The organism is Halomonas sp. SpR8 (assembly GCF_031010195.1).
In the GTDB taxonomy this organism is placed as follows: domain Bacteria; phylum Pseudomonadota; class Gammaproteobacteria; order Pseudomonadales; family Halomonadaceae; genus Vreelandella.
The window spans coordinates 634,387-692,057 of sequence record NZ_JAUAMC010000002.1; the positions used below are offsets into that span (position 1 = coordinate 634,387).

Genomic DNA, 57,671 nt, shown 5'->3' on the forward strand with positions numbered 1-57,671 from the left:
CGCACCGATCACTACCAAATCACCTTCAGAAGCGCTTACCTGCTGCCCTGAGCGAACGGTGCCACGATAAAGACGCGTAGCAAGCGCAGGCATTTCCGCTTCGCTGGCTATCTCTTCAGGGATAACTTCGTGCACGGGCGCGCTACTTACACTCTCCAGTATTCGCCCGCGGCCCTCTTCAACCGGCGGAAACCAGCCCAGGCCCAGCGCCCACGCAGATTGGCGTACAGGCTCGGGGCCACCGCGAACCGCCACCGGCAGTAGCTTATGATCGCGGCACACGGCGCAAATACGCTCTAAGGCTAAGTGGGGTTCATCTAGCTTTTCCACGCTAAGCACAACCGGTGTATGCTGAAAGAAAGCAGGCGACTGGGAGAGCTTGCCAGCCAACTGCTGGCGGATTCGCTCCGGATCGGCACTACTTAACTCCATGACGGTCATCGGCAGCATGCCGCCTTTGAAGGTAAAGGCCACTGCGGCACTGTCCACGTTAAGGCTCATGGCCGAACTCCATGTCATGTTCAGGTAAGATAAAGGTAGCGCACTATCACCTATTGTGGTCTAGAAAATAGTCGCTCATCACATCATAGTACTTTAAAGAATAGTGCTTCAAAGAATAGTGCTTCAAAGAATAGTGCTTCAAAGAATCGTACTTTGATGAATAGTAATGCCAAACTAAGCGACAGCGCCGATGACTGCAACTATCAAAGTCGCCGACGACTGATTTTTTTTATGCTACGCATCTTATATAGCAGGATGATCCATGCACGGACTGTTAAGACGCCTGTTCGCTCCTCGGTGGCAGCATCCCGACCCTGAGGTACGCCGTCAGGCCCTCCAGCGACTTGACCCTCAACAAACAGATCAGCGCCAAGCGCTGCAGTCGCTCGCTCAAGATAGCGATAGCCAGATTCGTCTTGCCGCACTGCTGGCCCTCGACGACTGTGCTGGGCTTGTGGATGCTTATTCAAATCATCATCAGGATGAAGCCTGGTTTTATGCCGTTTGCCAACGTCTCAGCGGACGCGAAGGCCAGACCGACCTGCACCAACGCCAAGCATTGGTTGAGCGCCTAAAAGAGCCGCGAGCATTAAATACGGTGGCCCTGCAGGGCGATAATCTCAATTTACGTTTGACCGCACTCAGCAAGCTCAACGATGAAAGTGACCTGATTCATCAGGCCTGCCATAACGGCGTCGCCGCCGTTCGTCATCAGGCTGCAGAACGCATTGAGGGTGAAGAGGGGCTGAAGCGGTTATTAAAAGAGGCGCGCCGCGACCGCCAGGTGGTTCGCTTGGCACGGGAGCGCCTCAACCGTTTACGCAGCGACGCGCAGTGGCTGGAAGCTGAAGAGCAGCAGCGCGAAACCCTGCTAAGCCAGTTGGAACAGCACGCCCGTGCGCCCTGGGAGCCACTTTACGGCGGCCGCTTCCGCCATCTTGAGCGCCAGTGGGAGCAACTCAACCAACCGCCCAGCGTGGAACAAGAGCAGCGCTTTCACCAAGCCCTGCTCAATTGCCGAAAAACGCTACACGATCATGAAACCCAAGAACAGGCGCGCCAGCAGAGCAACGAGCGTCGCGACGAAGCCGAAACCACTCGCGAGCAACTGCTCGAAGGGATCGAAGAAACCCTCGATGGCCTGCGTCACGCCTCGGCGATGACCGTTCAGGACATCGACAGCCTACGCGCTCAGCGCCAACTGCTCGGCCAGCGCTGGCAAACGCTTTCCGATATGCATCCGCCCAGCGATGCAATGCGCCACCGCTATACGCTAGCAATCCAGCACTACGATCAGTGTCTAGAAGCGTGGCAACGCTGGAGCACGCTAAGCGCTTCCATCGAAACCGCTTTGGCCAGTGGCGACCATGCCACCTTGGCGGCACAGGTGAGTCAGTGCCAGTGGCCCGAGACATTAATGCCGCCCGCGTTACTGGGCCGCGCTCAAGCGGCACTTAATCTTGAAAGCAGTGCGCCATCGCAGCCAACGGAAGATAAAGCCACGCTTGACGCTCATTCGGCTGAACTCGACACCTTTGAGCATTTGCTAGAGCGCGGCGCTTTTAAAAGTGCTAGCCGCCTGCATCAGCGCCTAAAACCCAATATTGAAGCGCTGATAACTCCCGATGCCCAACCACTTAAAACACGCTTAAAACATTTAGCCGCACGGCTAGCGGAGCTGCGTGATTGGCGTGGTTTTGTCGCTGGGCCAAAGCGTGAACAGCTGTGTGCCAGTATTGAGGCCCTCGCCAACGATCAGCATATGGCGGAAGACGCGCTGGATCGCCACCATCGACAGCTAGTCAAAGAGTGGAAATCGCTAGGCGACGCAGCCGCAAATCGCGAACAGGCCGCGCGTTTCCGCAGCGCCTCTGAGCGCATTCATGAACGCCTCGCTCCCTGGCGAGAGCGTCTAGGCGAAGAGCGTGAGGCCAACCTTCAAGCTCGCGAGGCGCTTTGTGATCAGTTGGAAAACTTACTGGCCCAGCCGGCTGAAGACGCAGACCCTGACGTTCTACGGCAAATTCGCGACAAAGCTCGCCACCAATGGCGCCACTTCAGCCCGGTACCCCGTGAGCGCTCTGAAGCCGTTGGGCGTCGCTTCGGCACTATTCGCCATCAGCTACAAACGCTGATTGATCAACGTGCTGAAACCATCGCCTCACACAAACAGGCACTGATCAGCCAGGTGACTGCGCTACGCAACGACGATAACCAACCTTTATCCCAGCGTATCCACCAAACCAAACAGTTGCAGCAGCAGTGGCGCACGCTAGGCCGTGCACCAAAAGGCGAAGAGCAAACGCTGTGGAAGGCCTTTCGTCATGAGTGTGACCAACTCTTTGCCCAGCGCGATGCGCATAAAAATGAACAGGCAGCGCGCCAGCAACAGCAGCTTGATGAGATGCAAACCCTGATTGACAAGATGGATAGCTGGCAGCCTATTGAAGCGAGTGATGCCGCCATACTGGATAACTTTCTCGAACAGGCTAACCAGCTTGAACCGCTACCTAGAAATCGTCGAAGTGAAGGCATGCAGCGGCGCATGAGCGGCATTGTACGCGCTCGGCGAGAGCGCTTAAACCGGCTAGCAGTCGCTGATACGGTACACCAATGGCACGCCATTATGCCGCTAGTGAATGCGCATTTGGCTGCCGACCAGCGTTTGCTAAGCGAGAACGCTTGCAGCGATGTGGACGCGCAAATGATTCTTTCCGTTTCGCTACCCGCGGCCTTTAATGAAGCGCATAAGGCACGTAACCAGCAGCGCCAAAGCGTAGCGGTGCCGCTTTCAGACGCCGATCATGCCAAGCTAGCTGAATCGCTTGCCCGCTTGAGAGTTCGCCTCTCTATGCTCGCCGTTGGCAGCGTACGCCAAAGCGATGAGCCGCTACGTCTGGCGATTCAGGTAGAGCGCTTAAATGAGGGGTTTAACCAAGAGCGTAGTCGTGATCAAGAAGTAACCGACATCTTGGTAGCACTGTTGGCCCTAGGGCCGATGCCAACCGTCCTGTGGGCCGCTGAAGTAGAGGAACTGGATAACCTGCTAAGCCGACTGGCGCGTGTCCCTCTGCCCTAGTCGAAGAGCGGATACAGCGTTTAACGCCATCCACCACCCTTCAGTAACAGCAATGCAGTAACAGCAATGCAGTAGCAACAATTCAGTAGCAACAATTCAGTAGCAACAATTCAGTAATAGCAATTCGATAACAACAACGGGAGGCGATAGCCTCCCGTTTGCGTTCTCCTCATTGGAAAAACATTAGCCCATAAACTGGCCACCGTTAATATCGATGTTCGCACCGGTAATAAACCCTGACTCTTTATCGGCCAAGAAAGCGACCAATCGGCCAATCTCCTCTGGCGTGCCATAGCGCTTCACCGGAATCGTTTCTCGGATTGCTTCGCGCACTTTTTCGGGAATATTCATGATCATGTCGGTAGCAATATAGCCAGGCGATACGGTATTAACGGTAATTCCCTTGGTCGCTGTTTCCTGCGCCAGCGACATTGTCAGCCCGTGCATCCCGGCTTTAGCGGCCGCATAGTTGACCTGGCCAAACTGGCCTTTGCGCCCATTGATTGATGAAATATTAATAATCCGCCCATAGCCACTTTCGAGCATCATCTCGATCACGCTACGGCAGGTGTTAAAAACGCTGTTGAGGTTAGTATCAAGTACTTCGTACCACTGCTCGTAAGACATTTTCTTCATGGTGCCGTCACGGGTGATACCGGCACAGTTCACTAGCACACTAATAGGGCCATGCTTTTCATGAATTTCGCGGGCTCCCTCCAGGCAGGCGTTGTGGTCGGCAAGATCGACTCCTGACAATTCGATATTGTTATAGCCGTCGGCATGCTGCGCTTCCAGCCAGGTTTTGGCCTTGTCGGGGTTACGGTAACCCGCCACGACCAGATAACCCGCATCTGCCAACGAACGACAAATTGCCGTACCGATACCACCAGTTCCACCAGTTACCCAGGCGACGGGGGCTTGATTGGCCATTGACTACCTCCCTGATATGACAAATGGCTTGGATCTTAAAGCACGCACATTGCGCCGCAAGCCACTGTGAATAAGCGCGATTGCGCTTGAACTACCCTAATGCATTATTTGCTTGAGCAATGCACCAGCGTAAGCTTTTTATTGTGACTACTTGCAGCATAGCTGCACTCTCTTCATGTTGCAGCAGGATCCATCTAACCGCTATAAGCCGAACGTGTTAATCGCCCTATTGACTTCACGTAAAACATCTGTAGAATACGCCACACGTTGATGCGGGGTGGAGCAGTCTGGTAGCTCGTCGGGCTCATAACCCGAAGGTCATCGGTTCAAATCCGGTCCCCGCTACCAATATTTTGAAAGGCAGATCAGTAATTTACTGATCTGCCTTTTTTTGTTTGTTGGCTCATCTCATGTGGCACATACGTGCCACATTTGCCTACTTCTTTCCTTCAGTAATTTCCTAGGATCTCCAAGCGACTTTCTCCCTCACAATCCTCAAAAATTTTGCATAGCTTTTTTAGATGCATCCCATTCAGTTCGCTGGGCAGTTAACAATCTGGTTTACGGGTACGCCATCGCTTAACACTCAATAGCATTGACGGCTAAACCACCTTTGGATGTTTCTTTGTACTTATCCAGCATGTCTCTGCCTGTATCGCGCATGGTGCGTATCACCTTATCTAACGATATAAAGTGAGTGCCATCGCCCCGCAATGCCATCTGAGCGGCGTTGATCGCCTTTACCGTTGCAATGGCGTTGCGCTCGATACAGGGGACTTGAACCAGGCCGCCAACGGGGTCGCAGGTTAATCCTAAATTGTGCTCCAGGCCGATTTCCGCCGCATGCTCAACTTGTTCGGGCGTTCCCCCCATCACATCCGCCAGACCGGCCGCTGCCATGGCACACGCCGAGCCGACTTCGCCTTGACAGCCCACTTCAGCACCGGAAATCGAGGCATTTTTCTTGCACAGAATGCCGATGGCGCCTGCCGCCAGCAAAAAATCCACCACGTTCTTCTCACAGGCGTTGGGCTGAAATTTCATGTAGTAGTGCAAAACAGCAGGAATAATGCCAGCGGCGCCGTTAGTTGGCGCCGTCACCATACGCCCGCCTGCGGCGTTTTCCTCATTAACAGCGAGGGCAAAGATATTCACCCACTCCATTGCTGAAAACGTCGTGGCGATCAGGCAGTCGTTCTGCTCAGCCGCTTGAAGACGCTGATGAAGCAGCTTAGCTCTGCGTTTTACCTGCAGCCCACCAGGCAATATCCCTTCATGGGATAACCCATTGTCAATGCACTCACACATGACTTGCCAGATACGCCAAAGCTCGTTTCTGACCTCTTCCTCGGATCGCCAGACTTTCTCATTTTCCAGCATCAGCCGGCTGACACTCAGTTGCTCTTTTTTGCATAGCGCCAAAAGCTCCCCAGCGGTATCGAAATTGTAAGGGATGGTCGCCCCTCCCAAATCATCTAGCGGCATATCCACCTGCGCTTGCTCGACAACGAAACCGCCACCCACCGAGTAGTAGGTATTTTCATACGCCAAGTCACCTTGGAGAGTAAAAGCAGCCAGCCTCATGGCATTGGGGTGGTGAGGCAAGCTCTCTTCATGAAAATAGAGATCACGATTCCAATTGAAAATCACCTCCTTTTGTCGGTCCAGTTTTAATAACTGGTTCTCTTTGAGCATTTTGATGGCTGGCTCAATAATCTTGGGATCAATCGTATCGGGACGCTCGCCCATCAGTCCCATAATAATCGCGTGATCGGTGGCATGCCCGATACCCGTCGCGGATAGAGAACCATAAAGATGGACTTCAATATGCGCTACATCACTGAGCAAGCCGTTTTCGCGTAGCGCGGTTACATACTTAAAAGCCGCCTGCATGGGCCCGACGGTATGCGAACTGGAGGGACCTACTCCAATCTTAAAAAGGTCGAAGACACTGATAGGCATCGGAGCACCTTTAAACGTGTAAATAGGGGAGATCAGGCACTGCCTGGGAGATTTAATAATTTATAGATTTATTAAACTAACGTTAGTGACGGTTTGAGAAGCATCTTACTTGTTGTAAAACAGTATATTTAGCAGCGTTTCGAAAAGGATTACTTAGCGCTGACAGTCAACTTTCGCGAAAAAGTAACCCGATTATAAAAAAGTGCTGGTACTCCAATTTCTCTTCATGAAGCTTCAGATCAATTCCCGAACACTACCGTGCGTCCCGAATAAAAGAATACGCGGCGTTCTAGGTGATAGCTAATCGCTCTCGCCAAGGTTAGGCATTCAATATCGCGCCCCTTGGCTACCAGATCCTCGGGGTAATGAGTATGGTCCACGGGCTCGACCCCTTGCGCAATAATCGGCCCTTCATCAAGGTCATTATTAATATAATGCGCCGTTGCGCCGACAAGCTTGACCCCTTTCTCATACGCCTGATGATAAGGTTTAGCGCCTTTAAAACCAGGTAGCAGCGAGTGATGGATATTGATGGCCCGCCCTGCCAACAGCTCACACATGGAGGGTGAAAGCACCTGCATGTACCTGGCCAGCACCACTAATTCAGCATCGGTTTCCGCAATGATGTCGCGAACCTGGGCTTCCTGCTGCAATTTCGTCTCGGGGCTGATCGGCAGATAGTGATAAGGCAGACCGTGCCATGTCGCCAACGGCTCCAGATCAGGATGGTTGGAAATAACCGCTTTGATATCAAGGGCCAACTGACCGGTACGATAGCGATAGAGAAGATCATTCAAGCAGTGATCGGCTTTCGAGACCAGAATCACGGTTCCCGTGCGTTTTCCTGGGGGCGTCAGCTCAAACTGCATGCCAAACTCATTGGCCCGTGCTGCAAAGTCAGCGTGAAAACTTTCTTCTTCAAATGCATCAAGTTCCGGACGGAACTCGGCGCGAATGAAAAAACGTCCGCCGAGCCGGTCATCGAAAGAGTTGAGCTCGGTGATATAGCACTGCTGCTCTTTCAAGAAGCGCGTGACGACGTCCACCGTTCCCAAACGACTCGGGCATTGGGCGGCAAGAATCCAGGTATCACTCATTCGGCTCATAGTGAAAGTATCTCTATTAGCAGCAGATCGTAGCGGAAGATAATAGCGGCCGAAACAACGTTTCGGCCTGCCAGCTTATTGTTCTACGTTAATGTCATACTCTGTCGCTGCATTCAGTAACCAGCGATAGCAGTAGTCGGCAAAACTACGCCGTATCACTAGCTCCCAGCGGTCTTCGCTGGGGCGGCGAATGATGGCGGTTGCCTTGGCGAAGACGGTCGTGACGCCCTTACCCACTGGAAAATTACTGGGATGCACGTCGTAGATGACCGTTTTCATCAACAGCTCTTGCGCCGCTTCACCGGAAAGCTCTAGCAGTGTCTGGCCGCCGCTCACATCGCTGATCGCGAAATGAGCGCTGCCCAAATAGTCACGTAGCTTCGTCTCCAGCGGAAACTCCTCGCCACCGGGCACAATCACCAGCCACTCGTCCGGAGACAGCCATTGAATGGAGCGTTCGCCGCTGGCATCCTGCACAAGCGCCTGAGGCTTGCCAGGTAAGCTGATCCCAAGCACGTCGCGCACCGCCTCGTCGAGGACGATGGCCCCGCCACGAAGGACTAGATGCCCAAGCATCGCCCGCTCGCGCAGTTGAAGCCGGCTTGCACTGCCGGCCCGCGGAGCACCGCTATGACGATAGCTATAGGCTAACGGTGACTCTACTGGGATAGCGGTATCGGTACGGGTATCGAAGGTGGCCGCGTTAGACATTTTGGCGCTCTCCCTTGGGGTCGTAGAAAATGGTGCTGACGATTTCGGCTTCATGGGTCTGGCCGTCTGCCATCGGCAGATAGACCGTTTCGCCCATTTTCTTGTGCCCACCTTTCACCACTGCTAAGGCAAACCCAGAATCCAGAATCGGGCTGTAGTAGCTGGATGTAACATGCCCCACCATGGGCATGGGGATCGCATGCTTGGGATCAAACACAATCTGGGCACCCTCTTCGAGCACCACTTTCGGATCCTTGGGCCTTAGCCCTACCAACTGCTTACGGTTCTCACGCTTGGTGTCACTGCGCGTCAGGGCCCGCTTGCCAATCCATGAATAAGGCTTGTCGTAGCCGACACACCACTGCATACCCAGGTCTTCCGGGGTGACAGAGCCGTCGGTTTCCTGTCCCACGATGATGAAGCCCTTTTCAGCCCGCAGGACGTGCATGGTTTCGGTGCCATAGGGCGTCAAGCCATACTTTTCGCCATGCTTGAACAGGGTCTGCCATACGTGCATGGCATAGTTGGCTTGCACGTTGATCTCGAAGGTCAGCTCGCCGGTAAAGGAGATGCGGTAGACACGTGCAGGCACACCCGCGACCTTGCCTGACCGCCAATCCATAAACTTAAAGCTATCGCGGTCGAGATCAATATCGGAAATCTCGGCGAGTAACTTGCGCGCTTCTGGCCCGGTGATAGTCATGGTGGCCCAATGGTCGGTCACCGATGAGAAATAGACATCCAGTTCCGGCCATTCGGTCTGATGCCACAACTCCAGCCACTCTAGGATCGCCGCAGCGCCGCCGGTGGTAGTGGTCATCAGGAAGTGGTTTTCGGCAAGACAGCTGGTCACACCGTCGTCGGTGACCATACCGTCATCTTTGCACATCAGGCCGTAACGGCACTTGCCGACTGCCAGTTTTTCCCACTTGTTGGTGTAAATCCGCGCCAGGAACTCGCGCGCGTCAGGCCCCTGGATATCGATCTTGCCAAGCGTCGAGGCATCGAGAATGCCCACCTTCTCACGTACCGCCAGGCACTCGCGAGCAACCGCCTCGTGCAGCGTCTCGATCTTGCCATTCACCTTCTGTGGATAGTACCAGGGGCGCTTCCATTGACCGACGTCCTCAAACTCGGCACCGCGTTCTACGTGCCACTGATGAAGCGCAGTATAGCGTTCGGGATCGAACAGATCACGACTATGGCGACCCACGATGGCTCCAAAGGTGACCGGGGTATAGTTGGGACGGAACACGGTAGTCCCTACCTCGGGAATGGAACGTCCCAGGCAGCGGGCCGCAATCGCCATACCGTTGATGTTGCCCAACTTACCCTGATCAGTACCAAAGCCCATCGCGGTGTAGCGCTTGATATGCTCGATGGACTCAAAGCCTTCACGGGTAGCCAGTTCGATACCCGCCGCGGTGACATCGTTTTGCAGGTCAACGAACTGTTTCGGTCCGCGCAGGGTAGGTTTTTCATGAGGCACTTGGAAAAGTGCCACTGCTGCCCCCTGCTGAAGCCGTTCGACGCTAGGCAGGTTAATCGCCTGTGCGGCATGCCCCGTGGCTGCCGACGCCTTAATGCCCGCTTCGACACCTTCGGCGAGTACGTCACCCAGCGCATAGCTGCCGTTGGCACCACCACACGCCTGCACGCCTTTCACTAGCCCTGGCACGAAGCCGATAATATCGTCACGCCATGTAGGCCGCGCACCGGTGTGGGAGGCCAAGTGGATTACCGGGCTATAGCCCCCAGAGCTTGCGATAGTGTCGCAGGCTAATTCTTGAATTGAGCCGCTCAACTGGAAAGCGTCAATATCGATTTTGGCGACCCGTGCAGCGGTGACCCGATTGCTGCCCTTCGCCTCGATGACGGCGCTGCCAGTAATAATGTTGATGCCCTGGGCGCGGGCGGCATCTACCCAGTCTCCAGCAGGTGCCTCGCGAGCATCAACGATGGCGACGACCTTGCAGCCAGCCTCTTTCCAATCCAGAGCAGCGCGATAGCCATAATCGTTGCTGGTGGAGAGCACCAGTTGACGCCCCGGTGCCACACCATAGCGACGGATATAGGTCGATACGGCGCCAGCCACTAGATTGCCCGGCACATCATTGCCGCCATAGACCAGCGGCCGCTCATGGGCACCCGTAGCCAGAATCACCTGACCAGCGCGCACTCGGTGCAGGCGGGCACGGACTTCGCGGTGGCCATTGACAACCGGCGCCGTATCGCCCAAGTGCTCGGTGCGCCGCTCATGCAGGGTAACGAAATTATGATCGTGGTAGCCGTTGGCCGTGGTGCGCGGCAACAGCGTGACATTCTCGCAACCCGCTAACTCCTCAAGCACTTGAGCCACCCACTGCTCGGCTGGCTTGCCGTCCAGGGTTTCGCGACTAGCCAGCAGCGAGCCGCCCATTTCTTCCTGTTCATCGGCCACAATCACCCGAGCGCCGCTGCGTGCAGCGGCTAGTGCCGCCGCTAGGCCCGCGGCGCCTGCGCCGACGACTAGCACATCGCAGTGCTGATTGAAGTGATCATAGCTGTCCGGATCGGCTTCCATGGGGCTGCGCCCCAACCCTGCCGCCTTACGAATGTATTTCTCGTAGGTCAGCCACATTGAGGCTGGCGCCATAAAGGTCTTGTAATAGAACCCCGGGGGCATGAACTGCCCGCCCAGCTTGCCAAACAGCCCCATCAGATCGCGCTGTACATTAGGCCAACCATTGGTGCTAGAGGCGGTTAAGCCATTAAACAACGCCTGCTGAGTAGCACGTACGTTAGGTACTTGCGCCGCCTCGGTGCTGCCTAGCTGCACGATGGCATTGGGCTCTTCAGCACCGGCGGCAACGATGCCTCTGGGGCGTGAATATTTAAAGCTGCGGTTGACGATATCCACGCCGTTAGCCAGTAGCGCCGAGGCCAGCGTATCCCCTGGATGCCCCTGGTAGCTCTGACCGTTAAACGTAAAGCTCAACGTGCGGGAGCGATCGATACGCCCGCCCGTGTTGAGGCGGAACATTTGTTGCTTGGACTGGCTCATGCCCGCACTCCTTCTTGTTGGCTTACCACAGCAGCCTCGCGGGGAGCGCTCTGGCTATCGGCGGTAATTGACGGCTGCTCGCCCATCTTGTAAGTCTCGAGAATTTCGTAGCTCACGGTGTGGCGCGTCATGTTAAAAAACTTGCGGCAGCCCACCGCATGCACCCACATTTCATGGTGAACGCCACGGGGGTTGTCGCGGAAAAACAGGTAATTACCCCACTCTTCGTCACTACACGCTTCAGGCTCTTTAGGCCGCTCGATATGCGCTTGACCCTTGGGATGAAACTCCTCTTCCTCACGGTGTTCGCCGCAGTAAGGGCAGTAGATATAGAACATTTGATACTCCTCTCTTACAAACCCTAGTGGGCAACGCCGGCAGCGCCGTGCTCGTCAATCAGAGCACCGCTATGGAAGCGGAACATGGAGAACGGCTCGGCAATGGGGTGCATCTCACCCTTGGCAAGGCTAGCTGCAAACACATGCCCCGACCCTGGGGTGGCTTTAAAGCCACCGGTACCCCAACCGCAGTTGAAGTAGAGCCCCTTCACCGGCGTCTTGGAGATAATCGGACAAGCATCCGGGCAGGTATCTACGATTCCGCCCCACTGACGGTTCATACGCACCCGAGAGAAGATCGGGAACAACTCGACGATCGCCTGGAGCGTGTGTTCAACGGTGGGATAACTACCACGCTGGCCATAGCCGTTATAGCCGTCAATGCCCGCGCCGATGACCAGATCGCCCTTATCAGACTGGCTGACGTAGCCATGCACGTGATTCGACATCACGACGGTATCGAGAATTGGTTTGATAGGCTCGGAAACCAGGGCCTGCAGCGGATGGGACTCCAGCGGCAAATTAAAGCCGCCCATCTTAGCCAGCACGCTGGAATTACCGGCGGTCACGCAGCCCACCGTTTTAGCTTCGATATCACCACGGTTGGTGTGCACGCCGTAGATCTGGCCGTCACGAATCTTAAAGCCAGTGACTTCGGTCTGCTGCAGGATATCCACCCCGTGGGCATCGGCACCGCGGGCATAGCCCCAGGCTACCGCATCGTGGCGAGCCACCCCCGCACGCGGCTGCCAGGAGGCCCCCATCACCGGGTAGCGAGCACTCGCAGAGCAGTCCATGATCGGTACCAGCTCCTGCACACCCTTGGCATCCAGCACTTCACCGTCAATGCCGTTAAGGCGATTGGCGTTGACGCGGCGCTGGATATCGCGCATGTCCTGCAGGGTATGTCCCAGGTTAAGAACGCCGCGCTGGGAGAACATGACGTTGTAGTTAAGATCCTGGGAAAGCCCTTCCCACAGCTTCATGGCATGTTCGTAAAGGGCGGCCGACTCGTCCCATAAGTAGTTAGAACGCACGATGGTGGTATTACGGGCAGTATTACCCCCGCCCAGCCAGCCTTTTTCAATCACCGCCACGTTCTTAACGCCGAACTCTTTCGCCAAGTAGTAGGCCGTGGCCAAGCCGTGGCCGCCACCACCGACGATGATCACATCGTACTGCTTCTTGGGTGTGGGGTTACGCCACTGGCGCTCCCAGTTCTCATGATGGCTCAGCGCGTGCTTGACCAGGCCGAAGCCGGAATAGCGTTGCATAGTGGTCTCCTTAGTTCAGCCGCGCCGGGCCCTGCCGGCAAGCCGATTCAAGCAATGGATTCGACGGCTTCAGCAGCGGACTCAGCGTAGACAGGGTGCTGGGCACACACATCGGTCACTTTGGCCTGCACCTCGGCCTCAATGGAAGCCGTGTCGTTGCCTGCGGCCAAGACGTCCAGAATGTCGCAGATCCAGCCAGCCAGCTCGCGGCACTCTTCAACATCAAAGCCGCGCGTGGTGACCGCGGGGGTACCAATACGCAGACCCGAGGTCACGAAGGGACTCTGGGGGTCGTTGGGCACCGTATTTTTATTGACCGTAATATGCGCGCGGCCTAGTGCGGCATCCGCATCTTTACCGGTAATGCCCTGGCGGATAAGCGACACCAGGAAGAGATGGTCGTCGGTACCGCCAGACACCACGTCGTAGTCGCGCTCCATAAACACCTTGGCCATGGCCTGAGCGTTATCAATCACCTGCTGCTGGTAGCGCACGAATTCCTGATTCATGGCTTCCTTAAACGCCACCGCCTTAGCGGCGATCACGTGCATTAACGGGCCACCCTGCTGGCCGGGGAAAACCGCGCCATTGAGCTTCTTATAGAGTGCTTCGTCGCCATGGGCGGAGAGAATCAAACCGCCGCGTGGGCCGCGCAGTGTTTTGTGGGTCGTCGTGGTCACCACATGAGCGTAGGGGAGCGGGCTTGGATAGAGGCCGGCAGCCACTAAGCCTGCAACGTGCGCCATATCGACCATTAACCAAGCGCCCACTTCGTCGGCGATAGCGCGAAAACGCCGCCAGTCCACCACGCGAGAATAAGCAGAGAACCCCGCGATGATCATCTTCGGTTGGTGCTCGCGAGCCAGGCGCTCAACTTCTTCATAATCGATCTCGCCGGTTTCTGGCTTGAGGCCATACTGCACGGCATTGTAATGCTTGCCCGAAAAGTTGGGTGCAGCACCATGCGTTAAGTGGCCGCCGTGGGCCAGGCTCATACCCAACACGGTGTCGCCCGGTGATACCAGCGCCATAAACACAGCGGCATTGGCCTGGGCACCAGAGTGCGGCTGCACATTGGCATAATTGGCACTAAACAGGTGGCAGGCGCGCTCAATAGCCAAGGCTTCAACCTTGTCAACGAACTCGCACCCACCGTAGTAACGACGACCTGGATAGCCTTCTGCATACTTGTTGGTCAGCTGGGTACCTTGCGCTTCCATAACAAGCTTGCTGGTATAATTTTCGGAGGCGATTAATTCAATATGCGCTTCTTGGCGAACCGTTTCTTCAGCAATTGCTTCAGCAAGCAAACTGTCGTAACTGGCCAAACGTGCATTGGGGGAAAAATTATTGTGAAGCATTACCGCCTCCTCATTAGTCACTTTTTTATTAAGTGCTGGACATACTCTTTAATGCTGATAAAACCAGGTCACTTTCAACCAAGGTCCCTATCAACGCGTTCTTACCGCGATACTATCGTTGGTGTCCGGGCCCAAGATGCTTGCCGACGTCACCACTCGATGTATTTGCGACATCGGCAACATTTAGGCTAGTCGTTAGCAGGAGACGCCGAAAAAGCAGCATGAAAAGCTTCGTTGCAGCGAGCAAGGCCAATTGATAATTCATATTTATTAGCCGCTAAGCCTGCGTAAAACGGATGATTCTTTTTATCAATAAAACCCAAACGCCCTTTACGGCAGTAGCCATAAAGGGCGCTCAACTCTATTGTTTAGAGATACATGTTTTTAAGATGTATATTTTTAAGACGCATATGTTTCAAATGCACGTATTTAAAAACGCATGTCTTAAAAATGTTTGTATTACAAATATCTGTCAGCGCTAGTAATCCACTACCAGATCGCCTTTCGGACGACTGCAGCAGGATAGAATGTAGCCCTCTTCGACATCCTCCTCCGTAATACCGCCGTTATGCTCCATTTCCACCTCACCAGACTTAAGCGCTACACGGCAAGTGCCGCAGATCCCCATACCGCAAGCCTTGGGAATATGTAGACCCAGCTTTGCCGCCGCCGCATGAACTGTCTCACCAGCCTGAATACGCACGCTTTTCCCTGAAGAGACAAATTCGATGCTGTGCAAGTCGCTGGTGTCGATGTTTTCGGCCTCGACTTCTGCCTGCTCGACCTGCTCGAGAACATCCTCACGAACATCGACTGGTGTAGCGCCAAACGACTCTTCATGGTAGTGATCCATGTTGAAGTTATAGCTTTTCAGAATATTCTTGATGGCGTTCATGTAGGGAGTAGGACCGCAACAAAAGATCTCCCTCTCCATGAAGTCGGGCACTATCAGCTCGAACAGCGGTTGGGTAAGGTAACCACGGTAGCCAGCCCAGGCTTCACCGATATCCTCTTTGCTCTCGCAAATGATATGCAGTTTGAACTCAGGGATGCGCGAGAACATATGCACCAGTTCACGGTGATAAATGACATCGCGAGGGGCCCGGGCACTGTGTATGAACTCAACGTCGACAGCGGCGTTGGTATCAAAAAGCCAACGCGTCATAGACATCACCGGCGTAATGCCCACACCACCAGAGAGAAACAGCACTTTCTCGGCCGGAAAATCGATAGAGTTAAAGTTACCGACCGGCCCGTGCACCGCCAGCTCGTCACCCACTTTTAAATTGGCATGCAGCCAATTAGATACTTTACCGCCCGGCACTTGTTTAACGGTGATGGAAAAGCTGTAAGGGATTGAGGGGGAGCTGGAAATCGTATAGGAGCGCATGATCGGCTGATCATCAATCTCAAGCTCGAGGGTCACGAACTGCCCCGGCTTGAAAAAGAACAGCACAGGCTGCTCGGCCATAAAACAGAACGTGCGTACATCCTGAGTTTCTTGGATCACCTTAACGCAACGAACCTGATGCCGGCCGTTGGTCCAGGTTTGGGTCGTGACCGGGTTGAAGTAATTAGTTGTCATTTTCGCCTCTGCCTGACCAGCCTTCATCGCTATGCATCACCGAACCGTATTCGTCATACGGCCAGTACCTTTGTGCTGCATTTTGGGGACGCGCCTGCTAACCGACTTACCTGACAGCGACGCGCACTTACCTCATGCCACTTTTTAGCGTTTACAAACCGCTTTTTTAGTCGTCACTACATCACCTGATGTCGCGGCTGGATAACTGGCAGGGACGCGCCTGCCACACAATCTGTCACTCGATACAGGTCGGGTATGAACAAAGCGCCAGGTTACGCGACAGAACAAAAAGATTAAGCAGTCTTGACTAATGGCCGACTCGCAGCCCTTGAGGGGGAAGCAGTGGTTTACGAGGATACTGGTATGGAAAAATGCGTGTTGAATACAATGGAAGACCCTCTCGCAGCGGCTCGTGAGGCAACGGCCGAGATACTGCAGACAAGAGAGCGTACCTTTTCGCTTCAGCAGCCGTTTTATAACGATGCTCGCCTGTTCGCACTTGATATGCAGGAGATTTTCGAGAAAGAGTGGCTGTTCGCAGGCATGACATGTGAGATACCGACCAAGGGTAACTTCTTAACACTGGACGTCGGTGATAATCCGATCGTCATTGTGCGCGGTAGTGAAGGCGCTATTCATGCGTTTCACAATGTTTGCCGCCACCGCGGTTCGCGGCTTTGCACAAAAGATAAGGGCAAGGTGGCAAAACTCGTATGTCCGTACCACCAGTGGACCTACGAACTTGACGGCCGCCTGCTGTTTGCCGGTAGTGATATGGGCACTGACTTCAACCTTGATCAATTTGGCCTCAAACCGGTCAGCGTGCGTACCGCCGGCGGCTTCATCTTTATCAACTTAAGCAATGAACCGCCCGCCATTGACGAGTTTCTGGAAACCCTTGAGCATTATCTTGAGCCGTACCAGATGGATAACGTCAAGGTGGCGGTAGAGTCCAGCATTGTCGAGCAAGCCAACTGGAAGTTGGTGATCGAAAACAACCGCGAGTGCTATCACTGCAACGGGGCTCACCCTGAACTGCTGAACTCATTGCAGGAGTTTGATGACACCGACGACCCGCGCGCAACGCCCGCCTATAAGGAATTGGTGGCATGCAAACAAGCTGACTGGGATGAGGAAAAAGTCCCCTATCAGTTAAAGCGCTTTGGCAAACGCAATCGACTAACCCGCACGCCGCTGCTGGATGGCATTGTTTCAATGACAATGGACGGAAAACCAGGCTGCAAGAAGCTAATGGGCCGCTTAAAAAGCCCTGACATGGGCTCACTACGCATCCTGCATCTGCCCAACTCGTGGAATCACTTTATGGGCGATCACGCGGTGGTATTTCGCGTGCTACCCCTTGGCCCGCAGCAAACCGTGGTGACCACCAAATGGCTGGTTCACAAGGATGCCGTGGAAGGCGCTGACTACGACCCCGAGCAGCTCCGCCGGGTGTGGGACGCGACCAACGACCAGGACCGTCAACTCGCCGAAGAGAACCAGCGCGGCATCAACTCCAAGGCGTATCAACCCGGGCCTTACTCTGAAACCTATGAGTTCGGGGTTATCGACTTTGTCGATTGGTATGCCACCCGGATGCTCGAAAACCTGGGATACGATACGCCTACGCTGCAGTTAGCCCAGGGTTAGGGTTTTCAGAATTATCAAAAGACTTGGCCCGCTGATGCGGGCCAAGTTCTTTTAGACGGTTAGCGATACCTCTTGAAGGGTAGAACTACGACTCAACCGGCAGGCGGCATACTTGAACTCTGGAATCTTTCCATAAGGATCCAGTGCCGGGTTGGTTAGCAGGTTCGCCGCAGCTTCCCCGTAACAGAACGGCAGGAAGACCATACCTTCTGGCATTCCAGGGTCAACTCGCGCCTTGAGCGTAATAGTCCCTCGCCGGGTGGCAATGGTCAGATCGTCGCCCGGTGCCATTCCAAGCCTGGCAAATTCAGCGGGCGCCAGGCTCGCCACGGCTTCCGGTTCCAGGTCATCAAGCACTTTGGCGCGGCGCGTCATCGAACCGGTATGCCAGTGCTCCAGTTGCCGTCCGGTAGTCAGTACCGTCGGATAGTCATTGTCCACCGGCTCATCCGGCGGCAGTGGCCGCGTGGGCGCAAATTTCGCCCGGCCGCTTGCGGTAGGGAACGCATCGCTGAAAACAACGTCCTGACCCGGTGCATCCTCCGCTGGGCAGGGGTAGGTCACCGACTGCTCGCGCTCCAGGCGCTCCCAGGAGATATTGTCGAGGGAGGGCATGCCACGCTTCATCTCTTCGAAGACATCTCGCGGATGCTGATAATCCCAACCCAGTCCGAAGCGTTTGGCGATTTCTTGAATAATCCACCAGTCCGGCTTGGTTTGGCCCGGCAGCGGCAAGGCCGCGCGCCCCATTTGCACCTGACGATTGGTGTTGGTGACGGTACCATTCTTCTCAGGCCAGGCGGAGGCCGGCAAGATCACATCAGCGAACTGGGCGGTCTCGGTGACAAACAGATCCTGAACCACCAGGTGCTCAAGCTTGGCTAAGGCGGCCCGGGCATGAGCCAGATCCGGATCGGACATCGCCGGGTTTTCGCCCTGAATATACATGCCGCGAATGGTGCCCGCGGCGATAGCATCCATGATTTCCACCACGGTGAGACCTGGCGTGGGATCCAGCTTGGTATTCCACAACTCTTCGAACGCCGCACGTACCTGGTCATCGTTCACCGGCTGGTAGTCCGGCATCACCATGGGAATCAGCCCCGCATCAGACGCTCCCTGCACGTTGTTCTGACCTCGCAAAGGGTGCAGACCGGTGCCAGGGCGTCCGGTCTGACCGCAGGCCAATGCCAGCGAGATCAGGCAGCGAGCATTGTCGGTGCCGTGGGTATGCTGGGAAATGCCCATGCCCCAGAAAATCATCGCCCGCTCGGCGGTGGCATAAAGCCTGGCCACTTCGCGTATGGTCTCGGGCTCAACACCGCATAGGCCGCTCATCGCTTCCGGGGTCATGTCCACCGTATGCGTTTTCAGGGCCTCGAAACCCTCGGTATGCTCGGCGATATAGGCCGTGTCATAGAGCTCTTCGCTGATGACCACATTGAGGATGGCGTTAAACAGTGCCACGTCGGCACCCGGTGAAAAGCGCACACTCAGATGGGCATAGGCATCCAGTGACTGGCCGCGAGGGTCGATAATCACGATTTTGGTGCCACGCTTGGCGGCCTGCTTGAAGAAGGTAGCCGCTACCGGGTGATTCACAGCCGGGTTGCAGCCGGTAAGAATCACCACGTCGGCTTGGCTGGCCTGCATAAAGGAGGCGGTGACCGAGCCAGAGCCAATGCACTCCATCAGCGCCGCAACTGAGCTGGCGTGGCACAAGCGGGTGCAGTGATCCACATGGTTGGAGCCAAAGCCGGTGCGTACCAGCTTCTGGAACAGCCACGCCTCTTCATTGGAGCATTTGGCACTGCCGAACCCCGCCAAGGCGTCAGGGCCATGGTCCGTTTTGAGGTCGATAAGCCCATTAGCGGCAAAATCCAGGGCTTCATCCCAACTCGCCTCACGGAAATGGGTCAGCGGCTGGGCGGGGTCGAAGTCAGGATCGATACCCTTAGCGACTCCCTCCCGGCGAATCAGCGGCACGGTAAGCCGCGACGGATGGCGCGGATAGTCGTAACCGAAGCGCCCTTTGACGCACAGGCGATTCTCGTTTGAAGGCCCTTCACGGCCCTCAACATAAAGGATCTCGTCGTCCTTAATATGGTAGGTAAGCTGGCAGCCTACACCACAGTAGGGGCACACCGAGTCGACTTTTCGATCGGCTGCGGCGGAATCGCCACGGCCTGCCTGATCGACTACGGTGGCAGGCATCAGAGCACCAGTGGGACATGCCTGAACGCACTCACCGCAGGCCACGCAGGTGCTATCACCCATGGGGTCGTCGAAATCAAACACGATCTTCGAAGCCGCGCCGCGGTGTGCCATGCCGATCACGTCGTTAACCTGTACTTCGCGACAGGCGCGCACACATAGATTGCACTCGATGCAGGCATCTAGATTGACGCGCATGGCGGAGTGGCTGCTGTCCTGTTCCAGGCTATCCGCCCGGGAGGCTACGTGATGAACGGTGGGTGCCTCACGCTCTTCCCGTCTGGGCATCTTGCGGCGCACTGCCGTAGCATCGATGGCCAACTGGTCAGCCATGGCCCAAAAATGGCTGGCACGGTCAGGACTCTCTTCCCGCTCCGGCTGGTCGACCAGCAGCATCTCCATGACCATCTTGCGGGCAGTGTGCGCTCGTTCCGAGCTGGCGCTATTGACCACCATACCGGGGGCTGCCTGACGCAAACAGCTCGCGGCCAGCGTGCGCTCGCCCTCGATTTCCACCATACAGGCGCGGCAGTTGCCGTCGGCGCGATAGCCGCTGGCGTCCTTGAAACAGAGATGGGGAATGGTTTCGCCTGCGCGTTTGGCCACTTGCCAGAGGCTTTCGCCGGGGTATGCGCTGACTTCAACTCCGTCCAGCGTCAGCGTGAAGCTGGTGCCTGGGCTCTGTTTGCTCATAGTCATCCCCTTACCCCTTGACGATTACGTTCTGGGCGGCAAGTTCGCCGCGAAAATCCTTGAGCAGCCCCAGCACCGGATTAGGTGCCGCCTGGCCGAGCCCGCAAATGGAGGCGTCTATCATCACTTGGGAAAGTTGCGTCATCAGCCCAGCGTCCCACTCATTCCGCTCGAGCAGGGTGAGCATTTTTTCCGTGCCCACCCGGCAGGGCGTACATTGACCACAGGACTCATCGGCAAAGAAGCCCAGCAGGTTGGTCGCTACCCCGCGTAGATCGTCCTGATCGGAAAGCACGATCACCGCCGCCGAACCGATAAAGCAGCCGTGCTCCTGAAGGGTGTCGAAATCGAGGGGGATATCAGCCTTGGTAGCGGGTAGGATGCCACCAGAGGCGCCGCCGGGCAGGTAGGCCGCCAGGCGATGGCCGTCGGCCATGCCACCGCAATATTCGTCAATTAGTTCATTGAGGGTGATACCCGCCGGTGCCAGGTGTACACCGGGACGTTTGACTCGACCCGAAACCGAGAAACTGCGCAGCCCCACACGACCATGGCGGCCCTGGCTGGAGAAGGCCTCCGCGCCGCGCTGCCAGATCATGGGAATCCAGTAGACGGTTTCGACGTTATTGACCAGCGTTGGTCGGTCAAAGAGCCCCTTCTGGGCCACAAACGGCGGGCGGTGTCGGGGTTTGCCCGGTTTACCTTCTAGTGACTCGATCATCGCCGACTCTTCGCCGCAGATATAGGCACCCGCACCTCGGCGCAGCACGATATAGCCAGGCGCCACCAGGCCAGCGGCTTCAAGCTCGCCAATGGCCTCACGCAGCACGTCATGTAACGCCGGGTACTCATCGCGCAAATAGATATACAGCGCCTCGGCGTCTACCGCCCAGGCGCTGACCAAGGCCCCTTCTAGAAACTGGTGGGGTGAGCGCTCCAGGTAGTAGCGGTCTTTAAAGGTGCCAGGCTCGCCCTCGTCAGCGTTAATGGCGCAGTAGCGAGGGCCCGCCTCCTGACGCACGAAATACCATTTTTTAAAGGTAGGAAATCCTGCACCGCCTAAACCGCGCAGATTGGCCTGCTGCATCGCCTCCATAAGTGCATCCACCGTGACCTCGCCGTTGTGACAGGCCTGGAGCAGCGCAAAACCGCCCTCGCGGCGGTAGCCATCTAGTCGCTGCCAATCGACGGGGGCGGGATGAAAATCCGCTTTTTCGACGACGGATTCAATGCTCGCTTGAGTAGCGAACAGCACGTGGTGGTGACCCACTTCCACCACCGGCGCGGTGTCGCAGCGCCCCATACAAGGTGCCCTGAGCACACGCACCTGCTCAATATCCACGTTCGCTTCCAACTGCGCTTTAAGCGCCTCGGCACCGGCCAACTGGCAGGTTAGGGAGTCGCAGACACGGATGGTCACCGCGGGCGGCGGCAGTTGGTCGTCGTGAATAATATCGAAGTGGGCGTAGAAAGTGGCGGTCTCGTAAACGGCCGCCATGGGCAGGTTCATGTAAGCTGCCAGAGCACGCAGCTCCGCCAGCAGCAGATGGCCCCGGATGTCCTGAATGGCATGCAGGTGTTCAATTAGTAGGTCGCGTCGGCGCAGCGTGGCGTCCTGGCGTTCGTCGCCCAGCAGTTCACGCAACCCTTCAAGAAGACGGGGGTCGAGTTCACGGCCGCGGGGCTTGCCGCGGAAGCGGCGTTTGGGGATCACGGTCTGGACGGTCATGGGTTACTCATTATTATCTTGATCGGTTGTATACCGAATGAACAAAAACGGCACCCCTCGGGGCGCCGTCTAGGGTCGCGCTGTATCAAACTATCTTGCCCCACCGGCAGGCAGGGCTATGCCTGTTGCTCAGCTAATAAGCTGCTTAGTTAATACGTTGCTAAGTTAATGCGTTGCTAAGTTAAAAAAGCTCTTAGGCCACGCTACCATGGGGATCAATAACGAATTTCTTAGCAGCGCCGCCATCGAAGTCGGCGTAGCCCTGGGGTGCCTGATCCAGAGTGATCATCTGGACATTGACCGCATCGGCAATATTAACCTTGCCGAACAGAATAGCCTGCATCAGCGGGCGATGGTACTTCATCACCGGGCACTGCCCCGTATGGAAACTGTGGGACTTGGCCCAACCAAGACCAAAGCGCATGCTCAGAGCGCCCTGTTGGGCCGCCTCGTCAGCAGCGCCGGGGTCTTCAGTCACGTATAGCCCTGGAATACCGATCTGGCCACCCGCGCGTGTCAACGACATCGCCGAGTTGAGTACGGTTGCGGGCGCTTCCTTGCCGTGGTTGCAGCCACAGGCGTGGGCCTCGAAGCCAACGCAGTCGACAAAGGCATCGACCTCACGCTCGCCGAGGATCACTTCGATTTTGTCGGCCATATCGCCATCCTGGGTCAGGTCGATGGTCTCGCAACCAAAGCTACGGGCCTGAGCCAGACGCTCTTCGATCATATCGCCGACAATCACGCACGCGGCGCCCAGCAGCTGAGCGGAAACCGCAGCCGCCAGGCCTACGGGACCGGCACCGGCGATATAGACGGTGCTGCCAGGGCCGACACCGGCGGTCACGCAGCCGTGGAAGCCGGTGGGGAAGATATCGGAGAGCAGGGTCAGATCCTTGATCTTCTCCATGGCCTGGTCGGCATCGGGGAACTTCAGCAGGTTAAAGTCGGCGTAGGGAACCATGACATATTCGGTCTGGCCGCCGACCCAGCCGCCCATATCCACATAGCCGTAGGCTGCGCCGGGGCGCGCTGGATTGACGTTGAGACAGATACCGGTACGGCCTTCTTTACAGTTGCGGCAGCGGCCACAGGCAATGTTGAACGGCACAGAAACCAGGTCGCCAGGTTGAATAAACTCGACGTCGCGCCCGCACTCGACGACCAAGCCGGTAATCTCGTGGCCAAGTACTAGGCCCGAGGGTGCGGTTGTGCGGCCGCGTACCATATGTTGGTCGCTGCCGCAGATATTAGTGGTGACGACCTTGAGAATAACGCCGTGCTCACACTTGCGATTACCGAGGGCTAGCTCAGGGTAGGCAATGGATTCGACGGCGACTTCACCAGGACCTTTATAGACGACTCCGCGATTGGCTGCATTCATGGCTGGCTCCTGTGGTTTATTGTTCTGCTCGTAATGGTTGATGGCGCTTTCCCAGCCTATCCCCTCCGAGGTTAAGGACTTACCCGAATAAGGCACTCACATATCTATTCAAGACATGAGGGGTCTCTTATCAGCGCAGCGCGCCTTCTTCCTTGAATAGCGTAAAAATCGCCTTGCGCCATGTTTGGGCGCCACACCGTTATGCAGCTGCCCGCCACTACTACAATCACGCATGTGCAGGCACATCTGACCAAGATGTCGTTAGCAGATATACATTATTATCCAGCTTTAACGACACCTAGTGACCTAACCCTCCCATACAGATATATTTGATCTCTAAATAATCATCGAGACCATACTTAGAGCCCTCACGGCCAAGCCCTGATTCTTTAATGCCTCCGAAGGGTATCACTTCGTTCGATATTCCCACTTCATTGACGCCAACCATCCCATACTCAATGTTTTCTGAAATACGCCATACTCGTCCTACATCACGCGTATAGACATAAGAAGCAAGACCAACCTCGGTATCGTTTGCCATCGCTATTGCTTCAGCTTCATCTTTGAACCTAAATAGCGGGGCTACTGGACCGAATATCTCTTCACGGAAGATACGCATGTCACTGGTAACGTTGGTCAGAACTGTTGGCTGATAAAAACATGTGCCAGGACTATCAATAGCACCACCCGTCATCAATATAGCGCCTTTCATTAAAGCTTCTTCCACCATTGCATGAACATCTTTAACCGCCTGTTCATGTATCAACGGGCCAACCGTTATGCCTGCGTCAAGTCCATTGCCTACCTTAAGTTCACTCACAGCAGCAATAAATTTCTCAACAAAGGCCTCGTATACCCCATCCTGTATCAGGATTCGGTTTGCGCAGATGCAGGTCTGACCTGCATTTCGAAACTTTGAAGCCAGCACCCCAGCAACGGCCTGATCCAAATCTGCATCATCAAAGACAATGATTGGAGCATTCCCACCCAGTTCCATCGAGACCTTCTTAACCGTATTAGCACACTGTTTTAGCAATAGCTTTCCTACCGGCGTAGAGCCTGTAAATGTCACCTTGCGTACAGTTGTGTTCCCAGTCAGCTCGCTGCCAATCTCACTGGAGTTTTCTCCTACCACAAGATTCAACACACCGGCTGGAATGCCTGCCCTCTCAGCAAGCTCTACCATTGCCAGAGCAGACAAAGGTGTTTCTTTGGCTGGCTTCATGACGAAAGTACATCCCACCGCCAGTGCGGGGCCCGCCTTGCGAGCTAACATAGCATTGGGGAAATTCCAGGGTGTGATAGCTGCGACCACACCCACCGGCTGCTTAATCGTAATCAGCCGACGGTCATTGGCAACGGTCGGAATAACATCGCCATAGATACGTTTAGCCTCTTCAGCGAACCATTCAATATAGGATGCCCCATAAGCCACCTCGCCCTTGGCTTCGGCGAGAGGCTTCCCTTGCTCATAAGTCATAATCATCGCCAGGTCATCTTGATGTTCAAGCATCAAATCATGCCAGCGACGCAGAATAGTGCTACGTTCTTTAGCGGTTTTTGCCCGCCAGGCAGGAAGAGCGCGGTGAGCGGCTTCAATGGCCATTCGGGCATCATCCGCACCAGCGTTTGCTACCTGTGCAACCACTTCTCCAGTAGCAGGATTGATCACCTCAAAGCGTGCACCTTGCTTTCCATCTACCCACTGGCCATCGATATAAGCTCGAGTCTTTAACAGACCAGGATCTTTTAGCTGTAATGTCATTTTCAGTTCCCGATACAGGTCGCATCTCGACAATGATTTCCCATCACCCGGTTAACGAAAGTGTGGTAAAACCTTACTAATAAACAGCTCAAGCGAGCGCTTTTTTTCTTCAAAAGGCAAAGTATTGTCTGTCCAAAAGCTATACTCGGTGATGCCTAGCTTTTCGTAGTTCTTTAGGCGCTCAATAATTTCATCAGGTGTGCCTATCATCATATTCTGCCGAAGCCCCTCTAGAGAGAACTCGGGGTTATCAGCAACTGATTCTTGTGTAACGGGCTCGAAGAAGCCGTTAACTGCCTGCTGATCGTTCTTAAACCAAGCAAGGAAATAGCGATAGAAGAGATTCAGAGCCTCTGTCCCTTTTCGCCACCCCTCTGGATCACTTTCTTCATGAACATAGGTGTGACGTAACAACATAAGATCAGGCCGGGAGATTTCAGGGTTATTACTGCAAGCTGTATCAAACTTCCTGGCCAAATCAGCAACCTCTTCGTCCCCTTTCATAAGAGCTGTCACCATGACATTGCAGTTATTTTCAACCGCAAACTCATGGGAATTAGGGTCACGCGCAGCGATCCAAATTGGAGGTCGTGGCGACTGTAAGGGCTTGGGCACGCTGGTTGTCGTGGGGAAGCGATAGACCTCACCCTCATGAGCATAATCGCCCTGCCAAAGGCCTTGTATCGCCGGTACCATCTCGCGCAGTGCTTGGCCACCATCTGCTGCAGACATTCCATCGGTAAGGCGGTCGAACTCAAACTGATACGCCCCCCTTGCGATGCCAAATTCAAGGCGGCCATTACTGATTACATCAAGCATGGCTGCTTCACCAGCTAGGCGAATTGGATCCCAAAATGGAGCCACAAAGGTGCCCGCACCCAGGCGGATCCGCTCAGTCTTGGCCGCAAGGTAAGCTAACTGGGCTATCGGACTCGGCGAGGAGGTAAATTGCATACCATGGTGCTCACCAATCCAAGCAGTTCGAAAACCGCCCGCTTCTGCAATTTTCACTAGCTCACAGAGTTCATCAAACAATTGTTGATGATTCTCCTGCTCGCTGTAGCGCTCCATATGTATAAATAGAGAAAAATGCATTTCTGACTCTCCTGATAGTAGTTGTTAGCGAGTTTCAATCGAGGGAGCAGTACCTGCGGCACTGATGTCTTCTTCGCGAAGTGCCTTAACCATGCAATAACACATCACCAAGAGGGCCACGGAAAATGGTAAGGCTGCGGCTATTGCTGCCGTCTGTAAGGCCAACAGTCCACCTGCTAGCAAAAGAACGGCTGCGGTGGCACCAAGCCCTAGCCCCCAAATCACACGATAGAGTTGCGGAGGATGTGGGCTGCCCTTGGCAAGGATCGTACAGATGACGAGAGTCCCTGAATCTGCAGATGTCACAAACCACGTGACAATCATTAGCGTCGCCATGGCAGTCATAAAGCCAGTAGCCCATGAGACATCCAGTGCCTGGATAGTTTGGAACAACACCTGCGTGACATTTTCATTAGCAACCGTAGCCAAATCAGCGCCGCCAAAAAGCTGCAAGTGCAAGGCGGTACCACCAAAAATGACAATCCATGCGGTTGCACCCAAGGTCGCTGCCAACATGCCACCCAAGAGTACTTCGCGGATGGTACGGCCACGCGAAATACGGGCAATGAACATACCGACATAGGGACCCCAAGACAGCCACCACCCCCAATAGAACAGCGTCCACCAACCTTGCCATTGACTCTCAGGGTCAGGGTTTGTCCAGAAGGCCATATTGACGATGTTAGCCAGATAATCCCCTATGCTGGTGGTGAAGATGGTCAACAGAAAAACACTTGGGCCCGCCAACATGAAGAAAGCGAAAAGAATCATGCTGAGATGAATATTCCACTCACTTAGCAGCCGAATCCCTTTCTTCAACCCGGTCACTGCCGAAACAGTGGCAGCTAAGGTGACGCCTATCACTAACAACACTTGATTGGTGCTGGAAATTTCCAGGCCGAAAAGCGTATTGAGCCCAGCATTCATTTGTGAAACGCCGAGTCCCAACGTAGTGGCAGTGCCGAATAACGTCGCAAAGATCGCCAGCAGATCGATCGCATGACCAATAGGCCCGTAAATTCGCTCACCTAGCACAGGATAGAAAGCCGAGCGGATAGTCAACGGCAGACCCCGCCGATAAGCAAAGTAAGCCAGAATGGTGCCAACCAGAATATAGATAGCCCAGCCGTGCAGGCCCCAATGGAAGATCGTAATACGTAGGGCTGCTTGAGCAGCTGACATTGTATTGGGCTCGACACCGGCCATCGAAATAAAGGGGTTGCCCTGAAGGTGGGTAAGAGGTTCGGCAATACTCCAGAATAAAAGCCCAGTGCCAACGGCAGCACTAAAGAGCATCGCGAACCAGGTAAAGTGGGAAAACTCAGGCCGCTCATCATCATTCCCAAGCCGCAGCTTTCCATAAGGGCTGATGATAATGCCGATGGTAACGAGTAGAACCACATTTACCGTAAGGATGTAATACCAGCCGAGCTCCTGCTCAATAAACTGCTTCACCCATTGATAGATACTATTGGCCAGTTCTGGCTGAAGTACTGAGAAGAGTACGAAGGCAAAGACCATCGTTATCGAGGCTATCGCCATCGTTTTATCAACACCAGCGAACACGCCCCTGCTTGGTGTGTCCTGTCGAGAGTCTTGCATAGAAAAGCTCTCCTTAATTGAGTTTCTTGTCATTGTCTTTATGGCGTTGCCAACGCCGCCGTAACCAAAGGATCAACCGAGCCGCTGTCGGCAGACAGCCTGTCTAATGGAGCAAACAGCTCAGCAACAATATTGGTATGCCATAATACGACATGCAAGAACTTATTTTATTTTTTACATGCCAACACCTACACAAACAAAATAAAATAAATAAATTTCAGTAAATTATAAAAACAATCGATTTATTCACCAAACTTTACAACGCTTCCTATATCGCCATTTATTGCTAAAATCAATTATTGGTATTATGGTATACCAAGAATCTAAAGGATACTCTACCCCTAAGGCTATGCAGGCCTGCCCAGTAATAAGGAAACGCCAATGAGCTTTACAATTCGCAAAATCGTGACTTACCGAGAGACAACTTACATAGAGGGCGGCAAGGAGGGAGTACACCCGGTCACCATGCTTGGCGTGGCTGCTGTCATTGCAAACCCATGGAGCGGACAAGGCTTTGTCGAGGATCTATCCCCTGAAATTCGTAAAGGTTGTTCTTCTTTGGGCGAGCGCATCGTCGAGCTAGTTCTAAAGGAGATGGATGGCGACACCATAGAGGCGTATGGAAAAGCAGCTATTGTGGGCACTAACGGTGAAATTGAGCATGCGTCAGCGATCATTCATACATTGCGCTTTGGCAATCATTTTCGTGATGCGGTCGGGGCCAAGAGCTACTTGAGCTTCACCAACAAACGCGGCGCTCCCGGCACGTCGATCCAGATACCGATGATGCACAAGCATGACGAGGGCTTTCGTTCGCATTACATCACACTGGAAATGCACATCGAAGACGCACCTCGCCATGACGAAATCATTGTCGCGCTTGGGGCCGCTGATGGTGGACGACTGCATCCGCGTATCGGCAATCGCTATCAAGATCTGCAAGAACTGGCCGCTGAGGCAGAACAGGACGGTAACCACTGAGTCCAAGGAGACTGCATGGAGCTCACCAATTCACGCAAGAGCCCCGATGGCACACGCTACTGGCGGCAGGGAAGCGGCCCGCCCGTCGTGCTCATTCACGGCGTGGGCCTTGATGCCACTATGTGGCAGTCGCAGATCGATGTTTTAGCAGAGCAATATGAAATCATCGTCTACGACATGCTCGGGCACGGCGATAGCGCATTACCTAATGAGAATGATGGGTTAGACGCTTATGCCGACCAACTGGCACTACTGCTTGATCACTTGGCCATAAAGCGGGTGGCGGTAGTGGGATTCTCAATGGGCGGGCTAGTGGCTCGCGCTTTTGCCTTGAGCCATCCTGACCGGATAGCGGCGATGGTGGTGCTTTCCAGTGTCTTCGATCGTGATGAAAGTCAGCGCGCTAGCGTTCGTCACCGCATTGTGCAGACTCGCGACCAAGGCCCGGCAGCAAACGTCGGCGATGCCTTAAAGCGCTGGTTTAGCCCAGAATTCCACCATACACACCCAGATTGCATCAATGCGATTTACGAAACGGTCATTAACAACAACCCGCAGGGTTACTACCGCAGTTACGCCCTGTTTGGCACTCAGGACAATTTCGGTACTGAGCAGCTACACACCATTCAAATGCCAGTGATGGTTGCGACTGGTGAGTTAGACACAGGATCTACGCCTCGGATGGCTAGCGCCCTTGCGCAAAAATTACCTAACGCCGAGTTACACATTCTCCCTGGTTTGCGGCACATGGCCCCTATAGAAGCTCCACAAGCAGTCAACGGGCTGATCAAAAGCTTCTTTGCCAAGGCTTATTTCCATGATTCACTTGAGGAGGCACATCAATGAGCCTGGACAAACTGCAAATGTTTATCGATGGTGAATGGGTTGATGCCCACACCGGTGCCACTTTCAATAGCCACAATCCCGCGACGGGTGAGGTATGGTGTCATTTACCAGAAGCCGATGCTCAAGATGTCGATGACGCAGTGCAGGCAGCCCAGCGCGCCTTCGAGGGCTCCGCCTGGTCTGGCCTAACAGCTACTGCGCGTGGGAAGCTACTTTACCGCCTCGGCGAGCTGATAGCAGAGCATGCTGATGAGCTCGCCTGCTTAGAAAGTCGCGACAACGGCAAGCTGATGCGTGAAACTCGCGGCCAGGTCAGCTACCTCCCCGAGTTTTTTTATTATAACGCTGGGCTGGCCGATAAGGTGGTGGGTGAGACGCTGCCTTTGGACAAGCCAGGCATGTTTGGCGCCACCGTGCGTGTACCGCTCGGCGTGGTGGCTGCAATTATCCCGTGGAATAGCCCTCTTTATCTGACCGCTATCAAACTTGCGCCAGCCCTGGCCGCTGGGAACACGATCGTCATTAAGCCATCTGAGCATGCTTCGGCGAGCCTCATTGCGTTGATGCGGCTTGTTAAGCAAGCTGGCTTTCCGCCAGGCGTGGTCAATTTGGTCACTGGCTTTGGGGCCACTGGTTCAGCACTGACTGCCCACCCCTTGGTACGTAAGATTGCCTTTACTGGCGGTGCCAATGCCGCCCGCCACGTGGTACGCAACAGTGCCGCGAATTTCGCTAAGCTTTCGCTAGAGCTGGGTGGCAAATCACCCAATATCCTGTTCGAAGACGCCGATTTGGATAGCGCCATCAATGGCGTGGTAGCAGGGATATTCGCTGCCTCCGGGCAGAGTTGTGTCGCCGGCTCGCGACTGCTAGTACAACGCGGCATTTACGACGAAGTAATCAAGCGACTCTGCGAGCGTGCGCAGTCCATCCAGATTGGCGATCCTAACGATGCTGCAACAGAAATGGGGCCCATGGCGACTCAAGCCCAACTGGAAAGCGTCGAGCGCATGGTCGCCCAGGCTCAGGCCGATGGTGCACGCTTAGTGCACGGCGGCAAGCGTGCGGACATCGAGCAGGGCTGGTACTACTGCCCGACCATTCTGGCATGCGACTCTCACGATCTGCCAATCATGCAAGAAGAAGTCTTCGGCCCCGTAGTCGCAGTGATTCCTTTCGCAGACGAGGCCGAGGCGCTGCATTTGGCCAACGATACCGACTATGGTTTGGCCGCTGGTATCTGGACGCAAGATATTGGTCGCGCCCATCGCCTTACCCGTGATGTTCGGGCCGGCATTCTTTGGGTCAATACCTACCGTGCGGTCTCTGCTATGGCGCCTATTGGTGGTTTCGGTGCCAGCGGCTATGGACGCGAGAGTGGTATAGATTCGGTGCGCGACTATACCGACCTAAAGACCATGTGGATCAACCTTTCCACACAGCCCATGCCCGACCCTTTCATCATGCGTTGAGCGAGGAGATGTCAATGATCGATTCACAAGACTACAAGCAGGTTCTTGGCGCCTTCCCTACTGGCGTCACCGTTATTACCGCCCTCGATGAAAATGATCGACTTGTAGGCTTTACCGCCAGTGCTTTTTCAGCGGTTTCCATGGATCCACCACTTATACTGGTATGCCCGAGCCTGAACTCAGACTCCTATCCGGTTATCCAGCACAGTGGGCAATTTGCAGTACACATACTCAGCCACCATCAACAATCAATTGCTTATCAGTTTGCTGGCAAGGGGCCTGACAAATTATCAGGGATCAATTGGCACCGCTCTCCCCACGGCAACGCCATCATTGATGGAACTGCTGCCTACCTTGAGTGCCGACTATGGGAGGCGTATCCAGGCGGCGACCACGCTATCGTGGTCGGAGAAGTACAAGGCCTATGGATCTCTAAAGATGAAGCCGACCCCTTACTGTATTGCCGAGGCAAAATGGATCAGCTTCCTGAGAGCCTACGCCTAATGCCAGCAACAATTTAAAGATTACAAAAAGAGAGCAATCGAATGACACAAGAACGTTACGCAAAAGGTCTCGAAAAGCGCCGACGCGTGCTCGGTGCCGAGTACGTCGACCAATCAATTCGCAATGCCGACGACTTCACTCGCCCCCTTCAGCAATTAGTCACTGAGTACTGTTGGGGCGAAGTGTGGCAACGCAAGGGGCTCAGCGATCGCGAGCGCAGCATGATAAACTTAGCCATGATTACTGCCCTGAACCGCCCTCATGAATTGCGCCTCCACGTCCGAGGTGCTATCAACAATGGCCTCAGCGTCGAGGAAATTCGTGAGGTTCTCTTACAAACGGCAATTTACTGTGGTGTTCCGGCGGCCATTGATTCCTTCCGCCAAGCCCGCGAAGTTCTCGTTGAGATGGGTAAACTCTAGCGGCTCAAACACCACCATCACCGAGGAACTAGAAGATGGAACGAAAACCTTTAGACGACAGCCTGAGGGTCACACGCAACCAGCCCACTCTGCGTGAAATGGTTTTCGACAAGCTGCGGCAAGCAATTATGGGCTTCCAGCTGTTGCCAGGTGATCGTTTAGTCGAGCGCGACCTGTGTGATCGTCTGGGCGTTAGTCGCACCTCGGTAAGGGAAGCATTGCGCCAACTAGAAGCAGAAGGATTGGTAGAGTATGTTGGCAATGGCCCACGTGTGACGGTTATTACGCTGGAGGATGCACGTGATATTTATGAATTGCGCTGCGTTCTTGAAAGTATGGTCGTGCAGCTTTTTACCCAGAAAGCGAGCCGCCGACAAATGGCGGATTTAGACCGTGCTTGGGAAGTGCTTAAAGATACCCTACGCGGCGGCAAGAGCCACGAGATCGTTGAAGCGGTCAGCGACTTCTACGGTGTTCTATACGATGGCGCGGGCAACCGCGTTGCTGGGCAAGTCCTCGGTCAGCTACAGGCACGAGTCAGCTATCTGCGAGCCACATCGTTGTCTCAACAGGAGCGTTACTTGGACAGCTTCCGTGAGATGGCCCGTATCGTTGAAGCGATCAAGGCACGTGATTCAGTTGCAGCACATGCTGCTTGCGTGGAGCACATCCAAGCGGCTGCAAAGGTAGCGCTGTCCGCATTAGCGGCTAAGAGCGGCGAGCCGGTTGAACCGATTACGCCCCCATTACGTGTCCAAAATAGCCTGTAAAGAGGCGATTTATGCATCAATATTGTTGTCACTGCGGCCAGCGTTCACTTAGCTACGGAATTCCCGAAGGTGATACTCATCCACGTAAGTACTGCAACGCTTGCGGACTCATATACTACGATAACCCACGAGTGATCGCTGGGGCCATTATTGAACAAGAAGGACGCTTGCTCTTATGCCAGCGTGGCATTCCTCCGCGCGTAGGCACATGGACCTTGCCAGCAGGTTTTATGGAACGTGGAGAAAGCGTAGAGGAAGCCGCCTATCGAGAAGTCTGGGAGGAGACTGGCATCAACGCTGAAATTCTTTCCCCCTACTCAATTTTCAGCGTGCCACCGACCAATGAGCTTTATATTATTTATCGTGCACGTTTGAAGGAGTGGAAAGACACTCCGGGGCACGAGACCCTCGCTGTGAAATGGTTTAACGCCGAGGACATTCCCTGGCCGGATATCTTCTATCCGGCCATTCGACAAATTCTAGAGCGCTATATAGATGAACATGCTGGGGGCACCTATGGCATCTATACCGGTAGCATGGAAACCGGTACAGTTCACTTCATGCGCTAGAAGGCTGGGTGGGAGGCGAAACAATCTCTACTACCTCTAGATCGAAGCCTTTCAGTCCCTTGTAATTTAGCGGCGCCCCCATCAAGCGTAACTTGCTGACCCCGAGATCCGCGAGGATCTGCGAACCGGTGCCCGTATTAGAATAGCGACGCTGTGGAACATCCCCCGATGGCTTATTAAGTTTTGTAGCACGCGACAATAGACTCTGGGATGATTCATGGCTTGCGAGAACCACCACGACCCCATGCTCCTCCGCTGCTACGGCCTCCAACGCAGACCATAATGACCATGCCGTTGGGCCCAAATACTCCGCCCCCACTAAATCACGCAATGGATCCATAGCATGTACACGAACCAGCGTAGGCTTATCGAGAGACATTTTTCCCATTGTTAAAGCCAGGTGAGCTTCCCCACTGATAGTGTCTTCATAGGCATGTAAGTTGAACTCTCCATGTATGGTTTGCAGCGTCTCCTGTCCGGTAGACACAATGGTTTTTTCTGTCGCTAAACGGTGCTGGATCAAGTCAGCGATAGTGCCGATGCGCATCCCATGGTGTTGAGCAAAGGTCTCAAGCTCGGGGCGCCGAGCCATGCTGCCATCTTCATTCATTATCTCAACAATCACCGCCGCTGGCTCACACCCAGCTAAACGTGCGAGATCACAGCCTGCCTCAGTATGGCCAGCCCGGCTCAGCACACCGCCATCGCGGGCACGTAATGGGAAAATATGACCCGGCTGTACCAAGTCGCGAGGATGTGCCTCTGGAGACACAGCCACCCGCACTGTCGCGGCCCGATCTGCTGCGGAAATCCCCGTCGTTACCCCTTCGCGCGCTTCGATGGATACAGTAAACGCAGTAGCGAAGCTTGCCCCGTTATTCTCAACCATGGGAGCCAAACCCAACTGCTCACAGCGTGAGCCAGTCAACGTTAGGCAGATCAATCCCCGGGCATGAGTCGCCATAAAGTTGATCACTTCAGGCGTAACGGCCTCAGCAGCGATGACCAGATCGCCCTCGTTCTCACGATCTTCATCATCGACAAGGATGACCATTCGCCCATTACGCATATCTTCAATGATATCTTCTATACGATCGAATGCCATGGTTTAAGACCTGCCTATTGTTGTGGTGTATCCTTGTATTCTGGCATACCATAATACAAACAACCATAGACTCTGGAGAAATCAATGCGCAAAGGTTACTGGATAGCCAACGTCACTGTCCTCGATGCAAAACGTTATGCTGAGTACCAGGCCCTAGCACCTGCAGCGCTTGCGCAATACGGTGCCAACTTCCTGGCCCGGGGCAGCGAACGGGTTACTTTAGAAGGGAATACTTCTCATACCCGCAGTGTGATCATGGAATTTCCCAGTTACGAGCAGGCCCTCGCCTGCTATCACTCTGAAGGGTATCAACGCGCCAAAGCTGCACGCGAAGGTGCTGCCGACGTGAATATCGATATTATAGAAGGCCTGTAACCGACACTCTCATATTGATCGTAGTGTGCGGCGATGTGGCGTAACCACTTCATCCAGCTGAAACAGCGCTTGACCGCTTTCCGTTGCCTATATTTAGGCTTATCAAACCGTCTAGGGAGACCTGGCCATTTTCTTCGATGCAGGTTCGACATGCGCTCAAACGCATAGCCATCGTGGTGCATTAGATTAGGAACAAAGTGTGAGTAAATACGGAACAATATTTCCGTCGGGGTGAAGAGTAATCAGCTCAGACATTTCCTTGTCGCCGACTTGCCAAATCTATCCCCTCCATGCCTGAGAACTTACTCCAAAAAGGCACTCACATATCTATTTAAGACACTCTAGTGAAGACGAATAGCTAGAGGTCGCTTTCACGACACTCCTTCTTTGAAACAGGCTCAACAATTCCTAACGTCGGCGATGTGACGAATATCCGACGCCTAACAAGAGCCACCAAGGAAACCCGATGAAGAACAACAACGGCCCGGTTCTGTCGCCCGGACAGGACAATACTCAGATCTTGGGGTTGGACTTTCATAACCCCGTCTTTCCGCTTTCAGCTCTAGCCATCCTACTATTTATTATTTACGCGCTGGTCTATCCAGATGCGGCTAATACTCACTTAGGGCTTGCCAAGAACTGGTCGATTGAACACTTCGACTGGCTGTTTATGATTGCTGGTAACATTTTTGTGGTGTTTTGCCTTGTGCTGATCTGCTTGCCACTCGGGCAGATTCGTCTAGGCGGCAAGGATGCAAAACCAGAATATTCGCGCACCTCCTGGTTCGCCATGCTGTTTGCGGCGGGCATGGGTATCGGCCTGATGTTCTGGAGCGTTGCAGAGCCAGTAGCCTACTACACCGACTGGTATGGAACGCCATTGAATACGCCGGCGGGGACCCCGGAGGGAGCCAGTGCCGCCATGGGGGCGACCATGTTCCACTGGGGCCTGCACCCCTGGGCCATTTATGGCGTGGTGGCACTGTCACTGGCCTTCTTTTCCTATAACAAGGGCTTGCCGCTGACGCTGCGCTCCGCCTTCTACCCAATTCTGGGCGAGCGAACGCGTGGTTGGGCGGGCCATATCATCGATATTCTTGCCGTGCTGGCCACCATTTTTGGCTTGGCTACCTCACTTGGGTTTGGCGCTACCCAGGCAGCTGGCGGCCTCGCCTATCTCTTCGGTGTCCCCAATACCATCGGCACCCAACTGGCGATCATCGTGGTGGTCACGGTGATTGCGCTGATCTCGGTATGGCGGGGTATCGACGGTGGCGTCAAGCTGTTCTCGAACATCAACATGGTCATCGCAGCGGTGCTACTTCTGTTTGTGCTCGTGGCGGGGCCGACCCTAATGATTCTGACGGGAATTGGCACCACCGCACTAGACTATGCGAGCCACCTGTTGCCGCTATCGAACTGGATTGGCCGCGATGATGATACTTGGTACCACGGCTGGACCGTCTTCTATTGGGCATGGTGGATTTCCTGGTCACCGTTTGTCGGCATGTTTATCGCTCGTGTATCGCGAGGGCGCACGGTGCGTGAATTTCTTATCGCCGTTCTGCTGGTACCCACGCTGGTTACACTGGTCTGGATGAGCGCCTTTGGCGGCACGGCGCTTTACCAGACTGCCAACGGCATGGGTGAACTGGCTAACGGCATTGGCGACGTTTCGCTTGCCATGTTCCATATGCTGGAACAACTGCCTCTGACCAGTATCACCTCGACGCTGGCGATTATTCTGGTGTTGGTTTTCTTTATTACCTCTTCAGACTCCGGTTCGCTGGTCATTGACAACATCACCGCCGGTGGCAAGACCGATGCACCCAAAGGCCAACGCGTATTCTGGGCCACCCTTGAAGGCGTCATCGCCGGAGTCCTCTTGTATGGCGGGGGCAGCACTGCACTAGGCGCTCTGCAGGCAGGTGCCGTGGCCACTGGCCTCCCCTTCACGCTAGTGCTTCTGCTGATGTGCTTCAGTCTTTACATGGGGCTGCATAGAGAGTGGCGCGAGCTTAACGCAGTGCCAAAAACCGTCAGGTAATCAAGTATCTGTTGTCTTCGGGGCGCCAATTTTATGGCGCCCCTTTTTTGTTTGCGGATTTCGTGTGGTTGGCGAATATCGTGTCGTGATTCCGGCACTGCGTGCCGTTAATGACAATGAGCAGGCAGGCAAAGCGCTGCACCATGGCTAAACAGTATTAATAACCCCGTCAACAACTTCACGGCTATTTCAATGATCTACACCATCGCAATACTCTTCAGTCTGATTGGCTATTTTGTTATCGGACATCTGGCCGGGCGTCGCGTCAAGGGCCTTGATGATTATCTGGTGGCCGGGCGCAACGCACCCACCTTCTTTATTCTAGGTACGCTGGTGGCTAGCTATCTAAGCACCAGCGCCTTTCTCGGCGAAACGGGTTTTGCCTACCAGGGCTACCCGTTTGTAATGCTGATTTTTGCGGCCGTCAGCACCTCGGGCTGTTTGCTGGGCGCGCTGGTGTTTGGGCGTTACCTGCGCCGCAGCGGCGCGCGAACCGTGCCTGAGTTCTTTGGCAAGCGCTTCGCCTCGCGCCGGGTTCAGGTAATCGCCGGGCTAACGACTATCATTGGCCTAGGCGCCTACCTTTTGGGCGTAATGCAGGGCGCGGGCATCATGTTTTCCGAGCTGACCGGCATGCCTTACTGGGTAGGCCTGGTGCTAGTGTGGGCGACCTACACGGGCTTTATTCTCTATTCGGGCTCGCCTGGGGTGATGCTCACCGATACCATCATGTTCGTGATCTTTTCACTGGCGGCCCTCGGCGGTTCGATTTACGTGATCCAGGACCTGGGTGGCTGGAACGGCGTTGTGGAAGGGCTTTTGACCCAGACCGACAAACCCGGTATCGCGCTGTGGCACGGCGTTCTGGACGGGCCCAATGCCAGCTTCTCCTCGCCCGGCGAGGCGCTGACCTGGGGGCTGACGCTAGGACTGGTGTGGGCGGCGGTGCTGGCGGCCAGCCCCTGGCAGTCCAGCCGCTACTTGATGGCCCGTAATGAGCACGTGGTCATGCGCTCGGCCATGCTAACGGCAGTGGCGCTGGCCATTTTCTACGCGCTGATGATGATGACCGGCGCGGCGATCAATCTGTACGACCCGAATCTAGATCCGGAGCGCTCCATGATCTGGGTGGCGCTCAACGTGTTGCCTACTTGGCTCGGTGTGGTCATTCTGACCGGCGTGTTTGCCGCTGGGCTATCATCCTGCTCGACTTTTCTGTCGATTATCGGCTTTAGTCTCTCCAACGATATTCTGCCCGCCTCGCTGGACGAAAAATCGGCGATGCGCAAAAGCCGTATAGCGGTGCTCGGCGCAGGTCTGGTTGCACTGCTGCTCGCACTTTTCCAGCCGCCGGCGGTGATGTCGGTGGTGTGGTTTGCGGCCACGCTATTTGCCTCCTCCTGGGGGCCGGTGGCCTTGATGAGCATCTGGAGCAAGCGGATCACCGCCGCAGGCGCCAGTTGGGGACTCGCCGTTGGATTCGCCGGCAACGTGGCGATCTCGATGATGGTTCAGGCCGAGTGGCTAAGTCTGCCGGTCTATTTGCATCCAGTGCTGTTAAGTACCTTGATGGCCTTGGCAGCCATCGTTCTGGCTTCAAAAGTCACTCGCGTAAGTCAGGCTGAAAACGAGTACCGGGCGTTTCTGCATGAATTTGATACGCAGGCGGTCAGCAGCTGGGTTTCCGGCACTCGCTTGATCGCGCTATGTACCATGCTTTCCGGCGTGGCCATCGGGGTGTTTTTGTGGCGCCAGTACGCGGTGACACTTGACGGATTTGCCGTACAGTTCAGCGTGTCCGCCAGCGCTGTGCAGGGCGGCTACACAATGGCGATCGGCTGCGGCGCCATGCTGCTGATGGCCGGAGCGGTGGGTTTTTGGGTGGTTTGCCCTCGCCAGCAGAAGGCCTCTGGCACGCGAATAAGCACGTCTGGTAATCGTTAATCAAACGGCCATCCAGTGGAGCCTAGGCTCAATTGCTACGCTTAACCGCTCGCCCACTGGGCGAGCGGTTGTCTTTTTTGCCAATACTTTTTGCCAACAGGGAGTCAATAGCATGCAGTTAAGTGCTTACCAGCGCGGTCTGCTAATGGTGGTGCTGGGCGTGGTGTTTCTGAGCTTCGACGGCCTGCTGATCCGCTTGGCCGATACCGACGGCTGGACCATCGTGTTCTGGCGCGGCTTTTTGATGTTCAGCGTGCTGGGCCTACTGTGCCTTACAGGTAGCCGACTGGCCACGCTACGCCACAGCCCCTTCTCGTCGTTGGTATCAGCAATACTTTTAGGGCTGATCTCGGCGCTTTTCGTGCTGGCGGTGATGAATGCCAACGTGGCTAATGTGGTGGTGATTCTCAGCACTGCACCGCTGTTTGCCGCGCTTTTTTCACGGGTTTTTCTCAAGGAGCGAGTAGCCCTGCGAACGCTGGTGGCTATCGCTATCTGCATACTGGGCATGAGTCTGGTCTTTATGGGCGAGGGCGCCCACGGCATGCTGATAGGCAACCTGTATGCGCTGGCCGCGGCAGCGGCGATTGGCGGCAACCTTACGGTGCTGCGCCGTTTCCCGGCCATTGACCGCCTTGTGGTGATTGCCGGCGGGGGGCTTCTATCGGCGGCCATCGCACTGCCTTTAGCCTCGCCGTTTTCGCTGGACGCCCCGCGCTACGGTGTGCTGGCTGTGATGGGGCTTATTCAGATGCCGCTGGCTACCGTGCTGATCAACAGCGCCACCCGCTACCTGCCTTCCACCGAGGTGGCGCTGTTTTACCTGGTCGAAACCGCGCTGGGCACGTTGTGGGTGTGGTGGATGCTGGGTGAGACACCCACCGTTTCCACGCTAGCGGGCGGCGCGGTGGTAATCCTAGTTCTGGTACTGCATGCCTGGCGCGGCTTGCATCTGGAAAAGCAGCGCCTCCGGCTATACCCAGGATTTGCAGGCAACTAGATAAAAAACTTCGCCAGCAATAACAAAGCCCGCCGGAGCGGGCTTTAACAGCGATTGAAAGCGTGATGAGCAAGGGCTTCAGCGCAGCACGTCTTCTTCTTTGAGGAGCTTATAGATCGCCTCGGCGCCCTGCTCGGGGGTCACGTCGGTGAGTATTTGCCCACCTTTGCCCTCGGCTTTGGAGGCCGCCGCTTTGAAGCGATCCCTTGCCGAAGCGGCTTTGACAATTTTTAAACGCTTAGGCCGTTTACGCGCAGGCGCCACGTGCCACTGAGCCAACTCAGTGTCAGCTACTGGCGTCGTGGCCGTCACCTCAAAGGTGGCTCGACGAGCCGGGCCAAACGCGCTCTGTCGCGCCACTGGCCCCGCTTCGTCCACGCTGATGATGGCGGGCAGGCGTACTTTGAGTCGACGACGCTGGCCACGAGGTAGCGCCTGAAGCAGCGTTACCACGCCATTTTCCACCGTTTCTACCGCTGCCAGGCCGTTAACCAACGGCCAGCCGAGTTGCTCTGCCAGCGCATAGGGCAAAAGCCCAGAACCCTCTCCGCGCTCAGCCCGGGCTCCGGTGATCACTAGCTGAGGCGAGGTTGCAGCTAAGTGATCTGCAAGGGTCGAAATAGCATCGCTTCCTTCAGGCTGCTCCAGCAGGGTCATGGACTCAAGTCCCATTCCCAGGTAGCCACGCAGGGCCGCCTCGCTGTCAGCATCCTGAGAACCGGCGTGTAATACGCTGATTTGGGTGCCCGGCAGTTCAGCTCCCATAGACAGCGCAAGCTCCAGGCCCCGTGCATCCTGTTCAGCCCGCCGCGCGCGTCCGGTAGTAGGATGACGCCCTATGGAGACTAGCACCGCCACGTCGATTCCCTGTTGCTTTTGCTGTAGATCAGGCCGCATCGCGCTGCCCTCCTCGCTGCTGCTCCACCATGGCCACCAACGCGGCAAGGATTTGGGTGCTGTCGCCAATCACCGCCAGATCGGCGCGCTTGATAATGTCGCAACCCGGATCGAGATTGATCGCCACCACCTTGTCGCAGCGCTGAATGCCCTGCAGGTGCTGGATAGCGCCAGAGATACCCACAGCCACATATACTCGGGCGGTTACCCAGGTACCGGTTGCCCCCACCTGACGGTCTCGTGCCATAAAACCGTCGTCCACCGCAACCCGCGACGCCCCTTCGGTAGCACCGAGTACTTTCGCGGCGTGGTGGAAGGCGTCCCACTCTTTGATACCGTTGCCGCCAGAAAGGATGAACTCTGCCTCGGCCAGCGCCACGCCAGCAGGATCCACCGCCACCTGACCCAAATCTTCAATACGCGACAGGGTGGTGGGGACTGGTGCTGTCAGCATCAGGAGTTTGGCCGCGTGTCGGGTCTCATCTACCGGCTCAGCACACTCGGCCAGCGCCAATGCAACCCGCGGTAGAGGGCGTTGAATATCCAGGCTCCCGGCGGCCCCCCGGGTCGTACAGTGCCAACCCAGTGGAGCCGCGTGATCAGCTTCGATCTGCCACACCCCCGTGGCAGCGCGTTCACCCAGCCGTAAAGCCAGCCGCCGCCCCAGATCGGCCCCGCCCAAGGGCGAGTCCGGCAGCAGCCAAAAACGTGGCGCCATCTCCCGCTCTACGGCGCTTAACGCCGCTAGGCGTGCTTCGGGGGAGAACCCCGCGTAGACGTCATCGTCAAGAAGCACAACCCGATCAATCCCGGCGTCGCCTAAGGCGTCTTCCTTATGCTCACCAAACAGAATTGCCACCACAACGCCGGGCTGTTCGGCGTTGGCGTCCGCCACGCGCCGGGCCAGCCCTAGCAGATCTTTGTCGTGGCCTGAGAGACGCCCACCGGTCAGGTCGGGCACCACGGCCACCAGGAAGGTGGGATCTTCAATCGTCACTGTTCGACGGCTATCTTGAGGAGCCGTCGTGGTCGCGGCGGACTGCCCGCCTTGCTGAAGGCCACTACGGTCAATACGCTTGACGCCATTGGGGCCGATAAAGCCGACGGCACGAGGGTTCTTGCGCATCACGCCGTTGGGCCCCAGCCACTCGCTGACGGCTGCGCCGCCGCCCATGTCGGTGATCACGCTAGCATAATCGGGATGCAGACGGTTCCGGGCGATCCATTCACGACGTGGGTCGCGACGAATAATCTCACTCATACGATCACCTCTTCAGCAGTCGTCGTTGCAGCAGGCCGCCGGGATCCGCCAGACGCCTCATCAGTGGGGCGCTCAACGAGAGCATCGGCCACCAGTTCGGCGATATCGCGCACCTCGGCGCTAGCATCCACCACACCTTCCAGCATGGCGGTGCACTGTGGGCAACCCACTGCGACCAGCTCGGCGCCGCTCTCTTTGACGTCATTCATGCGCATATCGGGAATTCGCCGCTCACCGGGGATATCGGTAATCGGTGCCCCGCCACCGCCGCCGCAGCAGCGCGAGCGGAAGCCGGAGCGTTCCATTTCCTTGACCTCGATGCCCAGCGCCTTAAGCACGTTGCGCGGTGCCTCAAACTCACCGTTATAGCGCCCCAGGTAACAGGGATCGTGATAGGTGACGCTGCCGCCCTTCCAGGGCGAGAATGTCAGCCGACCAGCGTCATACAATTCAGCAATAAAAGTGCTGTGGTGGCGTACATCGTAATGTCCGCCTAGCTCTCCATACTCATTGCCCAACACATGAAAGCTGTGGGGATCGCAGGTCACGATCTGCAGGAAACGATACTTGGAAAGGGTGGCAATATTGCGCTTCGCCAGGGCCTGGAACGTCGCCTCATCGCCCAGGCGCCTCGCCACGTCGCCGCTATCGCGCTCCTCCGTACCCAACACCGCGAAATCTACTTCAGCGGCACGCAGCACTTTGACCAGTGCGCGCAGGGTTCGCTGGTTGCGCATATCAAAGGCGCCATCCCCTAGCCACAGCAGAACGTCGACCTGCTTGAGATCTGACATTAGCGGCAGGTTAAGATCCGCTGCCCAGTTGAGTCGTGAGCCAGGATCGAAACCGCCGGGATTGTCGGTAGCAATCAGATTATCGAGCACCTCGGCGCCTTTATTGGGCGTTTTGCCTCGCTCCAGGGTCAGGTAACGACGCATATCGACAATCGCATCCACGTGCTCGATCATCATCGGGCACTCTTCGACACAGGCGCGGCAGGTGGTGCAAGACCAAAGCGTATCAGCGTCGACCAAGGCCTTCCCTTCCAGCGCCACGATGGGCCCATGGGGAGTCCCGGCGTGCTCTCCTATCGGCTTGCCAGGGTAGGGCGAGCCAGCATAGGCTGCATCGCTTCCCCCCGCCATACCTACGACCATGTCCTGGATCAACTTCTTGGGGTTGAGCGGTTGACCCGCGGCAAATGCCGGGCACACCGCCTCACAGCGACCACACTGTACGCAGGCATCGAAGCCCAGCAGTTGATTCCAGGTGAAGTCGGCAGGCTTTTCCACGCCTAGTGGAGCCGCCTCGTCTTCCAGGTTCAGCGCCTTGAGGCCCGTTGAGCGGCCAGCCCCCCCTTTTTTCGTGGAGAAGCGCTCGGCGCGGCGATGAAAAGCTAGATGCAAGGCACCGGCGAAGGCGTGCTTCATGGGCCCGCCCCAGGTCATGCCAAAAAACATTTCGCCCAGGCCCCAAGCCACCACGCCCGCTAACACCAGCGCCAGCAGCCAACTACCACTGCCTTCAATCAAACCGTCGGGCAGCAGACCTACCGTGGGCAGCGTGATCAGGAAGACACCTATTGAAAACGCCATGAGACTCTTGGGCAGGCGCATCCAGGGGCCCTTGGAGAGCCGCGCGGGTGGGTTGATCCGCCGTCGTGCCACGAAGAGGCTGCCGACAAACATGGAAGCGCTAGCCAGCAGCAGTAATCCACCCAGCAGCGGATTAGCAATACCAAGCCCATGCACCAGGATCATCAGCGCGGCGGCAGCCACGAAACCACCGGCGGTGGCCACGTGGGTGTTGGAGATCATTTTGTCACGCCCTACGACGTGGTGCAGATCCACCAAATAGCGGCGCGGCAGCGCCACCAGCCCCTTGAGCAGGTTAACCCGTGAGGGTCGCCCCTGTCGCCACAGGCGTATACGGCGCACGGCGCCGATCACCGCCAGGGCCAGGGCGGTGAAAATCAGTATCGGCAAGAGCGTTTCGAGCATGGTGCTCACCTCATCTTTGGTGCCATTGGCTTCGGCGGCGGGGCTGCTCTGGCGCCCCGCATTATTGTTGGCTTTCGCCTAAGTCAAAAGTCCTTGCAGATTCGCAGGGCGTCGTAGATGGCCGCATGGGTATTGCGCGGTGCCGTGCAGTCGCCTAGGCGGAACAGCAGGAAGCCCTCCCCTTCTTCGCTCAAGCTGGGCTGTGGCTGGATCGCGTAGAGCGCTTCCAGATTCACTTGGCCTTTGTTGCGGGACTGCTCTTTAAGGGCGTAGTAGAGCGCCTCATCGGGACGAACACCGTTCTCAACGACCACCTGATCCACCACGCGCTCTTCCAGGGCACCGGTGTACTCATTTTCGAGCACCGCCACCAGGGTGTCGCCCTCGCGGTAAACCTTATGCAGCATCAGGTCGGAGGACATGATGACCTCCTTCTCGTAGAGACTGCGGTAGTAGGTGGGGAAGGTGGTGCCGCCCACCGCCGCACCGGGCTTGATATCGTCGGTAACGATCTCCACCTTAGCGCCCTTATCGGCAAGAAAATCTGCCGCCGAAACGCCGGAGAATTCGCAGATGGCGTCATAAATCAGCACATTCTTACCGGGAGCCACCTTGCCAGAAAGGATATCCCAGGTGCTGACCACCAAGCTTTCCTCGGTATTCTCGGAGTAGCCCCACTCTGGGTGCTGGCTAAGGAACGGCTGGCCTCCGGTGGCTAGTACGACGATATCCGGGCGCAGGTCGAGCAGTGTTGCCTCATCGGCGCGGGTGCCCAGACGCAGATCGACTTTCAGCCGCGCTAGCTCCAGTTGGTACCAGCGGGTGATACCGGCGATCTGGTCGCGTTGCGGGGCCTGAGCAGCAATGGTGATCTGTCCACCTAGCGCTTCAGCCGCCTCAAACAGGGTGACATCGTGTCCGCGCTCAGCGGCGACGCGAGCGGCCTCCATACCGCCGGGGCCTCCGCCCACCACCACGACTTTGCGCTTGGCACCTTCTGTTTTTTCAATGATATGCGGCAAACCCATGTATTCCCGCGACGTCGCCGCGTTCTGGATACAAAGCACGTCAAGGCCTTGATATTGGCGGTCGATGCAGTAGTTGGCGCCCACGCACTGCTTGATCTGGTCTATCTGGCCCATCTTGATCTTAGCGATCAGGTGCGGGTCGGCGATATGTGCCCGGGTCATGCCCACCAGGTCTACATAGCCACCCTCAAGAATTCGCTGAGCCTGATTGGGGTCTTTGATGTTCTGGGCGTGGATCACCGGTACGGTTACCACTTCCTTGATCCCCGCCGCCAGATGCAGAAAAGGCTCCGGCGGATAGGACATATTGGGAATGACGTTGGCTAGCGTGTTGTGCGTGTCGCAGCCGGAACCGATCACGCCGAAAAAGTCGACCTGGCCGGTGGCATCGTAGTAAGCGGCGATCTGCTTCATGTCGTCGTGGGAGAGACCGTCTGGGTGGAACTCGTCGCCACAGATACGCATACCGACGCAGAAGTCGTCACCCACCTCAGCACGTACCGCCTTAAGCACCTCTAGGCCGAATTTCATACGACCCTCGAAGCTACCGCCCCACTCATCCTCGCGCTTGTTAACCCGCGGGCTCCAGAACTGATCGATCAAATGCTGGTGCACTGCGGAAAGCTCAACGCCGTCGAGCCCGCCTTCCTTCGCCCGGCGAGCCGCCTGGGCGAAGTCGCCGATGATGCGCCAGATTTCTTCTTCCTCAATGGTCTTGCAGGTAGAGCGGTGCACCGGTTCGCGGATACCGGAGGGTGATACCAGGGTCGACCAGTCGAAACCGTCCCAGCGAGAGCGGCGCCCCATGTGGGTAATCTGGATCATGATCTTGCCACCATGCTTGTGCACGGCATCGGCCAGATTCTGAAAATGTGGAATGATGCGGTCGGTGGACAGGTTTACCGAACTCCACCAACCCTGGGGGCTGTCGATAGACACGACCGACGAGCCTCCGCAGATACACAGGCCGCAACCACCTTTGGCCTTCTCCTCGTAGTATCTGACGTAGCGTTCAGTGGTCATGCCGCCGTCGGTGGCATGCACCTCGGCATGGGCGGTGCTGACCACACGATTGCGGATGGTCAACTTGCCGATCTCAATCGGTTCGAAAATTGCGTCAAATGCCATGATTTTCTCTCCTCATTCCCGCGGTTAGCGGGTGGCGTCGGTCAGCGGCCTAACGTCAAATACGCCGACATCGCAGCCTTCTTCGGCCCCACTCTGCGTTTGCTCGGCGACGGTGCGCAGTGAGCTTCCGCGTGCGGCGAGGATTTGATCCATGGCCCCGGCGAACCAGCCAGTGAACATGTACTCTTCTTTTTTTCCCGTCTTGCCAAGCTGGTAAACAAAGGCGCTGTGCTCCAGCCGCACTCTCGCCGTACCGGCATCAAGGTCAATCTGCTCGGTAATGAAAAGCCCCCAGCCGCGCTGGGAAAGACGCGTCATGTAGTGCTCAAATACGGCGACGCCTTCAAGACCATGGCACTCGGCCTCTTTCTCGCACCAGTGCCAGGCACTCTTGTAGCCAGCGTGGTAGAGGATCTCGGCGTACTTCTCGGCACCCAGCGCTTCCTCTACCGCGACATGGTTGTTGATAAAAAAGTGCCGCGGCACATACAGCATCGGCAATGCGTCACTTGTCCAGACGCCGGTCTCACTATCTACTTCGATGGGCAGTGCGGGGGCCAGTTTGGTCACGGTTATCTTCCTCAGGTCTTGCTGATTGTTATGAAGTGGCTAATTAGCCGTTCTGCAAGGGAAGCGGCGCCGGGGATAGGCCGTAGAGGGGGTCTTTTGCCATGGATGGCAAAAGTAGCGCCCAGGGAGGGGTTCACAGCGCCCCCTCGTAGGCCTATCGCCGGTAAAGCCGCGTGGTAAGACTCATCAGCTTCCCCACACGTCCTTAAGCACGCGCACCCAGTTCTCGCCCATGATCTTGCGCACCTGAGACTCACTCATACCGCGCTTCAGAAGCGCCTCGGTCAGGTTGGGGAACTCTCCGACGGTGCGAATCCCCTCGGGGTTGATGATCTTGCCAAAGTCCGTCAGGCGACGGGCGTAGCCCTTGTCATGGGTCAACCACTCGAAGAACTCCTGGCCATGTCCCTGGGTAAAGTCGGTGCCGATCCCGATGGCATCCTCACCGACGATATTCATGATGTATTCGATGGCCTCGCAATAATCCTCAATGGTGGAATCGATGCCTTTCTTGAGGAACGGGGTAAACATGGTGACGCCGACAAAGCCGCCGTGGTCGGCAATAAACTTGAGCTCTTGATCGGATTTATTGCGCGGATGCTCTTTAAGGCCGGAGGGAAGGCAGTGGGAGTAACAGACCGGCTTTTTAGACTCCAGAATCACTTCCTCGGAGGTTTTGGCACCGACATGGGAGAGGTCGCACATGATACCGACGCGGTTCATCTCGGCGACGATCTCACGGCCAAACCCGGACAAGCCGCCATCGCGTTCGTAGCAGCCGGTGCCCACCAGGTTCTGGGTGTTGTAGCACATCTGCACGATGCCCACGCCGAGCTGCTTGAAGATCTCTACGTAGCCAATTTGGTCTTCAAAGGCATGGGCATTCTGAAAACCGAAGATAATACCGGTCTTACCCTCTTCTTTGGCGCGGGTGATATCCGCTGTGGTGCGCACCGGACGCACCAAATCGCTACATTCGGCCATCAACTGATTGGACTTGACGATATTATCGACCGTGGCCTGAAAACCCTCCCATACTGAGACGGTGCAGTTGGCAGCGGTCAGGCCACCGCGACGCATGTCCTCAAGCAGCTCACGATTCCATTTGGCAATGATCAGGCCGTCAATGACGATGGCGTCATTGTGCAGTTCAGAGGGGGTCATAGCTAAGCTCCAGCATTGATGAATGTAGCGAGCATAGCGCTGACATCGGGGGGAGCTGCTCTTGGAAACGACAGCGGAAATTCCAAAAGCGTCATGTCATCGCGAACACGACCACTACTCGCGTAACTGCAAAAAATTTATCGCAACGTCACGCTGGGCAAAGTCACGCTCGAATGGAGCATAGCGGTCATGAAAAAATGTGCTGCCCGACGCCGGGCAGCACGTTATGAGGATGGATGACGCAGTAGCTATCGGTCCAGCAGCAGCACGCTGGCAAAGGTCGGCTCTCCCTGCGCATTGGCGAGTGCCTGCTGAGCACCAGAGGAGGGCTCTTGGGCTGCAGATGCGTTCCCCCACTGCCTGAGCAAAGGTGGCGACTTAGGGCTACTACCTGGTCGCTCAAAGCCTCCCAGGCGCTCATTTCTCGGCGGCACGCCGAAATATTCGCGGTAACACTTGGAAAAATGGGGCGTCGAAACGAAACCGCAAACCGAGGCAATCTCAATGATCGACAAGGGAGTTTGCTTGAGCAATTGCCGTGCGCGTACTAGTCGTAACTTGAGATAATAGCGAGACGGCGAGCAGAGCAAATAGCGCTGGAATAATCGCTCTAACTGGCGACGCGAAACATCCACATAACGTGCCAGCTCATCGAGTTCAATCGGTTCCTCAAGGTTGGATTCCATCAACGCCACAATCTCTAACAGCTTGGGCTGAGTAGTGCCCAACACGTGCTTAAGAGGAACCCGCTGTTGATCCTGTTCGTTACGCACGCGCTCATAAATAAACATCTCGGAGATGCCTGCTGAAAGCTCGCGCCCATGGTCGTGGGCAATCAAATTAAGCATCATATCGAGCGGCGCAGTGCCGCCAGAGGCGGTAAATCGATCACGATCAATAGAGAAAAGATGCGGGGTCAGGGTGACGTTGGGGAAGGCTTCCTGCATGGAGGCCAGACACTCCCAGTGCACACTGGTTTCATAGTGGTCCAGTAACCCCGCCTGTCCTAATGCCCAACTACCCGTACATACTGAGCCTAATCGTTTTAACTGGCGTGATTGAGACTGCAGCCAACGCACGTGCTCACGAGTAACGCTATGCTGTGGCCTTACTCCGCCACAAACGACTACCCATTCAAGCGAAAGCGGGGTATGCATGGACGCATCAGGCGTCACCTGCAGCCCATCGCTGGCGCGCACCGGCAAGCCGTCTTGGGTCAAGGTATACCAGCGATACAATTCACGGCCAGCCAACTGATTAGCCATCCGCAAAGGGTCTATCGCTGATGCCAGGGAGATCAACGTGAAGTTATCTAGCAGTAGAAAGCCAAGGGTTTGCGGTTCGCCCGCGCGTTTGGTACTTGCTGCCGGGTCTTTTGCTTGATTTGATGTCATGGTTTTACCCTCAGTCACCTTTAAATCATCAATTTTTTCTTATTAGTATATAGGTGTCGCTGACGTTATTTAGTTTCCAATCACAGAAGTGAGCGCTCACTCGTGCAGGGGTGTCATTACTCTTTGGTCGTATATTGGCATGAAAAGGACGTATAGCGACAAAACTATCGCACGAGCCCGATGATCAGTCGCAAATGCAACGCTGGAGGTCGCTTCCAAAACTTCTATCGAGCTAAGTGAGCCGTTCTTTAAAGCCGCTGCGACCCTAGCAATATATATACGTCGGTTCCGCAGGCACACTAAGCGCTGCCCTTTACAAGTATAGGCCACATTTATCATCAGATATTCGACGGCCTCAATACACCCCTGGATAATCTCAACGGGGTCTACGCTATAATGGATTGCTGTATACTATCGTCCCATTAACGATGTCCCGCTCACGCCAGCGATCCCAGGGTGGCGTAGGCTCAACCATCTCAAACAGATGATCCAGAAAAGCGCTCACCTTGCGCGTATGTAACCGCCGCTGCGCATAGAGCACGTGGATATCGCGCCTGCCCGGCATGACCTCGCATTCCCACGCTTCTAGTATCGGAACCAGTGCGCCGGATGCCATCGCGCACTGGGTCAGTTAATTGATCGGTCAGCATCAGTTCGGCTTTGATGGCCGGGTAGCGACGCTGACAATGGTGCAGAATCGGCACGATCTGGCGCTGACCGAAGGCTACCGGGGCATTAAAGCGCAACACGCCGCTAGGCTCGGTATTGGGCGCCATCAGCGCTTCAGTCGCTAGGGCGTGAGCTTGAGTGCGTTAACGACGTGACCAAATCCCGCGATTTCGGCTTTGACCACTTCCGCGAAACCCGCGCGGCGTTTTTCGACTTATTCGCCCGCCTTCGCGCTGAACGCATCATTCCTTAAGCAATTTCAGAAGCAATACCAGCAACAAGACCAGAAAAAATAGTGCTACCAGGGCGCCTATGATCGCGCCCTGGGTTTTATTTCCCCACCTTTCCTTGAATCCTCCCGGGCATGCCTGCATATCATGGGGAACTATTGTCCATTTTTTACTATTGTTCATTTTTTAGTGACGAGCCTACCCATGCAGATTATTGATCCCCGCTCAGGTAAGCCGCTGACTGCGGATACCGGAAATGCCGACGCTCCTGCGCCTGACGCTAACCAAGCATCGGTGCGCCCTGAAGACGTTATTATCGAGCTGAATGCAGGCAATATTCAGCAGGTGCTGGAAGCCTCCATGCAGGTGCCCGTGCTCTTGGGCTGCTACTCACCTTCTCATCCTGGCAGCAGTACCCTGCTTGCAATACTGGAAAAGCTGGTAGTTGAGTACGCGGGCGCCTTCCTGCTCGGCAAGCTCGATATCGAAGCGAACCCTGAAATTGGCGGCCAATTGGGCGTGCAGTCGGTGCCTGATGTGAAGCTGATTAGCCAAGGCGGTTTAGTCGATGGCTTCCAGGGCGCTCTGCCGGAGAAAGAAGTGCGCGAGTGGCTGAACCGCTACTTCCCTGCGGCCGGCGAAGCGCCACCTTCCCCCGAAGAGCAGGCGGAAGAGGCGCTTAAAACAGGCGATACCGCTGCCGCTCGCGAGATTTACCAGACCCTGATGGGCCAGCATCCGGAGCACTACGCCTATCAAGTCGCCTTCGCCCGCGTACTGGTGGCCGAAGGGCGCGCTAGCGAGGCGCGTGAAGTCTTGGACAACCTACCGCCGGAAGAGCGCGATGCGCCACCCGCCCGTGGCGTGCGCGCCAGTATCGAGTTTGGCGAGCAGGCGCTCTCGGCTGAAGAGATTGCCGCCTTAGGTGTCCGAACAGATAGCGAAGCACAGTACCAGCGCGCGCTACGCCAAGTAGCCGACGGCCATTACGACGAAGGGCTGGAGGCGCTGCTGGCACTGATGAAGCAGGATCGCGCCTATAACGATGACGCAGCGCGTAAAACGCTGCTGCAGGTATTCGACGCCCTGGGCGCCGAACATCCGCTCACCGTGGCCTACCGCCGCAAACTCTTTGCCATGCTCTACTAAGCGATTCTTCCAGCGGCACTTACTTTTAGCGCCTCTTCACTCTCGCTTCAGCAGTTTATCCATACGCGACAGCGCCGCCTCCAATTGGGAGGCGGTGGTGCCGAAGTTAAGCCGCACAAAGCCGGGGCAACCAAAGGCAGCTCCGTCCGAAAGCGCTACCCCCGCCTCTTTTAGCAGCGTCTTGTAGGGCGCATCCCCAAGCCCTGCCTCACGCATATCCAGCCAGGCTAAATAGGTCGACTCCGGTGCGCTCCAACTAACGCCCGGCCAAGTCGCTATGCGCGCCTGCAGCGTCGCGCGGTGCTCACGCAGCACGCTTAACAGCGCCTGCCGCCACGTATCACCATGGCGATACGCCGCTTCCGCCGCGACCAAGCCGAGCACGTTGCCATCGGGAAGTAGCCCTTTGGCCGCGGTTGCAAAACGCTCACGAAGTGCAGGATCGGGAATCACCGCGCAGGCGCTGGTCAGCCCGGCTAGGTTGAACGTTTTCGACGGCGCCCACAGGGTAATAGTGCGCTTCGCCAGTGCAGGAAATGCCGCGGCTAACGGGCGGTGCTGGGCGCCTTCGTCTAACAGCAAATCGCAGTGCAGCTCATCGGAAATCACCCAAAGATCGCGGCGTTCGACCAGTTCAGCCAGCGCAGCAAGCTCCTCATGGCGCCATACACGCCCCGTAGGGTTGTGGGGCTGGCACCACAGCAGCAAGCGGGTACGCGGCGTAATCGCTGCCTCCAAGGCGGCAATATCGAGCTGCCAAGGCTCATTAGGTGTGGAAGGCGCTGCCAGCATCGCCTGCTGGGGCAGTCGCCCGGTGCGCTTTGCCACCTCTAAAAAGGGCGGGTAGATCGGCGCCACCGTTAATACGCCGTCGCCTGGTTCGGTCAGCGCTAACGCGGCCAGGTGCAAAGCTGGCACGACGCCCGGCAGCCACTGCTGCCACGCCGACTGAATGGACCAGTCGTAATGACGGGCGCTCCACTCACACAGGGTTTCTGTTAACGTAGCGGGCACTTCGCCATAGCCATAGACACCGTGAGCCACCCTCGCCTGCAGCGCATCAATCACCGCGGGCGGGGAGCGAAAATCCATATCGGCGACCCAAAGGGGTAACACATCGTCGCCGTAACGGTGCCATTTTTGCGAAGCCCAGCCACCTTCTGGGTGGCGTCGCTCCACAGGCGTGGCAAAATCATAGGCCATGACAAATCTCACTCATTGAATAGGGGTTGTGCCAAGCATGCCGCAAGATGACTTTTATACCAAGATGCGCGCAGGGCTATCTGCGCTGCTGCGGCAATGGCGCTCGCTAGGTCAAGCGGATACAGACCAGCTAGCGCTTATTTTGGCTGAAACAGCACGGGTGGCGAAACTAGGTACGCCCGACGCCACACCCAATGGCGCGACGCTTGAACAGTGGAGCCACGATGAGCTTGGTGAGATGCCGCTCTGGGCCCCGCGCACTGCTGTCTTTCTGCTCAACCAAATGCCCGCTCGCCCGACCCCCGATAGCGACGCCGAAGCCTGCGCCTGGGCCTACTGCTGGCTACGCAATCGCTCGTTTGACTCACTGGAGGCGGCTCATGAAGCACTCCCAGCGCACTTGAAAGTCCCCCTTCAATCAGCACTGGAAGCCGCATGGCGAGACCAGCAAGGGTTGCGTTTAGTGTAATGGTCGCTTGACCAAGCGCTTGCTTGGGTCAATCCTGAACAAACCCTGTGGCTACTACCTTGCCCATAACAAGGACATAACAAGGATTCTCCATGTTCACCCGTACCATTGAGCCAGCGTTTTACGATACCGATGCGTTAGGTCACATTAACAACACCCGCCTGCCGGCGTGGTTTGAGCTTGCTCGCAATGATCTGTTCAAACTGTTTACCCCTGACTTAAACCCTAAACAGTGGCGCCTGATTATGGCGCGAATGGAAGTCGACTACCGGGCTGAACTGTTTTACGGTCACGATATCGAAATACGTACTTACTTAACGCGGCTAGGCAATAGCTCGTTTACGGTGACCCAAGAAGCACGCCAACACGGCAAGCTTACCAATCTTGGCCACACCGTTATGGTGCAGTACGACCATCAGGCTAAGTGCGCCATGCCCATTGAGGGCGACCTGCGCGAGGCGCTAACGGCACATCTGCAAGACGCGCCTGAGTCTGCCTGATTACCGCTGCCCGCGCTGCCGGGGCAACAGGAGCCTATGTAATGGCCATCCGCTACAACCTCTGGATAGACCCTGACAACGTTGCCCAGCACCGTGCCGTTGAAGCCGACCTAGAAAACTATTTTGTCGAGCGCTTCGCTGACTATCCGCATATCCGCTTGTTTGGAGCCGACCCCTACGATTATGATGCTCCCTTCAACCGCCTTTATGACGTGCTAATGGCACGAGCCGCTGAATACTGTGAGCGGACGTGGTGCTATGTCGCGTCACCTGAACAGCTCAATCGCTGTTTTTTCCGCGCCGTTGGCCGCTCGACTAAATTTGTCCAAGATGACCGTCCGTGAGAGACCAATTCGATGGTGATTTGCACTAATCAGGCGCCTGACGAACGTCAGCTCGCTATTATTTCCCAGCAGCTTGGCCGAGCACCGCGTGGTATTGAAGCGGTCGCCGCTACCGACGGTGAAGGCACACCGCTTGTTCTGCGTATGGCACCCATTGTCGATGGCAAACCCTTCCCCACCCTGTATTGGCTCTGTTCCGATGTGCTTAAAGTTGAGATCTCCCGCATCGAAGCCGTTGGGGTTATTAAAGCGCTCGAACAGCGCCTGCAGGATGAGCCCGCATTTCTCGAGGCCTATCAGCAGAGCCACCGCGACTATGTGACCGCCCGTTGGGACTTTATGAGCGATGCTCAGCGTGAAGAAATCGCTAAGCTGGGTTACACCCAGGTGATGACCGAGCGCGGCATTGGCGGGATTACTAACTGGCACCAGGTGCGCTGCCTGCACACCCAGTACGCCCATCATCTGTGCGGTAACAATGTGATAGGCCAATGGATGGATGAACATCATCAGGTCGATCTACATTTGCCTTAAGTGCTCTCCTTAAATACTGTCCTTCGCTTGCTATAAGGAATTTTCGAATGGCTCGAATTTGCGTTTATCTTGGCTCCCGTGAAGGCAATAGCCCAGCCTTTCGCCAGTCGACCAACAAGCTGGGACGCACGCTCGCTGAACGCGGCCATACGCTAGTTTATGGCGGTGCCCGTATCGGCCTTATGGGTGAACTGGCTAACGCGACGCTGGAAGCAGGCGGTGAAGCCATTGGTGTCATGCCCGATCACCTGGTTGAACGTGAGCAGGCGCACTTTGGGCTAAGTGAGTTGATACGGGTGCGCAATATGCATGAGCGCAAAGCCACCATGGCGGCCAACGCTGACGCGTTTATTGCGCTGCCCGGCGGGATCGGCACCTTTGAAGAGCTATTTGAAATATGGACGTGGGGGTATTTAGGGCTGCACGAGAAACCGATAGGGCTACTCAATATCGATGAGTTCTACTCGCCTCTGCTGACCTTTTTAGATAGCACGGTCAGCCATGGCTTCTTGGCATCGACCACCCGCGATATGCTGCTCGATGCGCTGACGCCGATGGAACTGCTTGATGCGCTAGAGGCCCAGCTATAAAGCGGCATAGAAAGCGCTTTAGCCGCGTGTATTGCCGGTGAGCTTGAGGGTTTGCTGGTAGGTTAGCTGCAGCAACCGGGCATCTTCCCCCGCCCGGTGACGATGAATGCCGCGTTCGGCAATCATCGCTTCTTTGGTATCGCTCCACAGCGCCTGCTGATCTTCACTAAGCAGAATTCTTAACGCTTCAAGGCGAAAGCGCGGCAGCATGCCCGCATGATGGAAGAGCAGCGACAGCCAAGTGTTGTCGTAACCCCAGCTGTCACTATAGGCCTTACCCAGCTCACGCAGCTCATCGTTCAGCCAGTGGGCAACTTGACGTACCGGATAGCCCTCCTGAATGAGACGATCGCGGGAGATGCCGTGCAGCAGTTCAGCTTTGGGATCCCAGTGCGTCCACTCTTCCAGCGGTTGAATGAGAAAAGCACAGCAGCTCCCATCGGCACGTGCGATGCCGACTTCAATGGGGTAGCTGCCACGCCCAAATCCGGACGCTTCAATATCTAGTACTGTGGGTAGCGTCTCGGACACAACCTTCCTCACTCAATCAAAACGTGGTAACGCTTCATGCGGCGGCCACATCATCTAACGGTTGTTCCGCCTGTCGCTGCCAATAAGCCGCTCGGCTACTATCCACCGCTAAGCCTAACTCACCCAGACGGTAAGCACGGGCAAGCCGCTCGGCAGCCAGGTAATGCCCAGACTGGGCGGCGCGGGCATACCACGTCACCGCGTAGTCGTCACGGCGTGGGTATTGCGCACAGCCGTGCTCGTGGATTTGTGCCACTTGATACTGTGACTTCACATCCCCGGCATGTGCCGCTTCCAACACGTAACGCGCACCACGCGCTTTGTCTTGTGGCGTCTGGCTGCGGTGAAACAACATATGACCGTAAACGGACAGCGCGTCAGGGTGACCCGCTTCCGCACAGCGCTTAAACAAGCGCATGGTTAAACGCTGGGTACGCGGTGAACGCGGCAGCAACCAGTGATTATGAAACAGCCGTTCAGCTAGACGAAATTCTAGCCGAGTAAACAACGTTGATGCCTGCAGCATGGCAAACCACCCTGCCTATCTGTTGGAACATTGGGTCAGCAGTCACTAAAATAGCTGCCAACCACACGATAAACCGGCCTTTAGCCGGTCGATGGGCTGGCAAGCATACGCCTGCCTTTGCGACGACTCAACCCCATTAATTTGCTGCTTGCAAAGAGCCTCGCTAACATGCCGATCATACGTCGTTTACCAACCTGGTAATGGTAGCCTTTTTTGTGGCAATCCTACCTTAGTAAGGAGATGAAAATGCAAACGCGCCCACTTGGCAGAACCGGCCTAGAGGTAAGTCGACTCTGCTTAGGCACGATGACGTTTGGCGAACAAAATAGCGAAGCCGAGGCCCATGAGCAGCTAGATCGAGCCGTGGCGTTTGGCATTAACTTCATTGATACCGCAGAAATGTATCCTGTTCCCCCCATGGCGAAGACGCAAGGCCTGACTGAGCGCTATATCGGCAGTTGGCTAAAGCAGCGCGGAGCCCGAGACGACCTCATCATTGCGACCAAAGCCGCCGGGCCTGGGCTTGACCATATTCGCGGTGGGCCGCGGTTAACCCGCGAGCATATTCATCAGGCCATCGATACCAGCCTGGAGCGCTTAAACACCGATTACGTCGACCTCTACCAGCTACATTGGCCCGATCGCCAAACCAACTTCTTTGGCAAACTGGGCTACGTGCATAGCGAAGACGAAGATGCGACACCGTTAGAAGAGACGCTTTCTGCACTGAAAGAACTCGTCGATGCTGGCAAAGTGCGCGCCATTGGGCTTTCCAATGATACTCCCTGGGGTGTGATGCGCTCACTGCAGCTCGCCGATAAGCTAGACTTGCCCCGCGTGGCGTCTATTCAAAATCCTTACAACCTTCTCAACCGTTCTTTTGAAGTCGGCTTGGCTGAAATAGCCCATCGCGAAGATGTTGGCCTACTTGCCTACTCACCGCTGGGTTTTGGCGTGCTCTCGGGCAAATATCTAAATGGTGCTCAACCTCCCAAAGGACGTTTGACGCTTTATGAGCGCTTTAAGCGCTACACCTCGCCGGAAGCGGAAGCAGCAACCCAAGCCTATGTGACTCTTGCTAAGCAGCATGAGCTTGATCCTGCGCAAATGGCACTGGCGTTTGTAAATTCACGCAGCTTCTTAACCAGCAATATTATTGGCGCGACCACCATGGAGCAGTTGGAAAGCAACCTAGCCAGCGAGAGCCTCAAACTTGATGATGAAGTGCTAGTCGCAATCGAAGATATTCACCGCCGTATGCCGAATCCCTGTCCGTAAAAAGATAGCTCTTAATAATCGCCCTTAAAAAACAGCTGACTCTCATAAAGCTATCACCACCATAGCCTCGGCCTTTGCCGAGGCTTGGTATACTAAGCTCACTTTTATTTACCCGGGCACGACCAGGAGTATGCGATGCTGAGTGTTAT

At 55.8% G+C, this 57,671-nt stretch carries 49 protein-coding genes and 1 tRNA gene (2 of these 50 only partly in view); 22 read left to right on the forward strand and 28 right to left on the reverse strand.

What is annotated here, in order from left to right; translation table 11 throughout:
* Positions 1–501 carry the 5' portion of a septum site-determining protein MinC gene (minC, locus tag QT230_RS06270; protein WP_308320719.1) on the reverse strand. The gene continues 246 nt to the left of window position 1, outside the view, so the window shows 501 of its 747 coding nt (coding positions 1–501); the start codon lies at positions 499–501; the stop codon falls past the left edge of the window.
* Positions 502–763: 262 nt separating this feature from the next.
* Between minC and QT230_RS06275 the strand changes: the two genes are divergently transcribed.
* Entirely contained in the window at positions 764–3,580 is a 2,817-nt protein-coding gene (locus QT230_RS06275) for a DUF349 domain-containing protein (RefSeq protein ID WP_308320720.1), read from the forward strand.
* 183 nt (positions 3,581–3,763) lie between these two features.
* On the opposite strand, the gene phbB is transcribed toward QT230_RS06275, so the two are convergent.
* Positions 3,764–4,510 (reverse strand): acetoacetyl-CoA reductase, encoded by a 747-nt coding sequence (gene phbB, locus QT230_RS06280; protein ID WP_308320721.1) that lies wholly within the window; start codon positions 4,508–4,510, stop codon positions 3,764–3,766.
* 271 nt (positions 4,511–4,781) lie between these two features.
* Here phbB and QT230_RS06285 point away from each other — a divergent pair.
* Positions 4,782–4,858: transfer RNA gene (locus tag QT230_RS06285), tRNA-Met, on the forward strand.
* 231 nt (positions 4,859–5,089) lie between these two features.
* Here the strand turns inward: QT230_RS06285 and QT230_RS06290 are convergent.
* The 8 genes from QT230_RS06290 to QT230_RS06325 form a co-directional block, all read right to left on the reverse strand.
* Positions 5,090–6,472 (reverse strand): L-serine ammonia-lyase, encoded by a 1,383-nt coding sequence (locus QT230_RS06290; RefSeq protein WP_308320722.1) that lies wholly within the window; start codon positions 6,470–6,472, stop codon positions 5,090–5,092.
* A gap of 239 nt (positions 6,473–6,711) precedes the next feature.
* Positions 6,712–7,578, reverse strand: a complete 867-nt coding sequence (purU, locus tag QT230_RS06295; RefSeq protein WP_308320723.1) for a formyltetrahydrofolate deformylase — start codon at positions 7,576–7,578, stop codon at positions 6,712–6,714.
* A gap of 75 nt (positions 7,579–7,653) precedes the next feature.
* Complete coding sequence (locus QT230_RS06300) at positions 7,654–8,289, reverse strand: sarcosine oxidase subunit gamma family protein (protein ID WP_308320724.1); 636 nt, start codon at positions 8,287–8,289, stop codon at positions 7,654–7,656.
* Positions 8,282–11,332, reverse strand: coding sequence for a sarcosine oxidase subunit alpha family protein (locus QT230_RS06305; protein WP_308320725.1), 3,051 nt, complete (start codon positions 11,330–11,332; stop codon positions 8,282–8,284). The genes QT230_RS06300 and QT230_RS06305 overlap by 8 nt, the downstream gene beginning before the upstream one ends.
* On the reverse strand, positions 11,329–11,670 hold the full coding sequence (locus tag QT230_RS06310) for a sarcosine oxidase subunit delta (protein WP_308320726.1): 342 nt from the start codon (positions 11,668–11,670) through the stop codon (positions 11,329–11,331). The genes QT230_RS06305 and QT230_RS06310 overlap by 4 nt, the downstream gene beginning before the upstream one ends.
* 23 nt (positions 11,671–11,693) lie before the next feature.
* A complete protein-coding gene (locus QT230_RS06315; protein ID WP_308320727.1) occupies positions 11,694–12,944 on the reverse strand; it encodes a sarcosine oxidase subunit beta family protein in 1,251 nt (416 codons plus the stop codon).
* Between the two features lie 47 nt (positions 12,945–12,991).
* Positions 12,992–14,305 carry a serine hydroxymethyltransferase gene (gene glyA / locus QT230_RS06320; protein ID WP_308320728.1) on the reverse strand — a complete coding sequence of 438 codons (1,314 nt, stop codon included), beginning with the start codon at positions 14,303–14,305 and terminating at the stop codon, positions 12,992–12,994.
* A 478-nt stretch (positions 14,306–14,783) separates the two neighbouring features.
* A complete protein-coding gene (locus QT230_RS06325; protein ID WP_308320729.1) occupies positions 14,784–15,890 on the reverse strand; it encodes a hybrid-cluster NAD(P)-dependent oxidoreductase in 1,107 nt (368 codons plus the stop codon).
* 363 nt (positions 15,891–16,253) lie between these two features.
* Between QT230_RS06325 and QT230_RS06330 the strand changes: the two genes are divergently transcribed.
* A complete protein-coding gene (locus tag QT230_RS06330; protein WP_308320730.1) occupies positions 16,254–17,540 on the forward strand; it encodes an aromatic ring-hydroxylating dioxygenase subunit alpha in 1,287 nt (428 codons plus the stop codon).
* Between the two features lie 51 nt (positions 17,541–17,591).
* Here the strand turns inward: QT230_RS06330 and fdhF are convergent, their stop codons facing one another.
* The 6 genes from fdhF to QT230_RS06360 all read right to left on the reverse strand — a co-directional run bounded on the left by fdhF (position 17,592) and on the right by QT230_RS06360 (position 28,022).
* Positions 17,592–20,447 (reverse strand): formate dehydrogenase subunit alpha, encoded by a 2,856-nt coding sequence (gene fdhF / locus QT230_RS06335; RefSeq protein ID WP_308320731.1) that lies wholly within the window; start codon positions 20,445–20,447, stop codon positions 17,592–17,594.
* A 10-nt stretch (positions 20,448–20,457) separates the two neighbouring features.
* A complete protein-coding gene (locus QT230_RS06340) occupies positions 20,458–22,176 on the reverse strand; it encodes an NAD(P)H-dependent oxidoreductase subunit E (RefSeq protein ID WP_308320732.1) in 1,719 nt (572 codons plus the stop codon).
* Positions 22,177–22,369: 193 nt separating this feature from the next.
* Complete coding sequence (fdhA, locus tag QT230_RS06345; RefSeq protein ID WP_308320733.1) at positions 22,370–23,560, reverse strand: formaldehyde dehydrogenase, glutathione-independent; 1,191 nt, start codon at positions 23,558–23,560, stop codon at positions 22,370–22,372.
* Positions 23,561–23,858: 298 nt separating this feature from the next.
* Positions 23,859–25,325, reverse strand: a complete 1,467-nt coding sequence (locus tag QT230_RS06350) for an NAD-dependent succinate-semialdehyde dehydrogenase (RefSeq protein ID WP_308320734.1) — start codon at positions 25,323–25,325, stop codon at positions 23,859–23,861.
* Positions 25,326–25,376: 51 nt separating this feature from the next.
* Positions 25,377–26,420: an LLM class flavin-dependent oxidoreductase gene (locus tag QT230_RS06355; RefSeq protein WP_308320735.1), complete on the reverse strand. Its 1,044-nt coding sequence runs from the start codon at positions 26,418–26,420 to the stop codon at positions 25,377–25,379.
* A 24-nt stretch (positions 26,421–26,444) separates the two neighbouring features.
* A complete protein-coding gene (locus tag QT230_RS06360; protein WP_308320736.1) occupies positions 26,445–28,022 on the reverse strand; it encodes a BCCT family transporter in 1,578 nt (525 codons plus the stop codon).
* 381 nt (positions 28,023–28,403) lie between these two features.
* On the opposite strand from QT230_RS06360, the gene QT230_RS06365 reads away from it, so the two are divergent.
* Genes QT230_RS06365 through QT230_RS06395 form a run of 7 tightly spaced genes read left to right on the forward strand, consistent with a single transcriptional unit; the run spans position 28,404 to position 33,586 of the window.
* The gene (locus QT230_RS06365; protein ID WP_308320737.1) at positions 28,404–29,003 is read left to right on the forward strand and encodes an amino acid synthesis family protein; all 600 of its coding nucleotides are present in this window, start codon (positions 28,404–28,406) and stop codon (positions 29,001–29,003) included.
* 15 nt (positions 29,004–29,018) lie between these two features.
* Entirely contained in the window at positions 29,019–29,849 is an 831-nt protein-coding gene (locus tag QT230_RS06370) for an alpha/beta fold hydrolase (protein WP_308320738.1), read from the forward strand.
* The gene (locus QT230_RS06375; protein ID WP_308320739.1) at positions 29,846–31,321 is read left to right on the forward strand and encodes an aldehyde dehydrogenase; all 1,476 of its coding nucleotides are present in this window, start codon (positions 29,846–29,848) and stop codon (positions 31,319–31,321) included. Before QT230_RS06370 ends, QT230_RS06375 begins: the two co-directional genes overlap by 4 nt.
* Before the next feature lie 14 nt (positions 31,322–31,335).
* Complete coding sequence (locus QT230_RS06380) at positions 31,336–31,842, forward strand: flavin reductase family protein (RefSeq protein WP_308320740.1); 507 nt, start codon at positions 31,336–31,338, stop codon at positions 31,840–31,842.
* Positions 31,843–31,866: 24 nt separating this feature from the next.
* The gene (gene pcaC / locus QT230_RS06385) at positions 31,867–32,247 is read left to right on the forward strand and encodes a 4-carboxymuconolactone decarboxylase (protein ID WP_308320741.1); all 381 of its coding nucleotides are present in this window, start codon (positions 31,867–31,869) and stop codon (positions 32,245–32,247) included.
* A 35-nt stretch (positions 32,248–32,282) separates the two neighbouring features.
* Positions 32,283–33,017, forward strand: a complete 735-nt coding sequence (locus QT230_RS06390) for a GntR family transcriptional regulator (RefSeq protein ID WP_308320742.1) — start codon at positions 32,283–32,285, stop codon at positions 33,015–33,017.
* A gap of 11 nt (positions 33,018–33,028) precedes the next feature.
* A complete protein-coding gene (locus tag QT230_RS06395) occupies positions 33,029–33,586 on the forward strand; it encodes an NUDIX hydrolase (protein WP_308320743.1) in 558 nt (185 codons plus the stop codon).
* Here the strand turns inward: QT230_RS06395 and ribBA are convergent.
* A complete protein-coding gene (ribBA, locus tag QT230_RS06400) occupies positions 33,576–34,691 on the reverse strand; it encodes a bifunctional 3,4-dihydroxy-2-butanone-4-phosphate synthase/GTP cyclohydrolase II (RefSeq protein WP_308320744.1) in 1,116 nt (371 codons plus the stop codon). The two genes, QT230_RS06395 and ribBA, sit on opposite strands and share 11 nt — an antisense overlap.
* 84 nt (positions 34,692–34,775) lie before the next feature.
* On the opposite strand from ribBA, the gene QT230_RS06405 reads away from it, so the two are divergent.
* The 4 genes from QT230_RS06405 (at position 34,776) to QT230_RS06425 (ending at position 40,057) form a co-directional block, all read left to right on the forward strand.
* Complete coding sequence (locus QT230_RS06405; RefSeq protein ID WP_308320745.1) at positions 34,776–35,066, forward strand: DUF1330 domain-containing protein; 291 nt, start codon at positions 34,776–34,778, stop codon at positions 35,064–35,066.
* A 466-nt stretch (positions 35,067–35,532) separates the two neighbouring features.
* Entirely contained in the window at positions 35,533–37,113 is a 1,581-nt protein-coding gene (locus QT230_RS06415; RefSeq protein ID WP_308320746.1) for a BCCT family transporter, read from the forward strand.
* Between the two features lie 192 nt (positions 37,114–37,305).
* Positions 37,306–39,057 (forward strand): sodium:solute symporter family protein, encoded by a 1,752-nt coding sequence (locus tag QT230_RS06420; protein ID WP_308320747.1) that lies wholly within the window; start codon positions 37,306–37,308, stop codon positions 39,055–39,057.
* Between the two features lie 112 nt (positions 39,058–39,169).
* Positions 39,170–40,057: a DMT family transporter gene (locus tag QT230_RS06425; RefSeq protein WP_308320748.1), complete on the forward strand. Its 888-nt coding sequence runs from the start codon at positions 39,170–39,172 to the stop codon at positions 40,055–40,057.
* 78 nt (positions 40,058–40,135) lie between these two features.
* On the opposite strand, the gene QT230_RS06430 is transcribed toward QT230_RS06425, so the two are convergent.
* The 8 genes from QT230_RS06430 to QT230_RS06465 all read right to left on the reverse strand — a co-directional run bounded on the left by QT230_RS06430 (position 40,136) and on the right by QT230_RS06465 (position 50,275).
* Entirely contained in the window at positions 40,136–40,954 is an 819-nt protein-coding gene (locus QT230_RS06430) for an electron transfer flavoprotein subunit beta (protein WP_308320749.1), read from the reverse strand.
* Positions 40,944–42,215 carry an electron transfer flavoprotein subunit alpha/FixB family protein gene (locus tag QT230_RS06435; RefSeq protein WP_308320750.1) on the reverse strand — a complete coding sequence of 424 codons (1,272 nt, stop codon included), beginning with the start codon at positions 42,213–42,215 and terminating at the stop codon, positions 40,944–40,946. Before QT230_RS06435 ends, QT230_RS06430 begins: the two co-directional genes overlap by 11 nt.
* Positions 42,212–44,215, reverse strand: a complete 2,004-nt coding sequence (locus QT230_RS06440) for a (Fe-S)-binding protein (RefSeq protein ID WP_308320751.1) — start codon at positions 44,213–44,215, stop codon at positions 42,212–42,214. The genes QT230_RS06435 and QT230_RS06440 overlap by 4 nt, the downstream gene beginning before the upstream one ends.
* A gap of 83 nt (positions 44,216–44,298) precedes the next feature.
* Complete coding sequence (gene dgcA / locus QT230_RS06445) at positions 44,299–46,371, reverse strand: dimethylglycine demethylation protein DgcA (protein WP_308320753.1); 2,073 nt, start codon at positions 46,369–46,371, stop codon at positions 44,299–44,301.
* Positions 46,372–46,395: 24 nt separating this feature from the next.
* On the reverse strand, positions 46,396–46,941 hold the full coding sequence (locus QT230_RS06450; protein ID WP_308320754.1) for a DUF5943 domain-containing protein: 546 nt from the start codon (positions 46,939–46,941) through the stop codon (positions 46,396–46,398).
* A gap of 186 nt (positions 46,942–47,127) precedes the next feature.
* Positions 47,128–48,105 (reverse strand): dipeptidase, encoded by a 978-nt coding sequence (locus tag QT230_RS06455; protein ID WP_308320755.1) that lies wholly within the window; start codon positions 48,103–48,105, stop codon positions 47,128–47,130.
* A 248-nt stretch (positions 48,106–48,353) separates the two neighbouring features.
* A complete protein-coding gene (locus tag QT230_RS06460; protein ID WP_308320756.1) occupies positions 48,354–49,499 on the reverse strand; it encodes a GlxA family transcriptional regulator in 1,146 nt (381 codons plus the stop codon).
* Positions 49,500–49,975: 476 nt separating this feature from the next.
* Positions 49,976–50,275 (reverse strand): hypothetical protein, encoded by a 300-nt coding sequence (locus QT230_RS06465; RefSeq protein WP_308320757.1) that lies wholly within the window; start codon positions 50,273–50,275, stop codon positions 49,976–49,978.
* A gap of 327 nt (positions 50,276–50,602) precedes the next feature.
* Between QT230_RS06465 and QT230_RS06470 the strand changes: the two genes are divergently transcribed.
* Complete coding sequence (locus QT230_RS06470) at positions 50,603–51,547, forward strand: tetratricopeptide repeat protein (RefSeq protein WP_308320758.1); 945 nt, start codon at positions 50,603–50,605, stop codon at positions 51,545–51,547.
* 36 nt (positions 51,548–51,583) lie between these two features.
* Here QT230_RS06470 and QT230_RS06475 read toward each other — a convergent pair whose 3' ends face one another.
* The gene (locus QT230_RS06475; protein ID WP_308320759.1) at positions 51,584–52,750 is read right to left on the reverse strand and encodes a PatB family C-S lyase; all 1,167 of its coding nucleotides are present in this window, start codon (positions 52,748–52,750) and stop codon (positions 51,584–51,586) included.
* A gap of 37 nt (positions 52,751–52,787) precedes the next feature.
* Between QT230_RS06475 and QT230_RS06480 the strand changes: the two genes are divergently transcribed.
* The 5 genes from QT230_RS06480 (at position 52,788) to QT230_RS06500 (ending at position 55,187) form a co-directional block, all read left to right on the forward strand.
* Positions 52,788–53,219, forward strand: a complete 432-nt coding sequence (locus tag QT230_RS06480) for a hypothetical protein (protein ID WP_308320760.1) — start codon at positions 52,788–52,790, stop codon at positions 53,217–53,219.
* Between the two features lie 92 nt (positions 53,220–53,311).
* Positions 53,312–53,719 carry a thioesterase family protein gene (locus QT230_RS06485; RefSeq protein WP_308320761.1) on the forward strand — a complete coding sequence of 136 codons (408 nt, stop codon included), beginning with the start codon at positions 53,312–53,314 and terminating at the stop codon, positions 53,717–53,719.
* A gap of 41 nt (positions 53,720–53,760) precedes the next feature.
* Positions 53,761–54,063: a hypothetical protein gene (locus QT230_RS06490; RefSeq protein WP_308320762.1), complete on the forward strand. Its 303-nt coding sequence runs from the start codon at positions 53,761–53,763 to the stop codon at positions 54,061–54,063.
* 12 nt (positions 54,064–54,075) lie between these two features.
* Complete coding sequence (locus QT230_RS06495) at positions 54,076–54,597, forward strand: DUF501 domain-containing protein (RefSeq protein ID WP_308320763.1); 522 nt, start codon at positions 54,076–54,078, stop codon at positions 54,595–54,597.
* Positions 54,598–54,644: 47 nt separating this feature from the next.
* Positions 54,645–55,187: a TIGR00730 family Rossman fold protein gene (locus tag QT230_RS06500; protein WP_308320764.1), complete on the forward strand. Its 543-nt coding sequence runs from the start codon at positions 54,645–54,647 to the stop codon at positions 55,185–55,187.
* Positions 55,188–55,205: 18 nt separating this feature from the next.
* Here the strand turns inward: QT230_RS06500 and QT230_RS06505 are convergent, their stop codons facing one another.
* Both QT230_RS06505 and QT230_RS06510 read right to left on the reverse strand, forming a co-directional pair.
* Positions 55,206–55,718, reverse strand: a complete 513-nt coding sequence (locus tag QT230_RS06505) for a hypothetical protein (protein WP_308320765.1) — start codon at positions 55,716–55,718, stop codon at positions 55,206–55,208.
* A gap of 34 nt (positions 55,719–55,752) precedes the next feature.
* A complete protein-coding gene (locus QT230_RS06510; RefSeq protein WP_308320766.1) occupies positions 55,753–56,244 on the reverse strand; it encodes a tetratricopeptide repeat protein in 492 nt (163 codons plus the stop codon).
* A 246-nt stretch (positions 56,245–56,490) separates the two neighbouring features.
* Between QT230_RS06510 and QT230_RS06515 the strand changes: the two genes are divergently transcribed.
* On the forward strand, positions 56,491–57,522 hold the full coding sequence (locus QT230_RS06515; protein WP_308320767.1) for an NADP(H)-dependent aldo-keto reductase: 1,032 nt from the start codon (positions 56,491–56,493) through the stop codon (positions 57,520–57,522).
* A 135-nt stretch (positions 57,523–57,657) separates the two neighbouring features.
* A protein-coding gene (gene yaaA, locus QT230_RS06520; protein WP_308320768.1) for a peroxide stress protein YaaA crosses the window boundary here: on the forward strand, positions 57,658–57,671 show its beginning. Its footprint extends 766 nt past the window's final position; only the first 14 of its 780 coding nucleotides appear in the window; the start codon lies at positions 57,658–57,660; the stop codon falls past the right edge of the window.

Coding starts and splice junctions, on each gene's coding strand:
- QT230_RS06305 (WP_308320725.1), bottom strand. CDS start 11,332: ATGAGCCAGTCCAAGCAACAAATGTTCCGCCTCAACACGGGCGGGCGT.
- QT230_RS06380 (WP_308320740.1), top strand. CDS start 31,336: ATGATCGATTCACAAGACTACAAGCAGGTTCTTGGCGCCTTCCCTACT.
- QT230_RS06355 (WP_308320735.1), bottom strand. CDS start 26,420: ATGCATTTTTCTCTATTTATACATATGGAGCGCTACAGCGAGCAGGAG.
- QT230_RS06425 (WP_308320748.1), top strand. CDS start 39,170: ATGCAGTTAAGTGCTTACCAGCGCGGTCTGCTAATGGTGGTGCTGGGC.
- QT230_RS06365 (WP_308320737.1), top strand. CDS start 28,404: ATGAGCTTTACAATTCGCAAAATCGTGACTTACCGAGAGACAACTTAC.
- glyA (WP_308320728.1), bottom strand. CDS start 14,305: ATGCTTCACAATAATTTTTCCCCCAATGCACGTTTGGCCAGTTACGAC.
- QT230_RS06370 (WP_308320738.1), top strand. CDS start 29,019: ATGGAGCTCACCAATTCACGCAAGAGCCCCGATGGCACACGCTACTGG.
- fdhF (WP_308320731.1), bottom strand. CDS start 20,447: ATGAGCAAACAGAGCCCAGGCACCAGCTTCACGCTGACGCTGGACGGA.
- QT230_RS06340 (WP_308320732.1), bottom strand. CDS start 22,176: ATGACCGTCCAGACCGTGATCCCCAAACGCCGCTTCCGCGGCAAGCCC.
- QT230_RS06390 (WP_308320742.1), top strand. CDS start 32,283: ATGGAACGAAAACCTTTAGACGACAGCCTGAGGGTCACACGCAACCAG.
- ribBA (WP_308320744.1), bottom strand. CDS start 34,691: ATGGCATTCGATCGTATAGAAGATATCATTGAAGATATGCGTAATGGG.
- pcaC (WP_308320741.1), top strand. CDS start 31,867: ATGACACAAGAACGTTACGCAAAAGGTCTCGAAAAGCGCCGACGCGTG.
- QT230_RS06360 (WP_308320736.1), bottom strand. CDS start 28,022: ATGCAAGACTCTCGACAGGACACACCAAGCAGGGGCGTGTTCGCTGGT.
- QT230_RS06330 (WP_308320730.1), top strand. CDS start 16,254: ATGGAAAAATGCGTGTTGAATACAATGGAAGACCCTCTCGCAGCGGCT.
- QT230_RS06460 (WP_308320756.1), bottom strand. CDS start 49,499: ATGACATCAAATCAAGCAAAAGACCCGGCAGCAAGTACCAAACGCGCG.
- QT230_RS06485 (WP_308320761.1), top strand. CDS start 53,312: ATGTTCACCCGTACCATTGAGCCAGCGTTTTACGATACCGATGCGTTA.
- QT230_RS06440 (WP_308320751.1), bottom strand. CDS start 44,215: ATGCTCGAAACGCTCTTGCCGATACTGATTTTCACCGCCCTGGCCCTG.
- QT230_RS06350 (WP_308320734.1), bottom strand. CDS start 25,325: ATGACATTACAGCTAAAAGATCCTGGTCTGTTAAAGACTCGAGCTTAT.
- QT230_RS06325 (WP_308320729.1), bottom strand. CDS start 15,890: ATGACAACTAATTACTTCAACCCGGTCACGACCCAAACCTGGACCAAC.
- purU (WP_308320723.1), bottom strand. CDS start 7,578: ATGAGCCGAATGAGTGATACCTGGATTCTTGCCGCCCAATGCCCGAGT.
- QT230_RS06470 (WP_308320758.1), top strand. CDS start 50,603: ATGCAGATTATTGATCCCCGCTCAGGTAAGCCGCTGACTGCGGATACC.
- QT230_RS06475 (WP_308320759.1), bottom strand. CDS start 52,750: ATGGCCTATGATTTTGCCACGCCTGTGGAGCGACGCCACCCAGAAGGT.
- QT230_RS06300 (WP_308320724.1), bottom strand. CDS start 8,289: ATGTCTAACGCGGCCACCTTCGATACCCGTACCGATACCGCTATCCCA.
- QT230_RS06420 (WP_308320747.1), top strand. CDS start 37,306: ATGATCTACACCATCGCAATACTCTTCAGTCTGATTGGCTATTTTGTT.
- QT230_RS06490 (WP_308320762.1), top strand. CDS start 53,761: ATGGCCATCCGCTACAACCTCTGGATAGACCCTGACAACGTTGCCCAG.
- QT230_RS06310 (WP_308320726.1), bottom strand. CDS start 11,670: ATGTTCTATATCTACTGCCCTTACTGCGGCGAACACCGTGAGGAAGAG.
- QT230_RS06375 (WP_308320739.1), top strand. CDS start 29,846: ATGAGCCTGGACAAACTGCAAATGTTTATCGATGGTGAATGGGTTGAT.
- QT230_RS06515 (WP_308320767.1), top strand. CDS start 56,491: ATGCAAACGCGCCCACTTGGCAGAACCGGCCTAGAGGTAAGTCGACTC.
- fdhA (WP_308320733.1), bottom strand. CDS start 23,560: ATGAATGCAGCCAATCGCGGAGTCGTCTATAAAGGTCCTGGTGAAGTC.
- QT230_RS06435 (WP_308320750.1), bottom strand. CDS start 42,215: ATGAGTGAGATTATTCGTCGCGACCCACGTCGTGAATGGATCGCCCGG.
- QT230_RS06510 (WP_308320766.1), bottom strand. CDS start 56,244: ATGCTGCAGGCATCAACGTTGTTTACTCGGCTAGAATTTCGTCTAGCT.
- QT230_RS06415 (WP_308320746.1), top strand. CDS start 35,533: ATGAAGAACAACAACGGCCCGGTTCTGTCGCCCGGACAGGACAATACT.
- QT230_RS06430 (WP_308320749.1), bottom strand. CDS start 40,954: ATGCGGCCTGATCTACAGCAAAAGCAACAGGGAATCGACGTGGCGGTG.
- dgcA (WP_308320753.1), bottom strand. CDS start 46,371: ATGGCATTTGACGCAATTTTCGAACCGATTGAGATCGGCAAGTTGACC.
- QT230_RS06290 (WP_308320722.1), bottom strand. CDS start 6,472: ATGCCTATCAGTGTCTTCGACCTTTTTAAGATTGGAGTAGGTCCCTCC.
- QT230_RS06455 (WP_308320755.1), bottom strand. CDS start 48,105: ATGACCCCCTCTGAACTGCACAATGACGCCATCGTCATTGACGGCCTG.
- QT230_RS06495 (WP_308320763.1), top strand. CDS start 54,076: ATGGTGATTTGCACTAATCAGGCGCCTGACGAACGTCAGCTCGCTATT.
- QT230_RS06275 (WP_308320720.1), top strand. CDS start 764: ATGCACGGACTGTTAAGACGCCTGTTCGCTCCTCGGTGGCAGCATCCC.
- QT230_RS06395 (WP_308320743.1), top strand. CDS start 33,029: ATGCATCAATATTGTTGTCACTGCGGCCAGCGTTCACTTAGCTACGGA.
- QT230_RS06500 (WP_308320764.1), top strand. CDS start 54,645: ATGGCTCGAATTTGCGTTTATCTTGGCTCCCGTGAAGGCAATAGCCCA.
- phbB (WP_308320721.1), bottom strand. CDS start 4,510: ATGGCCAATCAAGCCCCCGTCGCCTGGGTAACTGGTGGAACTGGTGGT.
- QT230_RS06465 (WP_308320757.1), bottom strand. CDS start 50,275: ATGGCGCCCAATACCGAGCCTAGCGGCGTGTTGCGCTTTAATGCCCCG.
- QT230_RS06315 (WP_308320727.1), bottom strand. CDS start 12,944: ATGCAACGCTATTCCGGCTTCGGCCTGGTCAAGCACGCGCTGAGCCAT.
- QT230_RS06480 (WP_308320760.1), top strand. CDS start 52,788: ATGCCGCAAGATGACTTTTATACCAAGATGCGCGCAGGGCTATCTGCG.
- QT230_RS06405 (WP_308320745.1), top strand. CDS start 34,776: ATGCGCAAAGGTTACTGGATAGCCAACGTCACTGTCCTCGATGCAAAA.